Genomic DNA, 52,195 nt, shown 5'->3' with positions numbered 1-52,195 from the left:
GATCATGATGTCGATTGGCACCTTCTGCATCGGCTTAATTCCCAGCTACGCCAGCATTGGTATTACCGCGCCAATTCTGCTGTTTGCCGCGCGCCTGCTGCAGGGCTTCTCAACCGGTGGCGAATATGGCGGTGCCGCGACCTTTATTGCGGAATATTCCACCGATAAGCGTCGCGGCTTTATGGGCAGCTTCCTCGAGTTTGGTACGCTAGCTGGCTACCTGTTAGGCGCGAGCTTAGTGACGGCAATGATCGCCTTCTTGCCTCATCAAACGATGATGGATTGGGGCTGGCGCGTGCCGTTCTTCCTCGCGGCGCCGTTAGGGCTGTTCGGCCTGTATATCCGTCTCAAACTGGAAGAAACCCCCGCGTTTAAAGATCACATGGATAAGCGCGAAGAGCTGGAGCACAACAAACCGCGTGTCAGCGTGTGGCAGATGCTGCGCGATCAGCATAAACCGCTGCTGAAATGTATTGGCTTGGTGCTGTTGTTTAACGTCTCAAATTATATGCTGACCGCCTACATGCCGAGCTATTTAACCGGCGTGTTAGGGATGAGCGAATTATCCGGCCTGATGCTGGTGATGGTAATTATGTTTATCATGATGCCCCTGACACTAATGTGGGGATATTTCACCGACCGCATTGGCCGTCGTCCGGTGATTGGTTTAGGAGCGCTAGGCTTAATTTTGCTGGCGATTCCCAGTTTTATGCTCATTGGTACCGGCAATATGCTGCTGGTCTTTGCTGGATTGGCGGTTTTGGGGCTATTGCATACCTGCTTCAGCGGCACCATGCCCGCCACGTTACCCGCGCTATTTGTCACCGATATTCGTTACAGTGCGTTAGCGATTGGCTTTAACTTGTCGGTATCACTGTTTGGCGGCACCACGCCATTAATTACCGCCTGGCTGGTGGATACCACGCACAACACGATGATGCCCGCTTATTACATGATGGGTGCCGGCGTGATTGGATTGATCACCGTGTTAACCCTGAGTGAAACCGCGCGTAAGCCACTGAAAGGATCATCGCCTGCGGTCGCCACTGAGGCCGAAGCGCACCGATTGATTGATAAGCTGCGTAAACGCAAGGCTAAGCATAAACCGGCCTGACCCACAGCGAGCGAAATCAATGAGGTTGCCACGGCTGGCAGCCTCATCTCATTCTAAACGAAGCGTTAAAATCCCCCTCTGATTCGATAATTTCCCAAAGTGGCCTGAAATCCGTTGGTACGCGCCAGAAAAGGCCAAAATATCGACTATGATTTGTTGTCCGACCTAACTTTTATCTCGATTTTTATATCTTTATCAGCCAGTAGCGAATCGCTTGATGTCGTCCATTGCCCCTGCGTGGGCTAAACGAGGCAATTGAATGGAATTCAGATCATTTGAAAAATCCTGGGGCGCTGAAATTCTTGCGGATGGCAGCGTTCGTTTTCGTGTTTGGGCACCGGGCCAGCAGCAGATCACCTTAAGCGTTGCCGACCATGACCGCACCATGACGCAGGTGGGAGACGGTTGGTTTGAGTTGAACGTCAACGACGTGGCACCGGGCGCAGAATACAACTTTGTGCTGGCCGACGGTACAGTGGTGCCGGATCCTGCCGCACGTGCGCAGAAAGCTGAGGTTAACGGTGCCTCTTTGGTGATCGATCCCAAACACTACCGCTGGCAACACACCCACTGGCAAGGGCGTCCATGGCACGAAACGGTGGTATACGAACTGCACATTGGCACTTTTACGCCTGAAGGAACGTTTCAGGCGGCGATCGCCAAATTACCGTGGCTGGCCGAACTAGGTATCACCCAGCTGGAAGTGCTGCCCGTTGCGCAGTTTGGCGGTAATCGCGGCTGGGGTTATGACGGCGTCCTGCTCTATGCGCCCCACGCGGCTTACGGATCGCCTGATGATTTCAAAGCGTTTATCGATGCCGCGCACGCGCACGGTTTATCGGTGGTGCTGGATATCGTGCTCAACCATTTTGGCCCCGAAGGCAACTACCTGCCGCTGCTGGCGCCCGCATTTTTCCATCAGGAACGCATGACGCCCTGGGGCGCAGGCATTGCTTATGATGTGGATGCGGCACGGCGTTATATCGTGGAAGCGCCGCTTTACTGGCTGCAGGAGTTCAATCTTGATGGTTTGCGTTTCGATGCCATCGATCAAATTGAAGACAGTTCCAGCAAACATGTGCTGATCGACATTGCCGAGCGCATTCGCCAGGCCATTCCCGAACGCCCTATCCACCTCACGACCGAAGATAGCCGCAATGTCATCTTCCTGCATCCGCGCGATCGGCAAGGTCAGGCGCCCTTGTTCAGCGGCGAGTGGAACGATGACTTCCACAATGCGGTACACGTGTTTGCAACCGGTGAAACGCACGCCTATTACCAGGATTTTGCCGACGTACCAGAAAAATTGGTGGCACGCGTGCTCACCGAAGGTTTTGCCTATCAGGGCGAGCTTTCGCCGCAGAGTGGTCAGCGGCGCGGTGTGCCCAGCGCCAGCCAGCCGCCGGTGGCGTTTGTGGATTTTATCCAGAATCACGACCAGGTGGGGAACCGCGCGCAGGGCGATCGCTTGATTAACCTTGCAGGCAGCGATCGCACCAAAGTGCTGCTCGCCACACTGCTGCTTTCACCACATATCCCTCTGATGTTTATGGGTGAAGAGTATGGCGAAACTAATCCGTTCCTGTTCTTCACCGATTTCCACGGCGATTTGGCCAAAGCAGTGCGTGAGGGTCGTGCGAAAGAGTTTACCGGCCACGCCGGACATGACGAAGAAGTACCCGACCCCAACGATGAGCAGACATTTACCCGTTCGAAGCTCGACTGGAACAAGCTGGAAACGCCAGAGGGCCAGGCGTGGCTGGCGTTTACCCGCGAGTTGTTGGCGCTACGTCAGCAGCATATTGTGCCGCTTCTGGCTGATGCCGGTGGTCATAGCGGCAAAGTGCTGGCTACCGCCGAGGGCTTTATTGCCGTCAGCTGGCATTTCCCACAGGGTGAGCTCTCGCTGGCGTTGAATATTGGAAAACATCACCAACCGTTGCCGGATATGCCGGGCAGGACGATTTTCGCCTGGCCGCAACAGGCTGAAGCATTGCCACAACACGCCATCGTGGTGCGTTTGGATCAGGGAGCTACAAAATGAGTATTCCAACTGCGACGTACCGCATTCAGTTCCGTAATGGCATGACCTTTGATCGCGCCGCTGCGCTGGTGCCCTATCTGCAACGTCTTGGCATCAGCCATCTTTACGCCTCACCCATTTTCAGCGCCACCGCCGAATCGACTCACGGCTACGATGTCATCGATGCCAATGAAATCGAACCGGCGATTGGCGGGCGTGAAGGTTTTGATCGTCTGGTCCAGGCGCTTAAACAGGCGGGCATGGAGTTAATTCTCGATATAGTGCCCAATCATATGGCGGCCTCGCTGGAGAACAGCTGGTGGCGAGATGTGATTGAGCATGGCGAAGCCAGCCGTTACGCGCGCCATTTCGATATTGACTGGTCGCGCCGCCTGACGCTGCCGTTTCTCGGCGACAGCTTTGATAACGTGCTGGAAAACGGTGAGCTGAGCATTAAGCCGCACCCGCAAACCGGCAACCCCGCGCTAGCCTATTACGACAGTTATTATCCGCTCACGCCAGCCAGCTGGCAGGATCGCGCCGACGCGGTGCTGGCCATCACCGATGCAAAGGCCATTACCGAGCTGCATGATCAGCAGCCGTGGCGACTAATGAACTGGCGCGATGCGCGCAGCGAACTCTCCTATCGCCGCTTCTTTGAGATCACCGGTCTGGTGGGCGTCCGCGTTGAGGATGATGCGGTATTTGCCGATTCCCATCAGCTGATTCTCGAGCTGGTACGCTCTGGCGCGGTCAGCGGCTTGCGCGTCGATCACGTCGATGGCTTGGCCGATCCGCAGGGCTATTTGCAGCAGCTGCGTCAGGCCACCGGCCCGGATTGCTACATTACGGTGGAAAAAATCCTTGCAGAAGGCGAGCACATTCCAGCCGACTGGCCGATTGCGGGGACCACGGGTTACGAATTTATTGCCGCACTCTCCCACGCGCTGATCGACGATACGCAGATTGATACGCTGCATTTGGCGTATGAGTCCACGACTGGCGAGCGCAACGACGTTGCAGCCGGATTACGTGTAGCGCGTGAACTGATGGTGGATCGCAATTTCGCTGGGGAGTTTGCTCGGTTGCTTAAGCTGGCGACCGACATCGCAGGCTCAGAGCATCGCAACCTTGGTGAGGCGGAACTACACGTTGCGCTGCGCGAAATCCTCATCGCCTTCCCGGTGTATCGCACCTACGGTCAGCAGGACGGCATGCCGCTGGAGGGTGAGGAACTGCTGCAACAGGTGCTGGAGATCGTGAAAAACAGCGCCTCGCCAACCGTGCTGAGTTTGCTGCAGGCGATTCTGTTGGGCGCGGTGTCTGAAGAGAGTGAAAAGGAAGCACATGAGTTCCGCGTACGCTTCCAGCAGCTGACCGGCCCGCTGATGGCGAAATCGGTGGAGGATACGCTGTTCTTTCGTAATCACGTGGCGCTGGCGATCAATGAAGTGGGCGCAGAGCCGCTACCGCACACCTTCTCGCTGGCGCATTTTCACCGCGAGATGCAAAACCGCCAACGTCAGCAGCCTAACGGTATCTCCTCCACCTCAACGCACGATACGAAGCGCGGCGAAGATGCACGCGCGCGCCTTTATACGCTGAGCGAAGCGCCTTCGCCGTGGGCGGAAAATGTTACGCGCTGGCGCCAGATTAATCATGCGCAGGTGGTTGAGCTGGAGGATGGACCCGCGCCGGAGCCCGCGGTGGAATGGATGCTGTATCAAGCCCTGGCTGGCGTCTGGCCCACCACGCTGCAACCGCAAGATGCCAGCGAACTGGAAGCGCGCTTTTTACCGTTTGTCGAAAAAGCGCTGCGTGAAGCCAAGCTGCGTACCGATTGGGCCGAGAGTAATGCAGCGTATGAAAAAGCGGTGCTGGAGTATGCCCGACATCTACTCTCGCCCGCCAATCAGCTGTTCCTCAGCGATTTCAGCCACGCGCTTCAGCCGTTTATCCAGGCCGGGTTGATCAATAGCCTGACGCAAACGGTGATTAAGCTCACCGCGCCGGGCGTACCGGATATTTATCAGGGCAGCGAAGCGCTGGACTTTAGCCTGGTCGATCCCGATAACCGCCGGACGCCAGATTTTGATCTGCTGCAACAACAGTTTGATGAATCGGCCTCTCCCGACTTTAACGATGCACAACACTGGCTAAGCGGCAAACTTAAGCAGCAGGTGATTGCACGGCTATTGCATCTGCGGCGTGATGTGCCGCAGCTATTCCGCTATGGCGACTATCAGCCGCTGAACGCCAGCGGTGAACATCAAAACAAAGTCATCGCCTTTGCCCGCCAGGACAGCAATAACGCGCTGCTGGTGATCCTGCCGCGTTTGAGTCTCAACAACGCGCAGTGGGGGCAAACGGAAGTGGTCCTGACCGAATCGCTCGCACATCGTCACTACCGCAATCTGTGGACCGGCGAAACGGTGGCGATTGGCGATTACATTCCGCTGGATGAGGCGGCCTCTAGCGCGCCGTTAGTGCTGCTTAGCAGCTAATGCATTGCCTGTTAACGCTGTTTGAGGGAATAAAGATGGAAAATGGTAAGCCTACAGAAATTACAGCAGGTTCGGGACAAGTGCTTGGCGCTAACTTTGATGGCGAGGGGGTGAATTTTGCCCTCTTTTCGGCCTGCGCAGAGCGCGTGGAACTCTGCTTGTACGATGAAAGCGGTGAGAATGAAATTGCCCGCTTCGATCTCCCTGAATACACCCATGAAGTGTGGCATGGCTATATTCCCGGTTTGCAGCCGGGTGCGCTGTACGGTTATCGCGTGCATGGCCCGTACGAGCCGGAAAATGGCCATCGCTTTAATCCCAACAAACTGCTGCTCGATCCCTATGCGCGCGAACTGGCGGGAGAACTGCAGTGGGATGAATCACACTTCGCTTATGATTTGCTGCATGAAGATAAAGATTTAAGTTTTGATACGCGTGATAGCGCGCCGTTCACGCCGAAATGTCGCGTGATCGATCCCAACGAATTTGACTGGCAGGACGCCAACCGACCGAACATACCGTGGTCGAAAACGGTCATCTACGAAGCGCACGTTAAAGGGTTTAGCCAGCTTAATCCTGCGGTTCCCGCCGAGATGCGCGGTACCTACGACGGCTTAAGCAATCAGGCATCGGTGGATTACATCAAAAGCCTGGGCGTGACCACGGTTGAACTGCTGCCGGTGCACGGTTTCCCGGACGATCAGCATTTGCTGGATCGCGGCCTGAAAAACTTCTGGGGCTATAACACGCTGGCCTTTTTTGCTCCGGCCACGCGTTATTTTGGTCCGCGCGGTATTCAGGGCTTCCGTGACATGGTACGCGCCTTCCACGATGCCGGCATCGAAGTGATTCTGGACGTGGTGTACAACCACACGGCTGAAGGGAATGAACTGGGGCCAACCCTGTCGTTTAAAGGCATCGATAACTACTCCTACTACCGCACGCTGCCGGACCAGCATCGCTACTACATCAATGACACCGGCACCGGCAATACCGTCAATACTTCGCATCCGCGCGTGCTGCAAATGATTCTGGATTCGCTGCGCTACTGGGCCGAATCCATGCACGTTGACGGTTTCCGCTTCGATCTTGGTACCGTGCTGGGACGTGAACCCGAAGGTTTTGATCAGCGCGGCGGCTTTTTCGACGCCATTATGCAAGACCCGGTGCTTTCCAAATTGAAACTGATTGGCGAGCCGTGGGATATCGGCCCGGGTGGTTATCAGGTTGGCGGCTTCCCGCCGGGTTGGGCTGAGTGGAACGATAAGTATCGCGATACGGTGCGTGAATACTGGAAAGGTGACATGGTCACCAATGATTTTGCTGCGCGCCTGCTGGGTTCCGGCGATCTCTACGATCAGCGCGGTCGCCGTCCGTGGGCCAGCATTAACTTCCTCACCGCTCACGATGGCTTCACGCTGAACGACCTGGTTTCATACAACGAGAAGCACAACGAAGCCAACGGCGAAGATAATAACGACGGTCACAACGAGAACCGTTCGTACAATTATGGCGCTGAAGGCCCAACCGATGATGAAGGTATCAACGCGGTGCGTGAGCGGCAAAAGCGTAACTTCCTGGCGACGCTGCTGTTTTCACACGGTACGCCCATGCTGCTGGCGGGCGATGAGTTTGGCCGCAGTCAGCTCGGCAACAACAATGGCTATTGTCAGGACAGCGAAATCTCCTGGCTTCATTGGGAGAATCTGCCGCCTTCCGCCGATGCGCTGCGCGATTTCACGCGTCAGGTGCTGGCGCTCCGCGCCAAACAGCCGCTGCTGCGTCGCGAAAGCTGGCGCGACGGGATGGATATCAAATGGTTTAACGCCGGCGGCGGGTTCCAGCAGGCCGACCAATGGGATGATGGCACCACGCTCGGGGTTTATCTTGGCCGGCCAGATCTGCAACCGGAAGAAGGCATTTGGCACGACGTGCTGATGCTGTTTAACCCTTACGAAGGCAACGTGCCGTTCCGCATTCCCCAGTTCGGCGAAGGCGGCTGGGTGCTGGAACTCAGCACGTCCGACAACGTTGAAAAGGGCCTGGTGATTACCAAAGAGAAGGATTTCGAACTGGAAGGACGCAGTATGGCGCTGTTCCGCAGACCATAATCGCGCAGGGTCGCCATTTATGGCGATCTCTTCCCTGGTGCGCATAAATGCGCACCCTACAACATCGCGTAAGGTCGCCATTTATGGCGGTCTCTTCCCTGGTGCGCATAAATGCGCACCCTACAACATCGCGTAAGGTCGCCATTTATGGTGACCTCTTTCCAGAAGCGCATAAATGCGCCCTCGACGAAAATTCACCCGCTGATAAAAATAAATTAACTAAATTCCTTAATCTGCCGATGGTTATTAATCTGCCCCTCTTCCCTGCGCGGCATCCACAGGGATGCTTTTAGATTAAGGATAATAAGATGAACATCTCTCAACGCTTGTTTCTGACCTTTTCCATGCTATTTGGCGCCATTATCCTGCAGGCGGTGCTGGCCATCACCCTGCTTTCTGGCTTCCAGGATCGTTTCGAATATGTGCAAACCAACGCCATTCCCTCGATTAAAGATCTCGGCAAGCTGATTGACGGCAGTAATCAACTGGCGCTCACGCTTTACAAACACAAAAGCCAGACCGATGACAACAAAATGCCTGCCGTTGAGGGTGAGATCCAAAAACAGCTGGCAGAACTGAAATCGCTCACTGATTTCTATCTGGCAAATGATATTTCCAACGACGAAGATCGGCGCTTAACCGAGCTGGCTTATAGCAATATCCAACAGGTTACCGCCACGTTACCGGCGTTTCTCGCCGCTTCGCGCGCTCACCAAAATGAAATAAGCCTCGATCTGATTGAGGGGCAAAACGGCATCGGTGCAGCGATCCATCAGCTGATTGCGGATTACCAAAAGCAGCTGGCGTTGAATATCGCCATCGGCGATGAGCTGCGTGCTACCAACCGCAGCACCTTCCACTTCGTACTGTGGACTACCATTGCGGGTGTTGCCGCTACCGTATTGATATTTGGTTTGCTGTCCCTGTTTACCGTATTACGCATCCGTCGCAGCTTGTCTGCCGCGGGTAAGGTGATGATGACCGCCAGCGAGAACCTCGATCTCACCCTGAAAGCCGACGAAAGCCGCCGCGATGAAGTGGGCAACATGGCGCACTCCTTCAACATCCTGATGGATCGCGTTGCGAACGCGCTGTCATCGGTGCGTGAAGCGTCGCAGTCAGTCAGCAGTGCGTCGGTGCAGATCTCTGCGGGCAATGAAGATCTCTCTTCACGTACCGAGCAGCAAGCCGCATCACTGGAGCAAACTGCCGCCAGCATGACCGAGCTGAGTGAAACCGTGCGTCAGACCGCCGATAACACGCATCAGGCCAGCCAGCTTGCCGCTAATGCCAGTGGTTTGTCTGAGAAAAGTAGTGAATCGCTCACCACCATGCTTTCAACCATGGACAATATTCGCGGCAGCTCACGTAAGGTGACGGAGATTGTTTCCATTATTGAAGGCATCGCTTTCCAGACCAACATTCTGGCGTTGAACGCGGCGGTAGAAGCCGCGCGTGCGGGTGAACATGGGAAAGGTTTTGCCGTTGTAGCCGGTGAAGTGCGTAATTTATCGCAGCGATCCACCACGGCTGCCCGCGAAATTAAAAGCTTGATTGAAGAGTCACATCGCCTGACCGAAGCGGGTGCCGCGCAGGCCAGCGACGTCGGCCGCAATATGAGCGTGATGAATGATGCCATTCATCAGGTAAGCCAGCTGGTGGGAGAGATTGCCGCAGCCGCCGTTGAGCAGAGCCAGGGCATTTTGCAGGTGCAGCAAGCGGTGAATCAGATGGATGATGTGACGCAGCAGAACGCCGCGCTGGTGGAAGAGGCATCTGCCGCTTCGCAATCACTGCAGGAACAAGCGGGCAATCTTAATCAGCTGGTGGGTAAATTCCACGTCGCGGAAGTGGCAGACGTCCGTCAACCGCCGGCGGCCTCGCGCGCGCCATCGCGGGTTAAACCCTCACGCGTGGCGCTGGTGAACGATGCTGAGTGGCAGAGTTTTTAAGCAAACGCGCGAATACTTTGGATTTTGTAGGGTGCGCATTTATGCGCACCTGGCATAAAAACCGGCTAAATCAGAACTTAAGCATTTTCACCGTGGCATCTACGTCAATTTCATCTTCTGAGAATATTAACGTAGTTCCCTGGAAAGTGGTGATCGCCAGTTTTTTCAGCGAGCGCATTTCACCACTTTTATCCTCTGCTTTCGGCCTGATGCTATTCATCAGAATACCCACCGACAGCACGGGATTTTCTTTATCAATGCCGGTATCAGCGGGCACTTCTTCGCTATACACCAGGAAGGATTTTATCGACGTGAGTTTCAGGCGCTCGCCGGCAATAAAGATATATTTGCTATCCGGTACGACTTTCACCGCATAAGCCGATAAGCCCTTGTTATTGGTTGTGGGTTCGAAGGTTACCGACGCATCTTTTTTAATCAGATCAGGATTAGCGACCTTAATCACATGGAAATAGCGGTTATCACCATTTTCATCTTTGAGAAATCCAAAACCTTTATCCTGAAACCAGGTTGTGATCGTTCCTTTCATCGCCGTTACCGCCTACTTAATCGTTTATCTACGCAATTTTTTCAGCGCGCAGTGTAAAGCACAACGCCTGCACAAACTATCTCTTCGCTTTAAGTGTGGACGATAAATTTCGCGTGTGCGAGGCGCGACCAGATTCGCGCGTCGGCTGAAAATTGGTTATCATCCGCTCCCACTTTCGCTCCGGGCAGCATGATGTCGACGATTTTTGATAGCTTTATTGCCCCGCCGTGCCATCAGCAAATTGAGATCCTTTATCAGGATGAGCATCTGGTCCTGATCGATAAACCCGCCGGTTTGCTAAGCCTCTCGGGAAAAAATCCGCAAAATCTCGATTCAGTGCATCATCGGCTGGTACAGCTTTTCCCTGGCTGCACCTTGGTTCACCGCCTGGATTTCGGTACTTCCGGCTTAATGGTGGTTGCCCGCAATAAAGCCATTAACGCGGCACTCTGCCAGCAGTTTAGCCAGCGCAACGTAACCAAGGTATACCGCGCGCTGCTGTGTGGGCATCTGCAACAAAATGACGGCGTGATAGACGCGGCGATTGCCAAAGATCCCGCGTTGTTTCCACTGATGTCGATTTGCCCCATCCACGGCAAGCCCGCTCGTTCGCGCTATCGCGTGATTGAGCGTTTTCAGCATGCGTTGGAAGATGGCGCGTTACTGCCGTTATCGCGCGTAGCGTTAACGCCCGAAACAGGTCGCACTCATCAGCTGCGCATTCACTGTCAGCAGTTGGGCCATCCTATTTTAGGCTGTGACCTGTATGGCGGTCTGCTGCTGCCTGGCACAGAACGGACGCCGCGGCTGATGCTGCATGCTAGCGAGCTGCATTTTGTTCATCCCGCTAGTGAAGAGTGGATAAAAGCATGCAGCCCCTGTCCGTTCTGACGGCCAAACGCTCAATAGCGTGGATTACCACATCAGATCATCAGGCACTTTAAAATCAGCATAGGGATCGTCTTCATCCTGCTCTTCCTGACTCAGGGCGCTGTTTAAGACAATACTATTGGCATCGCGCTGGGCAATTTTATCGGCCACGCTCGCGGGAATAATCGCGTATTCACTCTCACCATTATTATCGGTGGCCAAACGCGCAATGGCGAGGCGACCGTTGATCAGCTGGGATTGCGTCAGCTTATCCACGTCTATTTTTTTAATTAAATTATTATCAGTGAAGTTAAAGCCAATATTTCCTTTAGAAATATCGATTTTATTCATTTCAATCAGCTGCTTTACCTGAGCTTTGTACTCTTTCGATAACGTTGCCTGTTTCTGCTGCTCACTGAGCTGCTTGTCACGTTCAAGCTGGGCTTTTTTATTCTCTTCCACCGCGGCTCTTGCCTCACGCGCCTGAACGCGTGACTTTTTAGCCGTTCTTTGCACTTTATCCATCTTTTTGCTGGTTACTAATCCAGCTTTGAGCATCTGCTCTTGTAAGGTGAGTTTTGCCATTGTTATGTCTGAACCGGTTGAAGAATTTGGGGGATTATAGCTGGATTGTCCGCGGCTGTGCCAGCCTGGTGACGATAGGAGGGGAAGCGATGAGATCCACTCTCCCCCCTCAATCATTCACGCTATATACTAATAGCCATTATTCCGTATGGGCGCACCAGTTTCTCGCCGGGTTAATGCCGCCATCGGGAGAAGTAAAGCCAGAGCATCCTAAAATAGTGTCGAACAGCTTCTCGTGAAACACTGGCGTTTTATTATTTTGCAGCTGCTCTAATTGTTCGAATGAGGCTTTGTTGTCCTTGTTACTCAGGAATTTATCCGAAGCCCAGACCATAATTGGAATGGTACGCTGCGCCATAGGTGCATGGTCACGCGGCGTGCCATGGAAATGCAGATTCTCGGAAATCGATTCACCATGATCGGAGGCATAAAATACAATGGCATTTTTATCTTTCAGGCTATCAAACGTCTGCTTAAGAAAGTAATCGGTATACAAAAGACTATTGTCATACGAATTAATCATCTCCTGCGTACTGCATGCATCATCAATACCCTGGCACTCCGGTTGATAACGCGCAAATGCCCGGGGATAACGTTCCGTATAAAGATAGTGCGATCCTTTAGTATGCAGAATAATGATGTGCTTGCCTTGAGGATGGCGCTGAATAGAATCCTGAAGCTCCGTGACTAAAGCCATATCATCAACCGGTTGCCCCACATGGCGTTTTTCCGCCTGAATAGATTCCCGTAATGCATAGCTATCTGCCATGACTTTGTTATAGAACCAGGCTTCACTCTGCATAGAATAGAGCTCTTCAGAAAAGCCCTGTTTCTTCATTACCGTGAATACGTTCATCTCTTTCAGTGTACGCTGCGGTGCTTCAGACGCTCCGCCTTCGCGCACAAACATGCAGCGCAGTGAAAGTTTAGTTGAGGTGTCACAGGAATAGCCCTGCAGGTGAACCAGATTTTTTTCATGGTCGAGATAAGGCGTGTTGTCACGCTCATAACCGTAAAGGCCCATATGATCGCGGCGTGCGCTCTCACCAATAACGAATACGATATAGAGGTTGTCAGCATCCTTAGGCGGGTTATAGCGGTAATGATCCGTTGGATCGTAAAGATTTCGATTATCTTCCGCCTGGCTGTATGAACTGTAAGCCAGTAATCCCACGCCTGATAACCAATTGGAAGGAGAATAGGTCCCGGCCACGATACCGCCATAGCTAGCCATCATGCGATTGTTGTGTTTGTCTTGCTCATTTTGCATTTTGCCCATCAGGTTGAGCGGTAACCAACAACCCATTGCAGCAACCAGGATGGCAACGGTTTTATAAGACCAGTACCGTTTTTTATTAATCCTGCTAACTGACCTGGTGCGTAATCCACGCCAAATCAGCCATAACGGAATAATATTGACCACCACTAGCCACAGCATGACATGCCAGCCAATGGATTCCTTTGAGAGATCAATTGAATCCGTTGCCAGCACTGCAGCAATAATCCCATAGCCAATATCAATATTGAAAAAGATCATATAATAGCTGGCTGCGCTAGAAAATATCACCAGCAGCGTCATTAATAGACGAGAAATTATCTTGCCGGTTAATGACATTAATAAGGTTAAAAATACCACTAAACAAAATGCTGCGACAACCTCAATGATGACCGACAGAATATTATCAAATTGCAGTTGATGATATCGACGAATGAAAATAGGAATATTAAGTATAATGCCGACATACAACGATACCCATCCCGGTACGTAAAATTGCTCAAGCCAACCCCGTTTAAACATCTTTGCCTCATTATTAGTGTAACTAGATTAATTCGTTCCCTGTAAAAAGCGTGCCACTGCTGAGACGACGAGGTTGAGAATGGGTTCAATCTAGCAAGAAGAATGAGCATGTTATAATGTAACAATATGTTGTGAGTGTGGTATGGCGTGTAGGCCAGAAACCTTTCAGCTACCTTTCGATATTAGCAGTCGCTCCGCTGTGGTTGTTAACCTTGTTTCATTTATGTTAAAAATACTGAGTAATCATAGATTAACAAACCCTATTGTGAGCCTTTTGGCATGGAGGAAAAATGGAAAGTCTGTTTGTTTACGGCACATTAGGACCGGGCCGACCGAATGCTCATATCCTGGAAAATATCGGTGGCAGCTGGCAGGAAGGACATGTGAGCGGTTCTCTTCAGGAGAAAGGATGGGGTGCCGAAATGGGCTATCCGGGTATCATTCTGGATAATTCAGGTAATCGTGTTGACGGATTTTTATTCACCTCTGAAAATCTGGCGAACCATTGGCAGATACTTGATGAATTTGAAGGGCATGAATATGCGCGCGTTAAAGTAGACGTGGTGACTAACGATGGTTTAACTGTCAAATCATATATTTACATGATCAAAGACTAGCTTTTGAATCCATAGCTTCCAGATCTGTGAGCGTCGATTATGCCTGATGATGAAAGTTCTGCAGTGTTGAAAACGAGCATAGCTCAAACCGGCAGCCTTCATCTTCGCTAGCGGAAACTGATAACAACCCCTTAAAATATCTAAAGAATTTTTCTATCGGCAAGCTGTGACTGAGGCATATTCTGCCTCTTCTCTCCTCACCCAACACATCATCATGAAAATCGTTCATGTTCGTTGAAATTAAATCACTTTTCCTCATTCAGCTACTCAGGCATAAAATGTGACGTATCATTGATTTTTATCAATGTGAAGAATACTAAGTGGGAAAACCAGTAAAGAACATTGGACGTTCCTGTTAAGCAAGCACCAAATCCAGTTTTTAGGCCAGAAGTTAGGAAGCAAACGAAAATGAATAATAAATTTACCTTCAAAATTAAAAGCTTACGCTTTGACGAGAACTATAACCCCTCTCAAAGCACGCGCATTACCACTAATTTTGCCAATTTGGCCCGTGGTGAAAAACGCCAGGAGAACCTGCGCAACGCCTTAGTGATGATTGATAACCGTTTCAATTCTCTGGCACATTGGGACAACCCGAAAAGCGATCGTTATGCGGTCGAGCTGGACATTATTTCCGTTGAATTGAACATTGAAAATGAAGGCAGTGGCAATGCCTTCCCAGTGATCGAAATATTAAAAACAAATATCATTGATAAAAAAACCAATGAGCGCATTGAAGGTATTGTAGGCAATAACTTCTCCTCTTACGTGCGGGATTATGATTTTAGCGTATTACTGTCACTGCACAATAAAGATAAAAACCAGTTTACTATCCCCGATAATTTTGGTGATCTACACGGCAACATATTCAAGCAGTTTGTCAACTCAGACATCTATAAAGACAACTTCAAGAAATCGCCTGTTATCTGCCTCAGTGTTTCAAGTAAAAATGTTTATCATCGCACTGGCAATGAGCATCCAGTATTGGGAATTGAGTATCAGCAAGATGAAGCTTCATTGACCGATCACTATTTCAATAAGATGGGATTAGAGGCGCGTTACTTCATGCCTGCCAATAGCGTTGCGCCTTTGGCTTTCTACTTTACGGGTGATTTACTCAGCGATTACACGAATCTTGAACTGATTAGTACCATCAGTACCATGGAAACCTTCCAAAAAATTTACCGTCCTGAGATTTACAATGCGAATTCGGCAGCAGGAAAATGCTATCAACCTAGCTTGAATCAGCAGGACTATTCTTTAACTCGAATTGTTTACGATCGCGAAGAACGTAGCCAATTAGCCATTGAGCAGGGAAAGTTTACTGAAGAGAAATTCATTAAACCTTTCCAAACTATTCTTGAGCAATGGTCTGCTAATTCCGTTCTTTGATTAATCAAAAATAAGGTCACCTGCGATGAAAAAATTATTACCGACTTCTACTGCCGGCAGTTTACCGAAACCCTCCTGGCTTGCTCAACCGGAGGTACTTTGGTCACCATGGAAATTGCAAGATCAGGAATTAACCGACGGCAAACAAGATGCGCTGCGTTTGTGCCTGGAAGATCAACAGCAGGCCGGTATTGATATTGTCAGTGATGGCGAGCAGACGCGCCAACATTTTGTCACGACCTTTATCGAACACCTCAACGGCGTTGATTTCGAAAAACGTGAAATCGTTAAAATTCGCGATCGCTATGATGCAAGCGTACCGACCGTGGTGGGCCCAGTCAGTCGCCAAAAGTCTGTGTTTGTTGAAGATGCGAAATTTTTGCGTCAGCAAACTGACCGTCCGATTAAATGGGCCTTGCCGGGGCCGATGACGATGATCGATACGCTTTATGACAACCACTATAAAAGCCGTGAAAAACTCGCCTGGGAATTCGCCAAAATTCTTAATGAAGAAGCTAAAGAATTGGAAGCGGTGGGTGTTGATATTATCCAGTTTGATGAGCCTGCATTTAACGTCTTCTTTGACGAAGTAAATGATTGGGGCATTGCCACACTCGAAAGAGCTATTGAAGGGCTAAAATGCGAAACGGCTGTGCATATTTGCTACGGTTATGGCATTAAAGCTAATACAGATTGGAAAAAAACGCTCGGCAACGAGTGGCGTCAATACGAAGAGATTTTCCCAAAACTGCAAAAGTCTAATATCGATATCATTTCACTGGAATGTCATAATTCTCACGTGCCAATGGAGCTTATGGAGCTTATTCGCGGGAAAAAGGTGATGGTAGGCGCGATTGACGTGGCAACCAATACCATTGAGACCCCCGAAGAAGTGGCCGCCACGCTTCGTAAAGCACTGCAGTTTGTTGATGCCGATAAGCTCTATCCTTGCACCAACTGCGGCATGATTCCATTGCCTCGCGGCGTTGCAAAAGGTAAGTTAGATGCATTAAGTGCCGGTGCAGAAATCGTCCGTAAAGAGCTCCTGGCTAAATAACCGCAAAAAGTGAGTTATTCAAAGTAAAGCAGTCTGGGTTGTGTGTATTATTCAATCGCCCACCCAGACTGAGCAATAAATCTGACGTCTACATTCCGAATTAAATGCCTTTCCACTCTTCTCAACTTTTCGCCATAAATACGTATAAAGCACTCATAAAATAGGGATGAAAATGATCAAACTGACGGGTCGTTTAGTATGCAAGCAGATTGAGGAGGCGGATCTTGTTCGCCAGTTTCTCCCAGAACACAAAAGACTCACCCGAGAGGAAGCGGGATGTATCTCTTTTGAAGTAACAGAGACTGCAGATCCGCTTATTTGGCAAGTTGAAGAGCTCTTCACAAATAAGAATACATTTACTATCCATCAGGAAAGAACTAAAGCATCTGCCTGGGGAAAAGAAACCCGCGCCATCGCCCGCGAGTATAAAATTTATGAAATCGAATAATTATACTCGCAACGCTGCTATAAAAAATCCCCGTATTTTTCTATAAAGTAACTATTTCCGCATGAGCTGTATAATAAAAAATATCATTATATCCTATTTAAAAAACAAACATAGATAAAGTAATATTTACATGAAAACAAAAGAAATTCACACCATGATAAAATGGAGCCTTGCACTAATATCGTCACCTATCTGCGCTTCATTTTTATCACTATCAAGTATCTGGTTATATCTCATGAGACTAGGTAGACAGGACTTATTTCTTGAATTTGTTAATCTTAAAGATATTTTTGGAGCATTAAGTATATTCACGATACTTAGCGCAATTTCATTCGGATTTGTTTTTTATATCCAGACATTTTTAATAACATCAATCTTTGCTTTCACCAGTAACCAAGCTGTTGAAGAGAAAAATAGAAAAGGCTATATTAAGCTTAATTTCATTTCATCTTTCGCAGCTGTTTTTATATTTTATCTATATGTTTACATCAATGAAAAACTCAAGGTAAATATAAATCCTGGATGGGTTATATTGTTAAATTGCTTAATTTGCAACTTGTTATCATTCGTTGCATTAAAAAACAATGTAAAGAATGAAAATGAGTGCAATGAAAAAAAATATTGCTTTAGTAGGCTTTTTATAAAAATCACCATACCATCTCTTATAGGATTTTCTTCCTTCCTTCTTGTTTTTCCTCTTTCTTTAATATTCAAAGCCATTGAATTTCCTGAAGGAACAGATAACCTAAAAGAACTTATCATATTGATACCCCTATCATTATTAGTTACTTTTATTACAATCATTCCAGTGTGCATAGTATTTTCGGATGACATTAAAACCAGCATGTTCCGTAAAATAATCACGGCTGTAGGCGTGGCGTTTTCTTTATTAGTTACTACATCGCTGTTTATCCCTGGAATTCCATTACTCATACTCAATTCGACACTGCAAATATCAGGTGCAATCGATTATAGGCCTTATCACTTTTCTGTGCCGGTCAAAAACTATCCATCAGAAAGATTGTCTGCTCAGAATTGGGATATGAAAAAATCTGATGACTCTAATTTCCTTTTATTCAAAGGTGCAACATTTTTATCATTAGGAACAATTAAATTAATTTGCCCTGTCCAAGTCGTTGCAACATACAAAAATAGTATGAAATCTAGGTTGTTGAGCGATAAATATGATTCAGCACTTCTTGACACACTAAAAAGCCAGGCTGCTGAGTGTCTTGTGTTTAGAAAGGATGAGCTTTCACAGTGGGTTATTAATCAATCGACACTTCCAGCTGAAAAAACTCATACGCCATAACAAAAACAACATGTGCAAGTTTGAAGAGACATGACATAGCGCCATAAATTTCAAGATTATGGAGCACTTCACTACCTAATAACTATACATATACAAAAAGTCGCCATAAATGGCGACTCTCCCCAAACCTTACCCACTCCGCTCACATCACTTGTTATTCTTCGATGTGGTGCTGAACTGCTCGGTGAGATAATTGCTGGTGTTATTCAACACGCTAACCATCTTATCCAGGTTGGTGAACTGCTTTTTATAGCGCGCAATCGTGTCATCAATGCGTTTACTGGCGGTGTTGTATTGCTCGGTTAACGTGTTGAGTTTTTTGCTGATGGTATCCGTCGCGCCCTGCAGTACGCCTTTACTGCTGAGGAATGCCGTGAACGTGGTATTCAGCACCGTTGAAACGCCGGTTTTCTTGCCATCGCCCGTGAACATGTCACGCACCGCATCCGGTTTCACTTGCAGGCTACTGGTGAGTTTATTGGCATCCAGTTTCAGTTTACCGTCCGTTGGATCGGTGGTGATGCCCGCCTGCGATAAGGTCTTGTACACGTTCGAGCCAGACGTATTCGCCAAAATGCTTTTCATCTGCACCTGAATATTGCGCAGCGTGCCATCACCCAGCAGCGCACCGTTTTTGCTGTCTGGATCTTTACCTGCATCCACTGCGGTATATTTCGTCAGCCCTGCCATCGTATCCTGCAGCGAGTTATAAGCATTCACCCACTCGGTAATGGCCGTTTTGGCTTTATTGGTATCGCTGCTCACCGTCAGGGTTTGATTACCCGTGGTTTCATCATTCAACCGCAGCGTAATCCCTTCCACCGCATCAGTGATGGTATTGCTGCTGCTCTCAATCGCCACGTTATTTACGGTCAGGCTGGCATTCTGCGCAGCAACGCTCTGCGTCATTCCGCTGTTTGTCGTATCAGCTGCATCGAAACTGATAAAGCCATGCAAAGTGTCATCACCGGTGACGCTCAGCGATTTCACAGCATTCGCCGTGCCCGATGCCGTTGAGCTCAGAGACAAACGGTATTCGGTCGCCGATACCTTAATCAGGCTGGCGGTGACGCCTACGTTGGATTTGTTAATGGTGTCACGAATAGATGAGAGCGACGTCTGATCTTTGCTCAGCGTGATGCTCTTCTCTTTGCCATCGGCGGTGACAAACTTCATGGTTCTTGAGGCTGCATCGCTGCCAATCGCCGCTTTAATATCGGTTTGCGCGGCGCTGGTTAGCGTCTGCGATTGCGCCAGATGCTGCACGCTAATGGTGTATTTGCCCGGCAGCGCATTGCCGTTGGTATCAGCACTGAATGCGGTGGAGCTGGAGGTGGTCGTTGTAGCGGTGTAGAGCGCGGCATCGTTTAACTTACTGTTCGCCGTCTGGAAAGTTTGAATCGCGGTTTTCAGCGTGCCGTAAGCGGATAATTTTGCGGTCGCGGCGGATTGTTGTTTTGAAATCGGTGCCAGCGATTGTTTTTCTGCCGCAGTCAATTTGTCGAGGATGGTGCTCAAACCCAATCCTGAACCGACGCCTAATGTTGAAATCCCAGTCATGTACGCAACTCCTGTTAATTTAACGTTACGGTACTATCGGCAGCCTTAACGCAAACTTTAAAGAAAGCTGATCAAATCCTTACAATATCCTTACGGTTGTAAAATCTATACGATCGCCGGATAACGCCACCACTGAGAAAACATGATGTAACTCACATTTAGTTGTCGCTGTGCTTGTCGCTACACCCAGGCCGATTATGATCTCGCGGGATTGTTACTGCGCTTAGCGCAGGCAAAACCTGACACGCCGTCCTCCCGGTGGGTCGGGTTTTTATTTTTCAGGGCTGATGACAATGAAAATCGCGAAAATCCTCAATAACAACGTTGCGGTGGTGCTGGGCGACCACGGTAAAGAGCAGGTGGTGATGGGACGCGGTTTGGCGTTTCAGAAACGCGTAGGTGATGAGTTAGATGCGGAGCAGATTGAGAAAGTGTTCGCTTTGCAAAGCGACGCCTTAACGGGCAGGCTCAGCGAGCTGCTTTCAGACATCCCGCTTGAGGTGATCACCACCAGCGAGCTGATCATCGCTAATGCGCGTCAACAGCTTGGCCAGCCGCTGCATGAAAGTATCTCCATCGCACTCTGCGATCACTGCCACTTTGCAATTGAGCGTCATCAGCAAGGCATTGCCATTCGCAACGTGCTGAAGTGGGAAATTAAAACCCTTTATCCAAAGGAATTTTCCCTTGGCGTAGCGGCGCTGGCGCTGATTCAACAGCGGCTGGGTGTGGAATTGCCAGAGGATGAAGCCGGGTTTATTGCCCTGCATCTGGTGAATGCGCAACTCGGCAGCGACTTCACCGATGTGTCGCACGTGACGCAATTTATGCAGGAGATCCTGCATATTGTAAAATATCGACTGCAGCTTGATTACCGCACCGATAGCCTCAGCTATAACCGTTTCGTCAACCATTTGAAATTCTTCGCCCAGCGCATGCTGGGCAAGCGCGGCGTGTGTAGCGAAGATGAATCACTGCATGATGTGGTGCGCGACAAATATCCACTCGCCTATCAATGTGCGGTGAAGATCGATAAACATATTCAGCAGAAATATCTGTATGCGCTCTCCAGCGAAGAGCGCATGTTTCTGACAATTCATATTGAACGAGTGCGTAAAGAGACGCTGGCGTTGCAGGAAGATGCCGACGAGGCATAAGTGGCGACCCTACTATTGTGAGGCGAGGTTTTCGTAGGGTGCGCATTCATGCGCACCGGGTTTATGGCGACTACCCACTTTATTTCAGCGCTTCACCGTGGCTACGAATCACATCCTGATACCAGAAGAAGCTTTTCTTGCGCGAGCGCGCCAGGCTACCGTTGCCCGCATCATCACGATCAACATAAATAAAGCCGTAGCGTTTTGAAAACTCCGCTTTAGACGCGCTAACCAGGTCAATTGGTCCCCAGCAAGTGTAACCCAGCACGTCAACACCATCTTCAATGGCTTCCCGCACCTGCACCAGATGATCGTTGAGATACTGAATGCGGTAATCATCCTTAATGCTGCCATCCGCCGCTACCACATCTTTGGCGCCCAACCCGTTTTCCACGATAAACAACGGCTTCTGATAACGGTCATACAGCATATTCAGCAAAATGCGCAGCCCTTCTGGATCGATCTGCCAGCCCCATTCGGAACTCGGTAAATGCGGATTTGGCACCATCGAGAGAATATTGCCGCGCGCTTTCTGGTTATCCTCTTCATTGGTGGTGACGCAGCCGGTCATGTAATAGCTGAAGGAGATGTAATCGACGGTATGTTGCAGGTCACGCTTGTCTGCTTCAGTTATGGTGAGTGAAATACCGCGGTCGGCAAATAAACGCTTCATATAAGCGGGATACGCGCCGCGCACCTGTACATCGCCAAAGAACAGCCACTCGCGGTTTTGCTGCAGGGTTTCCAGCACGTCCGCTGGACGGCAACTCAGCGGATAAAGCAGCGCGCCAAGCAGCATGTTGCCGATTTTGCCGTCCTTAACAATCTCATGACAAGCTTTCACCGCGCGACCACTCGCCACCAGCTGATGATGGATGGCCTGATAAATCGCCTGCCGATCGCTCTCTTCAGGCAGACCCACGCCGGTAAACGGCGCGTGTAGCGACATATTGATCTCATTAAAGGTCAGCCACAGTTTCACCTTGTGCTGGAAGCGGGTGAACACCGCACGCGCATAGCGCTCAAAACAATCGATAGTAATGCGGTTCCCCCAGCCACCATACTGCTTCACCAGGCCGTACGGCATTTCATAATGTGACAACGTCACTAGTGGGGTGATGTTATATTTCGCCATCTCATCAAACAGGCGATCGTAATAGGCCAGGCCCGCTTCATTCGGCTCTGCTTCATCGCCCTGTGGGAAAATGCGCGTCCAGGCAATGGAAGTGCGCAATACGGTAAAGCCCATTTCCGCGAACAATTTGATATCTTCCGGGAAGCGATGGTAGAAATCGATGGCGGTATCTTTAATGCCAAAGTCATCACCGCTGCGCTCAACGCGCGCACCAAAAATGCCTTTAGGCTGCAGATCGGACGTTGATAAGCCTTTGCCACCTTCACGATAAGCGCCTTCAACCTGATTGGCGGCAACGGCGCCACCCCATAAAAATCCATCCGGAAAACGTTTAGTCATCTGCTTGCTCCTTCGTTATTTCAACACCGCCAGCAGCGGAGCGCCTTCGCTCACCGCCGCGCGGCTCAGGGTTAATACGTCGATAAACTCATCACTGTTACTCACCAGCACCGGCGTCGTGAGGTCATAACCTGCGGCTTTGATGGCCTCGAGGTCGAATTCCAGCAGCACATCCCCCACTTTTACCGGCCGATCGTTTTGCACCTGCGGGCGAAAATAGCGCCCCTCAAGCTTCACGGTATCGAGACCGACGTGAATCAGTACTTCCGTGCCTAGCGCTGACGTTAACCCTATCGCATGGCCGGTACGGAACATCGACGACACCACGCCATTAACTGGAGAAACCACGCGTCCCTGCTGTGGAAGAATCGCGGCGCCTTTGCCCAGCAAACCGCTGGCGAAGGTCTCATCGTTGACATGCTCCAACGGAATTACATCGCCAGCCATGGGACTCACCACGCTTTCACGTTGCGTCAGGGTTTTAGGCGTTGCAGCCGGTTCGGCAGGTGCTTCAGGAAGCGGCTCGCTCAGGCCAAACAGATAGGTCATGACGCAGGCAAACAGCAGCGCCAGCGACGCTCCAGCAAACGCCGCCAGCACGCTGGCATCAATGCCGCTGTTTGGCACCACCTGAATGAAGGTGAACACGCTTGGGAAGCCAAAGGAGTAAATAGTGGTATGCCAGTAACCGAGAATGGCCGCGCCCACTGCACCGCCAATGCAGCCAAAGATAAAGGGGCGACGGCGCGGCAGCGTCACGCCGTATACCGCCGGTTCGGTGATACCAAAAATGCTGGCGGTAAATGCCGAGCCCGCCACCGCTTTGAGTTTCGCTTCGCGGGTACGCAGGAAAACCCCCAGCGTTGCGCCCGCCTGCCCCAGCACGGCAGGCAGTAACAGCGGCAGCAGCGTATCGTGGCCAAAGTTAGCGAGATTATTCAGCATAATGGGCACTAATCCCCAGTGCAGACCGAAAATCACGCACACTTGCCAAATCGCACCCATCACCGCACCGGCAATCATTGGACTCAGGCTGTAGATGGCCAAATAACCTTCCGCCAGCATCCGGCTGAGCCAGGTCGCCGCCGGTCCTATGGCAAGAAAGGTGAGCGGCACGGTGATGATCAGGCAGCACAGTGGCGTAGTGAAGTTACGCACTGCGCTGGGCGAGCGTGGATGGATCCAGCGCTCGAGTAAACTGGAAACCCAGGCTGCGAAGATGATGGGAATCACCGATGCGCTGTAGTTAAGCACGTCGAGAGGCACGCCTAAAAACGTCAGTGATTTACCTTGCTGCTGCTGTTGCAGCACCTCGAGAATCACCGGATGTACCAGCGCGGCGGCAATCGCCATGCTGACAAACGGATTGCCGCCGAATTTTTTCCCCGCGCTGTAGCCCAGCAAAATCGGCAGGAAGTAGAACAAGCCATCGCTGGCGACAAACAGTACCTTGTAGCTGCCGCTATTGGCATCCATCACGCCGACGACTAATGCCAGCGCCAGTAAGCCTTTAATGATACCGGTAGCAATCATTACGCCGATAAACGGCGTAAAGATCCCGGAAACCAGATCGATAAAGCGGCCGAACAGGCCCAGCGCCGCAGCGTTATCGGCGAGGTCGCTTTGATTATCCAGCGCGTGGCGTGATGTCAGCGCCCGATAAACTTCCGCAACCTGATTGCCGATCACCACCTGATATTGCCCGCCACTCTCCACCACCATAATCACGCCGGGATTATTTTTTAACGCGGTGGTATGCGCGATTTGGCTATTTTTTAGTTTGAAACGCAAACGCGTGGCACAGTGCATTACGCTGATAATATTGTCTTTGCCGCCGACGCCCGCCACAATCTCATCCGCCAGTTCCTGATATTGCATCACCCTTTCTCCTGAACCATGCCCCGAATTTCGCGCAAAAAAAAAACCTGAGGCGCGCCCTCTTCAGATGAAAAAGGGCGCGCCTCAGGTTTTGCCTGCCGAACAGTAACAATCCTTAACGCGGACTATCTTGCTTACAGCGCAGCCACGGTGGCAAGCGGATTCAGCAAGGGCAGCGGAGAAGTGTGAAGTACATCACCGATTAACTCAAAGATGAATCATCGAACCAGAGCGTTTGAGCGCCGTTAACGCAAGTACGGTGAGCAGAGCGCCAATCACGATCAGCAGTAAATAACTCATCAGCTGTAGCAACCAGATCCCCAATACACCGCCGCCCAGAAAGGCCAGCACGGTGTAAAAGTGCAGTTTTAAACGCTCGATATAGAGTGGTGCATCTTTCGGCGACTCTTTACGGCGCAGCACATCGAACAACATTGCCAGTTCAATGCCGATATCGGTGGCGGTGCCAGAGACGTGCGTGGTGCGAACGCGCGCGTTGGAAATGCGCGTCACCACCGCATTCTGCAAGCCCATCAGGAAGCTCAGGCTCAGCACCAACAGCACGCCAGAGCCGCTGAACCGGAACCCGATTTCAACCGTTCCCAGCAGCAGCAAAGCGAGCCCTTCAATCAGGATATTAATGGCGTAAATACCGCGAATCTGGCGTCTTCTGCCGGAATTGATAATCAACGTGGAGATGGAAGAGCCGGCGATAAACAGCAGTACGATAAGCAGAAAAAACAGGCCAACGTGCAGGTTGGCTTTTGCCAGGTGATCGGAGAGAGAAGAGACATTGCCGGTCATATTCGCTGAGAAAAAGCCGACCGTTTCAAACGCTGCGGTGTTGAGGGCACCGGCAACCGCGGCCAGGGTGCAGGCCAGGCGAATGTCGGTATTGAAAGTGCGCGTGTTTTCGGCGGTGATCAGCATGGGAGTTCCTGGCCCGGGCAAAGATGCGTATCTTCCTCCCAGCGCCAGGAATTCTCAAGTGCTGCTATGCTACGCCGTCGGCGGCTTCCTGATCCTGTTCGCTAAAACGCTCACGCATCTCTTTCTCAATCTGCTCAAGCGATTTGCCTTTGGTTTCCGGCAGCATGGTGATGACGAAGATCAGTGAACCCACATTGATCGCCGCAAAAATGAAGAACGCGCCATTGCCGGTGGCCGCCAGCAGCGGCGGAAACGCAAACGCGACGGCCGCATTACAGATCCACTGGAACGAAACGGCTGCGCCCGTCAATACTCCGCGCAATTTCATCGGGAACAGTTCCGACATCAGCAACCAGTAAACCGGCGAAATGCACATCTGCATAAAGAACAGGAACACCAGAATTGCCGCTAATGCGAACATACTTTGCGTCATATCTTGTGGCATCAGCAACAGTACGCAGCCCAGTGCCAGCTGCATGGCGATCACCACTGTCAAACCAGTCATCAGCATGGTGCGACGACCAAATCGCCCCACCGCTTTAATACCGACGATGGTAGCAATCACCGATACCACGCCGTTGCCGATGGTGGCGGCAATCGAGGCGTTGGTGCCCATCCCGGTGGTCTTCAAAATCACCGGGGTGTAATACATGAATGCATTCACGCCGGTGAACTGGATAACAATGCCCAGCCCAGCGCCCACCAGCAGCAGCCTCAGCACCCACTTCTGCTGTAACAGCTCGCGAGCTGATGGACCCTGCCGTGACGCTTTAGCGTGCTGGCGCATCTCCGCCATCTCCTTTTTCACTTCCCGCGGTGTTTCACGCAGTTTGTGCAGGATACGGCTCGCTTCTTTGATGCGCCCTTCCGCCACCATCCAGTGCGGCGAAGCCGGGACAAAGAAGGTGCCGATAAATAGCAGCGCGCCCGGAATCATCGCCAGCGCCAGCATATAGCGCCACATATGCGAATCATTAAGCAGATAGCTCATCAAGGCGCTCACCACATAGGCCAGCAGCTGGCCGGAAACGATCATCAGCTCGTTACGGCTCACCAGCGGTGCGCGGCGTTTAGGCCCAGCAATTTCTGCAATGAATACCGGTACCGTTGATGAACCACCACCAACTGCAATCCCAAGCAAGAAACGCATTGCCACCATAACGTGCAGATTAGGTGCCAGCGCGGTGCCGATTGCGCCGGCGACAAAGATTAACGCCAGGCTGCGCAACGTGATACGACGGCCAAAGCGGTCTGAGAAATAGCCGCTGAGAAAAGCGCCGAGTGCAGCACCAAAGATCAGCGACGACGTCACTAATCCTTCGGTAAACGGCGTGAGATCGAGACCGCCCTGATCGGGTGGCAAGGTCATATACGGCAAGGCACCGGAGATGATGCCGGTGTCATAACCAAACGCCAGCGCGCCCATGGTCGCCACCAACACCACAAAGAATAAGCGTTGTTTGACGGTAAGATTGCTTAGTGCTGAATCATCTTCATTGTTTTGCTGCGATGTTTCCATTCCAGATCCCTGCATATTGAACGCGCCCGATAAGCGCAAAGGCGAAATACCCAAAAGGCAGAAGTATAGACAGGATTTTCAAAATGTGACGAAGGTCACTGTTAAATAGATGGTAATTGCTAACAGGAAGTAAATACCTCTGATTGATAAGGTCAGCAATGGACTTGCTATAACGACGCGACTCAGCGTAAGCTATATACATAATGCATACGTTTCATATACAGGCTACATCATGGGCATCGTCAAAATCTCCGATTTAATGCATGAAAATCTGCGCATTGGCAGTACCGCACTCAGCCGTTCTATCAACGCACAGGCAGAACACTGGATGAAAATCGGCATGCTCGCCGAGATTTATCCGGCACTCAATCATCAGGAACTGACGCGCTTACTGATGCGCGTTGAACGCGACAGCGGTGCTGATTTAGCGCAGCTGCTCGAGCAACCTTCATTTACTCCGCAGGGAATCGCGCAATGAGTATCAAACTGCATACTGCTGAAGAGATCGAACTGGCGCGCGCCGCCGGGCATGCTGCCGCTAAAGTGCTGGAAATCATCACGCCTTTTGTCAAACCGGGCGTCACCACCGATGAACTGGATGCCATCTGCCACGAATACATCGTGAATGAGCTGAACGTGGTGCCGGCAAATATCGGCTATCACGGCTACACGCGCACCACCTGTACCTCGGTAAATCACGTGGTCTGTCACGGCATTCCCGGTGAGAAAAAGCTCAAGGATGGCGATATCGTTAATATTGATGTCGGTATCATTAAGGATGGCTGGTACGGCGACACCAGCCGCATGTATTACGTGGGACAGCCTTCGGTTCGCGCTAAGCGCTTGGTGGATATCACCTATGAATCAATGGTGGCAGGCATCAAGGTAGTGAAACCGGGCGCGACGCTGGGCGATATTGGCGCAGCGATTCAGCAGGTAGCGGAAAAGGCCGGCTTTTCCGTGGTGCGTGAATATTGTGGGCACGGCGTTGGCGAGGTTTACCACGGCGATCCGCAGATCCTGCACTACGGCACGCCGGGTGCAGGGCTGGCGCTGCAGGCCGGTATGATCTTCACCATCGAACCGATGATTAACGCCGGTAAAGCTGGCACCAGCGTGTTATCGGATGGCTGGACCGTGGTCACCAAAGACCGTTCGCTGTCGGCGCAGTGGGAACACACCATCGCCGTCACCGAAACCGGCTTTGATCTGCTGACGCCGTGGCCGGAAGGCACCGGTGAATACCCTGCGATCTAATTTGCATCAGGCTGACGGCGTCATCGCCTCAATCACCTGAGTAATGCGCTGAATCACTCTCTGCGCCGCACGCGATAACTGGCGTGACGGCGCAGTACAAAGCGCTAAGGTGAGTGGGCGCATCACGCTATTTTTTAGCGGCACAAAGCTCAGCTGCTGCTCCTGAACTTCGGTCACCCCATCCAGCAATCATTGAGCAAAGGAGATAGTGGTGCCTTTGGAAATGAAAGATGCTGTGACCGTTAATCAGCAACATCTGAGCAGTTATCGATTGCCGCTTCACTGATATGCGAGTTGATAGTGATTAAAGGTTTTATTTGAGTTTATCGAAGGATGCAGATAACTAAAAACGGCCTGGTCAGCGACGCACCGTCACTGACCAGGCTGTGGAGCTAAATCGCACTCGATATGTCTGCTTCAGTGCGATGCATGATCGCCTCATTCGCCACATCCGGCAGCTGGGTGAGCAGCCAATCGGCCATCTGCGTCTCCTGTTGCAGGATACGCTGAAAGGTTTTGACGCCTTTACTGTCTTCCGCCTGCTGCGCAGCGGCCAACAGCGCAGTATAGGTTGCCACTTTATAATTGCAGAACACGTAGCTGCTCACCGCAATGCGCACGCCCTCTTCGTCCCGCAACATATCACTGGCCGCCTGTCCAACCGCCGACATGCGTCCTAACGCATCTTTCAGTGCCGACCAGTTCGTATCGTAACGCTTGAGAACGTCTTTGACCTGCTGGTGCTGCTGTTGCGTCTGGTGTCGATACTGCTCAATACGCGCCTTGAGCAGGGGAAAATCGTCCAGACGCAGAGCGGCTCCTTGTAACATCGCTTCAGCATGCTTTTCCATCGCATGCGCATCGCGCAGCCAATCCAGATACACAAAATCCTTAGTCATCAATTTGCTCCAGAAATGAGATGTCTGGCTAAAAAACAGCGTTGAGGAAAGATTGCTGCTCGTTAGCGACCTGATGGGTTAAACATCGGCTCATTTAGGCTAATAAACTTAAAATAAGCGAAGCGTCAATTAAGGCTGAATAAGCAGATTAATTAAACGTAGCAAGCAAGTGCCGCTGCGCAAGTATTGAGCCAAAGATTTGCGATCCCGGGTTAAATGTAACAACCCTTACCGTCTCGCTTATTATTTCCAAGAGAAAGCTTCCCTCTTTCCGTTAAAAAAACAATAATCATAGTTCATGGAACTTTCATGATGACATGAATAAAAAATTGACTGATAGTTAGGTCATCGAGCTTTACGAAATTAAGGCTTAAGATTAATCCAGACTTGAATCTGGTAAAAACGGCACTACATTTATTTTGCATGACATTGGTATTAATACAGAGAGGAGAACCAATGACGGACGCTAAGAAGCTACCCGATGAGGAAGAAAAAAAGCCGCAACGTCGTGGTGGCGCAGGTAACTTCGCAGAGAATAAGGAACGCGCAGCTGAGGCTGGGCGCAAGGGCGGCCAGGCTAGCAGCGGCAACTTCAAAAACGATCCGGAGCGTGCCATTGAAGCGGGAAGAAAAGGAGGAAAGATCAGCCGACGCAAATAACATTAGCCTAACGACAATACACGTTTAACTTCGTTTTACTTCTGTACAACACTCTCCTGACCCTGTGTTTACGCTTCGCTTAAATACAGAATCAACGACGTCAGGAGAGTTATTTTCTAAGAAAAACCCCGCTAATTGTTTGTTTCTTGATCAATCCAACTCTATTTACCGCTTCGCTTATCCAGGTTTTACCCTTCGCTTATTAACGATAAAATTACATTTGCAGGCTAATAATAAATCATGGGCTGATAGATATATTCTGGCACTGCTTTTGACCATAAACGTTTGGGGTTCGCTTATATTAGATAACTAACAGGTTATTTAATTGCCTGATCTTTTCTGCCATCTAACGTTTGCTGATGTTCATCAATAAATGGCTGTTCAGCAGGGTCAATCCGGTCCATGCCGCTGGTGAAACGGTGCCAATAGGGATAGTTAGGAGCGGGACGCGTTACCTGCTCTATACGCTTACGCTGCGCTTCATTCAGTTTTAACTCGAAGGCCTGTAAATTTTCGCGTAGATGCGTCTCGGTTCTATTGCCAACGATCAACGATGTAATCCCGGGCCGATTGGCTAACCATGCCAGGCAAGTCTGCGCTATCGAAGCGTTCAATTCTGTTCCCACTTCCTCCAGCACCTCGATTACGCGATATGCATGCTCCATATCATGCACATACGGCTCAGGCCATCCGCTGCCCTGGCGAGTTGAGGCCGGCGCCTTTTTATTGCGACCAACGGCACCGGTTAATAAACCTTCGCCCAGGGGGCCCCAAACCAGCGTACCGATATCCTGGTCCCGCGCCATCGGCAATAATTCATATTCGGCTTCACGCGATTCGGGCGTGTAATAGATTTGCTGGCTGACGGGTTTCAATAGCCGCTGTGCTTCCGCATGGCCCAAGGTTTTCATCATCTGCCATGCGGTGTAGTTTGATGTGCCAAAATAGCGAATCTTGCCGCTTTTAACCAAATCTTCCAGGGCACGCAAAGTCTCATCTACCGAGGCTACGCCATCCCAATTATGAATTTGGTACAGATCGATATGATCGGTTTTTAAGCGCTTTAAACTTGCTTCACAGGCTTTGATTAAATGAAAACGACTTGCTCCACTGGCATTAGGATCCTGCCCCAGAGGACTTCTGGCTTTGCTGGCCAGAATGATTTGGTCGCGTTTTTCTCGCAGCGCCTCACCTAAAACCTCTTCAGCGCCCCCCATTGAGTAGAGGTCGGCCGTGTCGATCATATTTACGCCATGATCTAACGCGATATCGATAAATCTGCGCGCTTCTGCAGCATTCACGTTGCCCGTTTTTTCAAAACCCGCTTTACCCGCAAATGGAACTGTGCCCAACACACATTGAGACACCAGTAGACCCGAATGGCCCAGTTTTTTATATTGCATTTACTTTCCTCCTCTACAACTTTAAAAAGGCGATCGTAATCGCAATCGTTTCACGCTTTAAAAATCATTTTGCCAAAAGCATAGAAGTCGTTTGCACGATACGCAAATCGCTGCAGGAGAATAATCACTTAACAACAAGCGTTGATGATAATTATCATTACCGCCCTATAATAGCTATGGACATGCTGGCTCACCATTTTCATCCGCAACAATCATTTGTGCCACACATTAATAATAAACTTTGGTTCTAAAAGCGTTTATTTCAGTTCCTACTTCATAATTGGTCTATCTTATAAATACAATTTATTAAGTGGACATTATATGAAATATTTTCCTCTGATGATGCTTAGCGTTCCGCTATTAGTCGCTTGCGGTGGCGCTAATACGCCACCACACACCCCGCTGCCCGGAAATCAAACCTCTGCCAAAATGCAAACGCTTGAAACAGGTGCCCAGGTGATGCAATCTCGACCGCCGGTGGAAGCCATCAGCGCCTATCTTGATGGGTTTCATTTTTACAATGGCGACAAAAATGGTCAGATGGAAGCACATCATTATGTAACAGTACTTAATGACGATGTGATGCAGGCTATTATTTATGATAGCAATACCAAAGATGCGAGGCTAATGGGTGTCGAATACATTATTAGTGAACGTCTATTTAAAACGTTGCCGCCCGAAGAAAAAAAACTCTGGCATAGCCATCAATATGAAGTTAAGTCTGGCAGTTTAATTGCGCCTGGCCTGCCTGCGGTGGCTGAGAAAGCGTTAATGAGTAAAATAGTAAATACCTACGGCAAAACCTGGCATACATGGCACACCGATAGAAACAAAACGTTGCCTCTGGGTATTCCAGCGCTAATGATGGGCTTTACCGGTGAAGGCCAGCTTGATCCGGCTCTGCTGAAAGATCGCGATCGTCGCTTTAAAACTGATACCCAAGCGATTAAATCTCAGCGGCAAGATATTATAGCGCGTCCCGTTGCAGCCGGGGCCGATGCCTGGCAACAAGGCGATGTCGTACAACTTAAGCTGGTGGAAGGGGCCGCTGAACACGGGCACAATGACACTACCCATTTCGGCACCTCAGAGCAAACTCAACGTAAAATTGCTTCCGGGAAACAGTGAAATTCGTCGGCATGGTCGCGGTATGAAAGTATCGCGGCTCATGCCAATTAGTGCGTTAAATTGAGCGATTACCTGAAAATAATTCGCTATCTCCAAAAGAAATTAATAATAGCCTGCACATGGGATATTACGGATTAACCCATTTACAGTTTTTGAGTTTACCAGCCGCACTGTAATGTAATAACGCTCTTTGATTGTTATCCCTCGCTAATAGACACCAGTCCAGCAGATTGATGTGCAGCACTATTACGCCAAAATTAACTTTGCCACTGCCGTCAGTATTACAGCCATGATACTTATTACTAACAACATCACTGCCTGGCGCGGGCCCAGCATAGGTTTTTCGGGTGTTGTCCGATAATTTTTCCCACGCTAACTCGGCACATTCGCTCCCCTGTGCATGCAGTTCTACCGTTCCGCAAAGTCTGAGCTGTATTCGTGTTTCATTACAGTAGCCAAGGGCTGTGGCTTTAGGATGAGCCGAAAGCGCCAGCCATTTAGGGCTGCGCGCATCAGTATGAAACTCCAGAACACACTTCATACGATCAACACGACGTAATACCAGCGTTCTCGCCTGTGGATGACCATGTTCATCTATAGAACCGAGCGTAATGAAGTGAAATCCTGAGTCAGCGGCAGCGGCTCCCGCCTCCAGTTTATTCCAGGCGTAGTTATCAATGTCTTCAAGATACAGTGGCATAGCATATTCCTGCTAATAGTAGTTTCGCTTGCTCAACATAAATCATTTTTTATCTCATTAAAGCAAGCGGTACCGTTGATGACTCTGTAAACTTTCACGCGATTAATTTGCGGTAATTAAGGCTGTTTCTTACGCTCATCTATTTTTTTCATAATCCAGGAGGCTATGCTTCCGCCAATGCCTGCCACGCAACTCATTAAAAATGTTTTTGTAAATATCACCCGAACTGACATATAACTCATTAGTATAGAGATAAGTTAATACATAGCGAAAAACAACAGCTAAAACAAAGAAGCAGATTACACAATAAAGTCCACTTAGAAAGGCTGAGATACTGTTACTTTTTTCATTGATGTCTTTAAACTGATTATTCATGGGTCCGGCACGATTCTAAATCAGAAGTGTGTATTTCCAAAGCGTTACCGTGGCTGAAGGTTAAATATATTAGCATTCTTCACGAATAAAATCATGACGTGACGGACACGTATTACTGTTGCTACGCCGGGTGTGATCCGGTTGCAACACGGGAAGTGGATTTGACGGTCAAGTGACATATTAAAAATCCGGCGGCTTAGCCGGGTTCTTTCTATTTAAATTAGTCCTAATGAATCAGGTAATTCCTTCACGAATTTGCTTTTATCTTCAGTATATTCTGACGATATGACTAAGAAGCCCCTGACAATATCTTTTCTATACTCCGCGCCTAATAGCTGTAATTCTGCTGCCATGTGCTCCATCATTTCTACAGAAATATCCGAAGCCAGCTGTTTCTCGCTTGTAAAATCAAGGAATATAGCAAGATCAGCTATGATTTTTTTTAGTTTAATGTTGCTATTCTTTGACAACTTTTACCTCTATATTCTTGGTTACTAACTCATCAAACATTTTCTAAGCACGATTTTCTTGTGTTTGGGTTGTAACTTCCCGACGCCCCGTCATTCCATAATTTTCAAAGCGTCTAGCACTATACGGCTCAACTACAAAGCGCGGCGCTATACCGTGGGCTATAATCGTGATCACATCTGCCATCGCCATCCATCACCCTGAAAGGGCACTGGATGGCGGATTTTGGCTTTGAGACTGGCCAGAAGATCGAAGTAATCCCGGAGGCAGGGCAACTAATCATCCGGCTGGCTGAGGAATGATAACTAACCGGGTTTAAAACGTAAAATCCCGGCGCGGTGGCCGGGATTTATTAATATTCAGAGTGGTAAATAATATTATATTTATCTCCAAGCTCTTCCTGAAGGTGATGTGCCAGTTTATAACCATCATCAATAAACTGTTTTTTTTTCCTCTTCACTTTTAAAACCAGATGATACCGGATCATTGATATTGAGTATGGCATCGTATTGTTCAGCCCACTCTCTAAGCCTATCTTTTAATTTCGAAGATATTGGTAATTCTTCAGGGGAGATGTCCCCATAATTTTCTGGAGATATATCCCATAATGGATGGCACTGATAATCAGCCATTAATTTTATTTCTTTCATTTTACTGAGCCTCGTAAGTTAGCCCCTACGATATATCCGTTATTTCCCACGGTAACAGCAATATTGTATTTCTTGCCATTTATCATGGTTTCATAGATTGGTCGACCTGTGCCAGTCCCTTGATAACCTACTACTTTACCATCAGTTACGGCCTTCATCACTACATCAGGAATACGTGCTTCTGATACTCCTATTTGTGCAAATTGGCTACCATGTCCTTCCACAATATGTTGTAAACCTGCTTTAGAATTACCTTTCTCAAGGAAGATGATTCTTCCACTATTATCCTTTGCAACACCAACGACATTTTCAGGTGTAAATTTAATGCCTTGATTTGTCATTTCTTTAAATAAAGATTTTGTCGTAAAGCTGTTTTTTGCTATCAGGACAAGATCTTTACCCAAAGTTCCCAGCGATGCCAATGCCGCCTGATTTTCTGGATCAGATACGAAAGCTGCATACTTCATCCATTCAGGACTGTTTACATCGATATTTGCCAGATCCTGACCGTTCCACTGCTGGACGTAGGCTTTGGCTTCCTCGCTGGTCATCACGTCCACGCCGGGAAGATTGCCCAGCCAGCCGGGGCGCTCTGTCATATCGACGCCACCCTGAGCCAGTTCCTTATCAACCACCACCGCTTCCAGCGGGTTATCCTTTAGTTTCTGGTCGGTTTCAGCGCTCTGCTGGTCGCTGACCTGTTTCCATTTATCAATAACCGACTGGCAGTCACCCCCTGATTTCCGGCAGTCCGACAGCTCTTTATCGAACGTCAGCGCCTGATCCGCATGGAGGTGATTATTCTCAACAGCGTTTTTCCCTAACTGAGCAGCATTAACCGCTTCAGCTGTATTACCTCCGACAGTGGCACCGACAAGTCCCGACGCAAGTGTGCTTAATGCACTAACAGTCTGCTTCTCCTTTTCTGTAAGGTTGTCGGCAGTTTTGCCGGGGTATAGCTGCCCCATCACAAATTTTGCCATCAGCTCACCGCTGACGGCACCCGCTGCACCTGCCAGCGCGTCATGCCCGGAGGCATAAGAGGCAATGGCACCGACTACGGCATGCGCCATCGCCTGCGCTTCAGGGTTGCCACTGGTATATTTGTGAATCTGCTCTGCCAGATAGGGGGTGGCTGCGCCACTGATTGCCTGGCCGATGTTATTACCGGCCAGCCCCTGCACTGCAGCCGTTACCGCCAGGATGCCTTGCTGTACAGCACTGCCCGTTCCCAGCTTTGTTGCACTGAACGCGGCATCATAATTGTTCTGCCAGGCCTGCTTAGCGATTTCATCGTCACCCGCAGTTTTACCCGGATTGGCTTTTTCCCAGTCAGACTTTGCTTTAGCCAGATCTGATTCGCTCAGAGAGGACATCTTCTCATTGGCTTCCCGCGTGGCGATAATAGCGCCCTGAGTCCGTGCTATATCCCCTACCTGCACGCCAATCTCGCCTATCATCTGCGCGGTCTGGAGACGCTTTTGCTCTTTCTCTTTGTTAAAGATCGGACTGATGCTGTCGTTAGCATGCTCAGTGTCGCGGCTTAGGCTTGTTAAATTCTGCTGCTGATTAGCCTTGTCGCGAATGACTATCGTACCGTCAGCCACGGCAGATTGTGTAGTGCCATCTGCATGCCCGTTACTGCCGGCTCCGGCAAGGAGAGTATTAGCCATATTACCGGCAAACTGCCCACCCATGCTTGCGCCTGAGCTGATGCCAATACCTTGGTGCTGGGTTTTGTAATCAGCCTCATTATGAATATCAGTAAAGCCAAGCGTGCCGGTATCAAGACGGTTTTTATCGGCATCTGCCTGGCTGGCAATGACCGCACCGTTGAGCTGCGTGTGGTTGCCAACCGTGATGTCAAAGCCACCTTTACCGGCATAAATGCCGCTCTGATCAAGAACACTGTCGTAATTGCTGTGCATCTTGTCCTGGCTGGCATTGATGTAACCTGAGCCCGTCATAGAGCCGAAAGTGAAACTACCTCCCGCACCAAAGCTCACCTGCTTCGAGTCATAGTTGTCGCTATCCTGCAGGCTGGTTATCGTCAGGTCACGTCCAATGTCCGCTTTGACGCTGTTGCCATTAACCTGCGCACCGCTGAGTGTTGTATCGCGGCCGCTGGTAATAGACACATCTCCTCCACTGTCCAGCGTGGTTTCACTCCAGACGGTGCCGTTGCCTTTTTCATGTCCTTTAGCGCCATTGACGCTGGCAAAGATACTGAGGCCAGCACTGCCCGACCCCACGCCAAAGCTGATGCCAATGCCGCCACCGCTGCTGCTGTTCTTCCCGGTGGTCTGTTGTGTGTTAGCAGCCGCAGCCAGTGTGATGTCATTTGCAGCATGCAGAGAGGTATCGCCGCCGGCTTTCAGCTGACTGCCTGCAATCAGCAGGTCTCCGCTGTTGATGCCGTTTCCTTTGGCGGTAGCATCGATACTTAGATTTTTACCGGCGTTGATTGTTGAGCCGCTGACCGTGTCAGATGCCTGGTGTTGCTGTGATTTGGATTTTTGTGTCGTCAGCGACAGACTGATGCCAACGCCGTTGTTAGGATCACCATTCGCCTGAGCGAGCTGACTTGCCTGATTCGCCTGTACGCCGGAAAGTACCGCTTTGGTCGCCTGTAATGCGGCTAATCGACCGTCACTCTCCTGCTTTGCAGACTGCGCTGCGGCAATGGCACTGTTGACGGCTTCCGCCACTGCGCCGGATAGCGCCAGCGTCAGGCCACTGGTACGTTGCTCAAATCGCTCGTCACGCGTCCGCACATCATGACCCGGAGTGATTGCGACGCTATCGCCCTGCAAAGCCATGTTGCCACCGGCAATAAGATCGGCCCCGTTGACCTGAAGCTGCTTACCGGCCGTAATTGAAACATCACCGGCGGTGCTGCCCACCGTGCTAATGCTCTGGCTCTGAGTGGTGCCTTTATCCTTCACGTCATGCAGCGTTTTACTGCTGCCAATGCTGATGCCGATCCCGCCCGTGCCCATCAGCCCGCTTTTACGGGTTTCTGAGAATCGCCAGGTTGAATCCGTGTTGGTTGCGGCAGTGATTTCGACATTATTGCCCGCGTTCAGCGCAACTTTGCCATCACCCACTACCTGTGAACCGGTAACCAGCACATCATTTCCGGCAGAAACCGAGACGTTATTCCCGCTCAGCAGTGTGCCTTTTTCATTGGTTGTGCTGTCTTCCTGAATGGTGTGCGTCGTCTTTTTGCTGAGCAGACCTTTTTTGGTTTTGGTTTCTTCTTTGTAGTAATAATCGCTCTCTGTTGCAGTGCCCAGATCCACGTTATTCCCGGCATGTAACGTAATGTCCTGTTGAGCCGTTACGTCACTCGCCCGGCTGGTAATGTCGTGGCCTGCTATTAGCGTTGTACTTCCACCACTGGCTATTTCAGTTCCCTGCTGGCGCACGGTTTCGTTAATCACCGTTTTCTTGCTGCCGCGCTCGCTGTTACCGGAACCGGATGCTGCGGCGTTCAAATTAATATCGCGGCCCGCTTTTAGTCCGACATCACCTTCCGCCGCCAGCGCTGCTGCCTGGCTGGTAATATCCTGCCCGGCGATCAGCGTCAGGTTGCCGCCGCTGGAAACCGTCGTGCGTTCAGTACCTGAGCTATGGGTTTCCTTGTTGCCGATTTGGCGGCTTTCGCTGGTCTCAATATTGTTGAGACTGAGATCGTGCCAGGCGTTGAGCAGCAGATCGCCGCCCGCATTCAGTGAGGCGCCGGTGATGTTGATATCGTTGCCGGACTTCAGGCTGAGCGCATCCAGTGACGTAATCGCCGCCGTCTGGCCCATTAGCGTCTTGCTCGCCTGCATCGATCCGTTGCCGCCGATCGTCCACTGTGAGCTGACGGTGGTGTTATTGATGTCGCCGTTAACGCTCTCCAGCGCCACTTTTTTGCCGCTGATCGTCGAACTGACGTTATTGATGTTATTCAGCGCGCCCAGCTGCAGGTCGCCTCCCGCTTTGATCAGCCCGGCATTGAGATTGTCGATATTGTTCTGGCTGTCTGCGCTGACACTGTTCTGCGCCACAATGCTGCTGGCGCTGTTGATGATGTTGCCGCCAGAAAGCGTCACGTTGTTCCCGGCAATCACGCTGCCGTTGTTCATCGCCGCATCTTTCTCGGACAGGTACACTTTCGGCACCATCACCGTCTGGCCATTTACCGAGGTGGCTTCCCACCAGATGATGCTCTTATCCAGTGAAGCAACCTGATCCGCGCTAAGCGACACGCCTAACTGCAGGCCTAAAGCCTGCTGTGACGCGGCGGCGTTATCCATCAGGTAACGCATCTGATCCAGATCGGAACCCACGCCATTCAGATAGCGGTTGCCCGTCTGATTCAGCACAACGTTGCTGACGTAACGCGTATCAAACGCCGCATCGCCGAGGAAGCGGTAATCGTTGTCTGGCTTGAGATTCAGCCTGTCCAGCAGATAGGACGATCCGAGGAACGTATTTACATCGGTATACTGCTGACGGGTTTCCTGTGGTGCACTGCCATGCTGTTTACCCAGCAACTGATTGAGGTCACCAAACAGGCTGGCGTCCAGCTGCCCAAGACCGTTTAGTTTTGGGTTTACGGTGATGAGATAAGGACTGCTGCTGTCGCCTGCGACGAAGTAGCCATTGTCACTGGTTGGGAGCGGATAGGCGCTGGTATCCACCGCTGAAGCACCATAGCTGCTCAGAGCCGAGGGTTTTACTGCGCTGCCTGACGCCAGTTCAGCGGCCTTCCCAAGGTTCGCCTTGTCCTGTTGTTTGCCATTGTGATTTGAGAGCCCAACGGTTTCAGGCTGTGCATTTTGCAGCGACATGCCGCCGTTGACCTGCTGCAAGGCATTTTGCAGCTGATCGCGCCATTCCGGTGAATTGATCGCCACCTTATCTGTGGCGGCGAGTTGCTGGCGCTGCTGAGCCGTCACCTGGCTGATTGCGGCGAGGTGATTTAATGCAGGTGCATTGACAGTGGTGCCTGCCCATCCGGCGTTGGGCGTGGTGGAGGTGTTGCTGATATCACCGCTGAAGCTGGCGTTAACGCTGCCGCCGGCCTGAATGACGGCATGAAGGCCGTCCCCGGTATAGGTGGTTTCATATTCTGGTGCAGAAGATAATTGATAAGTCACTGTTGCAGATGAGTCGTTTCCCCTGAAAGGTGAGTACTCTGAAGTCGGAGAAAAGTATTGCATGTTACGGCTATCATTCAGCTTGTTTACGCCAATCCGCCCATCATAGTTGTAAGTCAGGTAAGTACTGGTTACTCCATTTACCCAGGATTGATTATTGAGCGTGGTACCACTGAGTGAAATTGAGTTACCTGCCAGAAGTGAGCTTGCGAGGTTGTTGAGCTGGCCTGCGGTGACATCGAGATTTCGCCCTGCAGAGATACGTCCACTGCCTCCATTAGCCTGAGCCGTCACCGTGGTTGTCTCTGTTAGATAACGTTTGACAGCTGCCTGTGCATTGGGAGCCAGATAGAAGTAATCATCATCTGAACCATTGCCTTTACCAGGGCTGCCGCCCGTTCGAACATGGATGGTGTAATAGCCCAAATCATCTACATTCATCTTGCTCAACTGATACTTTATCGATGCGCCTCCAACCCCCGCAGGCAGTCCTGATATTTGCTGTGTATTCTGCTGGGTGGTAAGGCCCTCTCTTTGATTGAGCAGATTGGCCGTTCGCACTGTGATATCACCATTCTGCGACTCAATATTCCCCGAGGTATTGATCACCTCGCCATTGGCATTGCCCGCCGCGTCGTGCTGCATCCACACACTGTTGCCCGCCAGCATATCGCCGCGCTGGTTTTTAATGCTGTTGGCGTAAAGATAGAGATTCTGCCCGGCATACAGCAGCGCCGTATTCACAATGCTGCCCGGCGAGGAAACGGTGAGGTTACCACGCGTGCCGGTAAAGCCGTTGAGCGTGACGTCACTGCGGCTGATCAGCGCAACATTGCCACCGCCCTGCAGCGTGCCCGCACCGTTCATGCTGATGCGGTTACTACTCAGGCTGCTGTCGCCGGTTCCGGTGGTGAGCTGGCCATTGTTCGTCAGATCGCCGCCTGCGCTCAGCGTCAGCGCCTGGCCCTGCAATGTTCCCTGGTTATCAATCGCGCCATTACTGCTGATAGTCAGGCGATTACCTGCGGCCAGCGTGTTGCGTGCGGTAAAACTATTGATGAGTTTGACCGTCGCATCGCCCAGCGCCACCAGCTGTCCAAGCTGATCAAATCCCGTGCTTTCCAGCAGCAGGTTACCGCCGCTGAACAGCTTACCCGCCGCCTGTTGCGTCACCTGTGTAGCTTTAACATTCAGCTGATTGGCGCCCAGCAGCGTGCCGCTGTTGGTGAGTTGCGCGTAGTTCACCGTCAGGTTTCCGCCCTGCGTGGTGCCCTGGTTCTGCAGGCTGGTGCCGGTGAGTGTCGCCTGCTGATCCGCCATAAACGTGCCGCTGTTGCTGGCGCTGGCCGCATTCAGGATCAGCTGCGAAGCCTGCAGCCAGCCGTTGTTGACCAGCTGTGGCGCGCTGAGCGTGAGATCTGCCGAAGAGAGCACTTTGCCGCTGTTGTTTACCAGGCCGCTGGTGGTAATACGGCTGGTGGCGCCCTGAATCAGGCCGTAGTTATAGAGTTCGGGCGCGGTCAGCGTCAGGCCGTTCTGGCTGAGTAGCGTACCGCTGGCGCTATTAGTGAGGCGTCCGCCGGCGTTCAGCTGCAGGCTGCTGTCGCCCTGCAGGCGCCCGCTGTTGGTGACGCCGCTGCTGCTAAGTAACAGATTCTTACCCTGCATCCGGCCCGCGTTATCCACGGTGGCTGCATGCACATCCAGCGTGCCACCGCTCAGCAGCGCCGCGTTTTGCTGCTGCGTCAGCGCGCCCGACAGCGTGGTGGTCAGCCCTTCAACGCCCGATATCTCGCCGCCGTTGTTAAGCGTTGCACCCTGTAACGTCAGGTTGCGGGCAATCCACTGCCCCTGATTGGTGAGGCTGAGTGCGTTGAGCGCGGCATTGCCGTTCGCCGTGATTTTGCTGCCGGAGGCGGACGTCAGCGCCTCACTGAGGTTAAGCGTCAGATCGCCTGCGCTCTGGATAGCGCCATTGTTGGCAAGGCGGGTGGCGTTCAGCAGGATTTGCTGTCCCTGCCAGCTGCCGTTGTTGGTGATGACATCCCCGGCAATGTTCAGCGTGCCCTGCGTCAGCAGCTGACCGCCAGCATTGTTGATTAATTCCCGTGCTGGCGGCGTCTGTACCGCCAGCATGCGGAAACTGCGGGCCTGCGCCGGACCGATAGTCAGAGATTGCAAGCCAATCAGACTGCCCTGATTGGTTACGCTGGCCGGGGTAATTACGAGCGTTTCGCCCTGCACGCTGCCGCTGTTATTCAGCGCAGCGCCACTCAGCGTCATCGCTTTATCCGCCAGCAGCGAGCCGTTGTTGTTCAGATCTTGCGCGCTGACCTGTGCCGTGCCTTGCGATAGGATTTCACCGCTATTGCGCAGCTCACCCTCAACCTCAGCTGACACATCAGTGGTGCCAAGCAGCGAGCCCTGATTCTGCCAGCGGTCTGCGTTGATTTGCGCCTTGTCACCCTGGATTGTGCCGGATGTGTTGAGGTCGTTAGCGTTCAGCAGCAGGTCACCGCCAGTCAGCGTTTTGCCGCCAGCTGTCTGTATCAACGCGCCGCTTGACTGCGCATCCAGCGAAGATGTTCCCTGCCATAGGCCACTGTTGCTAAGGCTGCTCCCGCGTATCACCAGACGATCGGCCAGCACTTTACCGCTGTTCTGCAGATTACCCACCGTCAGGCTGGCATTGCCGCCCGCGGTCAGACTGCCACGGTTATCCAGCAGCCCGTCAGATTGACCTTTCAGTGAGTCAATACCGTAAACGGTGCCACTGTTGGTCAGCGATCCAAACTGATAGTCGATGCTATTGCCCTGCCACACACCGGCGTTGTTAGCTGTTGCACCTTTAAGTGCAAGAATACCGTTGCTCAGTAGCTGCCCCGCGCCCTGGTTGCTGAACTGTTTGAAATCCGCGCTAAGTCCATTGTCACCCTGGAGCAGACTTTGGTTCTTCAGCACTTCACCTGTCGCATTTAACTGCTGTGCCGCAATCGAACCGCCGTTGTTCAGCTCGCTGGCATGAATATCCGCCTGACGCTGAGCAAGCAAAACACCCTGCCCGTTGTTATTCAGCGTGCCGCTCAGGTCTGCATTCAGATTGGTTGCGGTGATGCGTCCGCTGTTGGTCAGGTTGTGACCGTTAATGCTGAAGTCACCAGCCACCTGTAGCAGGCCCGTATTCGTCAGCTGTACCGGGGAAAGCGTCAACGAACCGCCGCTGATAAGCTGACCGCTGGCGGCGTTGGTGATACTCGCGCTATTTAACAAGAGTGAGCTGTTACCCTGCAGCAGTCCGGCGTTGGTCAGCTGAGGTGCGGTGATGCTGAGTCGGTCGGCTGCCAGCGTACCGCTATTAATGATGTCGTTGCTGATGAGGGCAAAATCATTCTGGCTCAGCAGTGTGCCACGGTTTTCCAGTGCGCCGTTCAGCGTGCCCATTAATTGCGTGGTCGCCTGAGCGAGGCCGGCGTTCTGCCAGCTTTGCAACTTCATATCAAGCGTGTCGGCCTGAATGCTGCCCTGATTATCCAGGCTGTCAGCTTGAGCCGCCAGCGTGCCGGCACTCAGTAACTGGCCGCTGATCTTATTACTGAGCTTATCGCCCGCAATGGTCAGTGCATCACTGCCCTGAATCAGCCCGCTGTTAACTAAATCACTCTGCAGCGTAAGCGCCTGTGCCATCAGCCAGCCGCTGTTATCGATGGAGTGAGCTTTTACATTCAATCCCTGCTGACCAAGAATTTTTCCGCTGTTATCCAGCGTGCCGGTTGTCAAATCTGCATCGCCAGCGCTCAGCAGGTTGCCGCTGTTTTGCCAGTCAACAGCGGTGAGCGCCAGCTGTTCTCCCTGCAGTAATCCGCGGTTATCAAGCTTGTCTGCGCTGACTCTCATCTGGCCGCCACTCAGCAGCGTGCCGCTGTTAGTCAGCTGTTTGCCCTGGGTTTGCAGAGAATGATTGCCCTGCAGCGCACCCGCGTTGTCCACTGATACCGTATCGATATCCAGTCGATCTGCGGTTATCTGACCGCCGTTAATGAGCGTATTGTTCTGAAGTAGTAGCCGTTGATCGGCAATCAGCAGCGCGCCCTGCTGATTAGTGAAAGCCAGATTGCGCGCAGCGATGTCCGCCGCATTAATTTCACCGAGGTTGATGAGGTTACCACCACCCAGCGACAGCGTGGCACCGCTGGTGATCAGCCCGCTGTTATTCAGCTCCGGCAAATTCAACGCAAAGCTGTTATCAGAGCTCAGCGTGCCGCCTGCAAGGTTGGTCAGACGATTGCCTGTAATGCCGAGGGAGTTTGAGCCTTGAATCAGACCGCTATTATCGATCTGTGTGCTATCAAGTCTCAGCACCGGTGCGGAGAATATGCCTTGGTTGAAAAGGCCTTTGCTGCTGAGTGACACAGATTCTGAACCGGAAATCGCGGCGCCTTTGCGGTTTTGCAGGCTGCCTGCCGTAATCGCGGTCGTTGCGCTGGCCAGCATGCCTGTGTTGTTCAACTGCTGTGTGTTTGCAGTGAGATTTTTGCTGGCCGTAAGTTGGCCGCTGTTGTCGATACGGGTTTGCGCCTGCAGCTGAATATCACCACCCGCTTTGCCGCCTGAGGCTGAATCCACCGAAATGACTGCACTGCTAAGACGAATATCACGCCCCGCCGTCAGATTGCTGCCCGAGGCTTCAAGCGTACCTTTAGCGGTTAAACCTATCCCGACATCACTGACCAGCGCACCCGTTTGTAGTGCAATATCCTGCTGCGCATTTACCGCGATCTGCCCGGTCGCTTTGTTATTGCCGCTGAGCGTTACCGAATCCGCATTGGCTGTCAGCGCCCCACTACTCAAGCTGTTGTTCAGCGTCAGCTTGCCGCTGGCATCGAGCTGAATATCACCCTGTTTCGCCACCAAATTACCGAGGTTAACCCCAACCCCTTTCTCACTCGACACCAAATGAATACGGTTGGCGTACATGCCGCCGAGCGCACCGGTATCCACTGCCACTGATGGCGCGGCACCTTCGCCAGCAATCGGCGTCACGGAACCCTCCGCACCCACGCGGTTAGCCCCCGCTGTCACCGACAGATCTTTCGCATAGATCCCGGCGTTGATCTCCGTCGCGCGTGCGACGATCGCCACCGCATCGGCGTTGCTGCCGTCCAGTCCCTGACCCTCGACGATCACCGAGCCTTTTGTCACCTCCAGCGCGGCCAGATTACCGTTGGCATCCAGCTGCGGCTTGCCGGTGGTGAGCGTAACGTTGGGTGTGTTGATAAAGCCACAGCCGTTACAGGTGATGCCATAAGGGTTGGCAACCATTACGTTAGCGGCTTTGCCCGCTACTTCGGTGTAGCCCTGGAGCTGCGAACGATTAGCGCCAACCACTTCGTTGATGATCGCCTGCGCTTCTCGACCCGCTTTCAAATTCGGGTTGTTCTGAATCAGGCCGCCGAGCTGCGTCTGATTAAGCTGGCCGGTGGCGTTATTAAGGATTAAGCCCTCTTTGCCAACGTTGTACTGCTGATACTGGTTGTGGGATATGCCTGCGCCGTTAGGCGTAGCGATATTCACCACCGGCACGCCGTTACCGGCGGCATCCAGCTGGGTGCCAGGCGTGACCGGCGTGATTTGTGCCGCCATCGCAGGCAGCATCGGCTGTACCGCCACCAGATAACAGATGACGTAGCTCAGCGCGCGACGGGCGAGGGAAACGGGTTGACGATCGTCCATAATCTTTGCCTCTTAGAAAACCAGCCCGACGCGGGCGTAAATGCTGATGTGATCCGGCTGCAGATGGCCGGGATAGCTGAGGGGAACGCCCACGGTGTACTGGGTGTAGAAATAGCGCCCGCGCGTGCTGAGGCCCACCGCGCTGCCCCACAGCGTGCCGGTGGATTCACGGTTCTGCGCGTCGCTTTTTAACCAGCCGCCGTCAATGGCGGCCAGCGCACTGACGTCGCCTATAACGGGCAGCGTGAACAGGCTGTAGCTCAGCTCGTTGCGCAGGTAACCGCCAGCGTCGCCGGAGAGATACTGTTCTTTAAAGCCGCGCACCGAACTTTCGCCGCCAAGCGTCAGACGCTCGCTGCCGTACAGCCGATCGGGCGACCACTGCCCGTAAATGCTGCTCAGCAGCCACAGATTGTTAGCCAGCGGGCGCTGGAAGCTGCCGCTGATGCTCCACTTGCGGAATTGTGCTTTGGGCAGGTCGCCAGTTTTGCCCGCGTCATCCTCGGCATCAAACCACGGCATACCGCGGCTGAAAGCCGGGTTGAGCGTGGCAACGCCGCCAAGAATTTTCTGGGTGTGATTGATTCCCAGCTGCGTGCTGGTGATCTTGCGGCTGCTGCTCTGCAACAAAGTATTGTTAAGGTAGTTGTGGCTGGAGTAATGATTTAAGCCGAGCTGGACGCCGGTTTTAATATCGCCATTGCGGAACAGTACCCACGAACCGTTAATCCGGTGCGCGACGTTGTCGCCGTTGCTCAGCCACGTGAAGCCGTTGTTGACGAAGCTGCTGTGATAGTTGCTCCAGCTGTAGCTATAGTCGAACAGGCCGTAGCCGTACGGTACGCTGACGCCCGCCTGCAGGTTCTGCGCATCACGCCAGTCGCTGAAGGCGCTGCTGCGCCCGCCGCTGATGAACCAGCGGTCGGCCAGTCCCAGCAGGTTATTGCCGGTCAGCGCGCCGTTAAGCTGCCCAACGCCCGTGCTCTTCTGGCCGCTGTTATCGAATCCGAACGACGCGCTCAACGGGAACTCTGGTTCAGCAGTCAGGTTCACCACCGAATAGCCAGTTTTCGGCGACGGCTGGATTTCAATCTGCACCGGTTTGCTGCGCACGCGGTTAATCTGCTCCATGCCCTGTTCAATATCGCGCAGGTTGAGGATTCTGCCTTCGAGCCTCGGAAAGGCCATCTGCAGAGCGCGCGGATGCTGTCCGTCTAAACGAATGGCGTCTAATTTCCCCTCCAGCACCGGAATAATTAACTGGCCCTGCGATAAATCCTGCTCGGTTAAAAATGCCCGGCTGGTAATATAGCCCCGCTGCATATACCAGTCAGAAACGGCATGTACCAGCGAATTAATTTCCGTTAAATTCAAGCAGCGATTAATATAAGGCGCAATAAGATGGTGCTGCTGGCCTGAAGAGATAAGCGTGGCGTGCTGAATAATAATTTTCTGCACGGGAAAGCACGGTCCTGACGGGTTGGAACCCGCTGATGGCGTACTCTGCGCCGTGGCGGTGTTCCACAATGCATCCCGCTGCTGCTGGTCCTGCTGCAGACGCTGTTGCTGCTGATTCTGAATGTAATCACGATCACCCGGATTTAACGGTGCCGCAACTGCTGATGCAGTCAATAAGCTGACGCATAGCGCCAGGAACTTCCCTGTATTTGCCATCATAAAAGACTTAAGTAAAATTAATTGTAAATATTTTGTAAGTTTGCTCGTGCAGAATATCACCTAAACAATGAGAAAGTTCCTGAAGGCGATATAAAACGAAAATAATTTTTTAATATTAATTAGATCGGCTTTTTACTTTGGATTAACTCAAATAAAAAGAGAGTTGTTTCCGAACGGTGAGAAAAGCTGCAATTTACCCAGATATATTCACCCCCCTTTCCGTTAGGACCAGAACTGGAACTAATCGCACATCGTCTCTGAATGATTAGGTAAACCGTAGCGATAGCCTATTTTGGCGATCAAAAATTCATTCTGGTGCCAGTCGGAACCTGCATGAGACGGTGTAAAATTCGCAGGAGGACAGATTATTTGAGCTTCGAACATTAAAAGATGGCCTAACAAAAGAACAGCTTTTGAACATCATTTTATTGTCAGGAAGTCATCAGAATGAAATTTTTGCCAGTTTACCAATTGTGTTCTTCTTAAATAAGATTGATGAGATCCCTGTTGACATTAAAAAATAGGAAATCAGCGTGATATTATCAACAGGGATAGAAAAAGGTGCTTGCTCATTTTTTCCGTCATTGATATCTCTTATCGGGAAGATAGCCCGCAACAAATAAGAATGTATAAATTCTAAACATGCTCAACATTGTCAGATTGAGTCCGCACCGGCCGTTCCTTCCAGGAAATTTCAGAGATTCCATTCCGATTCGATCATTCATATTCGTTTGGTTATATCCTTCCGCCACCAATTGACCTAAAGGAAGATGATATGAAGTTTCAGCATTATTTACTGGGAAGCGTGATGAGTATGTTCAGCGTCTCTGGATTTGCCACAGAAATGATAAATCCGATAAGTGTGCATGTACTGAATTTACAGACTGGCGTCCCGACCGCAGGCATTAAGGTCGAATTGGATAGAAAAAAAGGAAATGAGTGGTTAAAACTGGCCGAAGGAACCACCAACGCACAAGGGCGCATTTCAGCGCTTTATCCTACTGGTCAGGCAACTCAAATGGGGATTTATCGTGTCATTTTCAAAACCGGCGACTATTACAAAAAAAGCGGTGAGCCAACATTCTTCCCGGAAATTCCAGTGATATTCACCTTGGATAAAGCCGATCAGCACTATCATATTCCACTACTGCTTAGCCAGTTTGGCTACTCAACTTATCGCGGTAATTAAGCACAACTTCCCCCTTTTTTTGACGGAGTAATACTGCTGGCGACAATATTACTCCGCACAGACATGGTCGTGCCATAGTGCCAGCCAACGGCTGGTTAGAATGGAAGAAAGAAGACGGAAAAAATCGCATATGATGCAGCGCTTCCGGAGCAGGATGTTACATGGCATCCTGTAAGTAAGAAGGTTGGGAACATACATAACCATGGCAAAGTGCTGGTTGAGCCCGATAAGTAGGCGCTTCCCTGATAGAGTTTGCCGGTGCTCTGGCCGGCATCAGGATTGGGTCATTCTGCGCAAAGCAGGTAGTGAAATTATCTTGCTCCTAAACGGCAAGGTCTGCTGGACGAAGATCGCCGCCAGCACGTCGCGGTGGGCGGGGACTTATTGACGATATTCAGGCAAATGTTGTTGTAAATGAATTTTTAAGATCACAAGGAAGTCATATGCTAAATCCTGGGTTTATTAGTCGCAAAGCGCTTGCTGAATGGCATGATGTCCCCGCTTTGCTACCTCAGTTCCAATTTCATGAAAAACACTGCGCCGTTATTCAGACGAATTCACCTGATAAAATCCTGCGCCTGGTTACTGAATTCGACATTCAGCAAGATGCCGTTATCCGGCTAATGATGTTTGTGCGGCAACTCCCGCAAAATGTTGGGTTCAGAAAGAAAGGTCAGGTGGTAAATCGCTTCGGACTACACAGCTTTACTCTTCTGGAAAAGTCAGCATCAGAGCTTTGTTACGGCTTACGCGGACAATTCTGGCGTGCAGATTTTGGTCTGGAAAACGTGCCTGATGCCAACGCTTACCTGGCGGCGGTCTCGCCGGGAAGCGCAAAGCTTCTATTGCGCTATCGGGTAGCGGAATTAAAGGAAGCTCAATATGAGCTATGTACTGAAACGTTTATCTACTGCCCGGATAAAATTACTCAGATGAAAATGGCCGCTTACTGGCTGGCGATACGTGCAGGAAGTGGCTGGATTCGAAAAAGAACGCTCAAAGCTGTTCAGTCAAAAATTTAAGTCCAGATTACGCAACGGAAAAAAGCTTATGAAAAATGAATGATGCCTGGCACTGAGTAATCAATTGAGATTCAAATGGGCAGTTTTGAGCAATTTGAGGATGTCAAAAACATGATGACAAGGTAGTACTACCACATTAAATATCCCCCCATGTACTCCTTCTTTTTCTGGCGCAAAAGGGCCAGGCCCAAGGAACATGGCGTCTGCTATGAGCAAGAAGCGGACATTCGTAATTGAGTCGCCATGGATCTTGCTAACCAAACCGTGTATATCTACTGGGAACAGGTGATATTTAACAAATTGTGCATTTTAGTACTCATGCTTTGGTTTAATGAACATATTATAAAAAATCGCCGTCAGAGTGTTAGGTATGCAGAACAGGATCAGTATTGATGATTAGCGAACCGGTAGAGGGACTAGGTACAATCATCTTTTTTCTGAGCAGACATTTTTAATGGCGGGCCTAGCCACCTAGCGATTAACCAGTCATGATGCAGATGCCCATCTTTTGAAAAAAGATCCTTTCCCTGTGATAGTTTGAAGTTGAAGGTATGTTTATCACTGCTTTCGCCAGTAAAAAGGTTGGCAACAACTTCAGTGTGGGCGCCATAATAGTTTTCAAAAATCTTATTAAGGTAGTCAACATAAAATGTTTCATGTATTCCAATAGGATCGTCTAAGAATACATGTATCTGACTTGCAGGAAGGAGATCCATCAGGTTGTGCAAATTTTCAAGCCGGATTGCACCGCCTATCTCAATTTCTACGGTATCGCCAGGTCTAATAGTCAGTGGAGTATTCACGTTAGCATCTGCACCGAATACACATTTCCCTTGTGAACCAGCTTTACCTTTCCCTGAATACATACCGCCCACTATGTCTGCATCGGCGCTAATTAACATAAGCGGCTCCTTGCCATAGTTCCTGACAGTTAGAATAAGAAAAGCATCATCAACGGAATGTCTCACTAAAGGCGATATTCTGAAAGGTTGAAGGCGAGCGTTGATAACTTTTAGCGGTTCAGGACGGAATACATTAGATATCATGCTCCAGCTATCATGGATAGCGTTAATGCCAGTTGCAATCGCAACTGTAACTACCGCGCTAGGAACAACATATTTAATCCACTTTGTTTTGAAAAAATAAAGTAGATTGTTAGAAAAATTATTACGCAAAAATTTTTCCTTAACCTGCATTTATAAATACCATCTCTACATGGTCTCATACACGCTAAAAAAATAAAATATTAATCGCCCCTGATTCTTGGAGGACTAAAATCATGAGCGAAAACCTTAAGTCAGACCTGAAGACAGCTCCTATTGTTTGCAACGTCCGCTTCTGGCACAGAGCGGACATTCAGTAACGCTAGTTCAGGGCAAAAGCAATCGCCGCGCCACGTTGGACGTTCAGGTTATTCTGGCCAGCGAGGCTGGCTGCATCAGCTCTACTCAAGTAGAATCGAAGCCAGTTTAAAGCCTTGGTAAAAAAATGATTGAACTAAAGTGCAGTGAGTGCGGGCAGATGAACGGCGTCAATTTTGATGAACTTCATCGGGTCAATAACGGCGCATCCGGAGAGGACACAACAGCCTTCACTTACGATGACGAGATTAAATGTTGCCGATGTGGTGCTGTTAACTCTGTAGAGTACGGTAAAGTGAAGGGGGTTACTGTAACGCAGAATTTTAATCAGCTGGCTAATCCAAAAATAGGCCGCGTCAGCGGCCTTCTTTCTGCCCCGCGTTTAATTTCAGCCGCACCCGGACAGACAGTTTATTCTGTCCAACGCGGGTAGCTTCGCTACAGATACGCAGTAGGTAATGTTCGGCATCTAAACGGCAGCTATCAGCGAGGAACGGACAGTTACACTCATCACCAAAGCCATTAGCCTCATCACGAGTATCAAGCTGTATTAATTAATGGGGAGCAGGTTAATGCGGGGTTTTCGACTTATGGATTTGATACAGGTGTCAAAATTAAAATGAGCAGTGTAAAGATAGACAAGTACATTAGGTATAGTTTTGCGCTTGTGGCGATAGTTGCCATACTCATAACTACTTTCACAACTCCCAATCCAACATCTTACCAATATACAGTTTACCGAATAGTTCTGGCTCTAGCTGCTGGATGTATTGGTGCAGTTCTGCCCGGTCTCCTGGAAGTAAAATTTAAAGGGTGGTTAAGAGCATCTGGCGCAGCGGCGATCTTCGCTATAGTGTATTTCAAAAGCCCAGCTTTGCTTCAACAAAATCCTGAATCTGCAAGTAAACCTGTACCGCCTACGATGATTGATACATATGCCGTTAATAGTTCCAATCGCGATAGATACCTCGAATTATTTCGAACAGGACAGTTTGGTCAGCGGGATAAGCTGCGCATCGGTTGTGTTGAGTGGAGCGAATCATCGTGCGTGGCTGCTGGTAATTTTTTGCGATTGTTAAGCGAAGCTGGCTGGGAAATCGATTCGGACACTGTAGTCACAATGCAACCATCCTTGCCAGTTGAGGGCGTATCGATTGTAAGCCGTGGCGATGATCTGGTCGGTTTGCCGAAAGTACCACCCCACATGGGCCGTTGGAGTCGATCAGACATTAGCTATGAAATTTTGACGGCGGCATTTAAATTGATGGGAGTCCCGGTTTATTTTTCTAGTGACCCAACATTACAACCAGGTACTACCGGAGTGTACTTTGGACCGAAACCGAAACTGGATGTGTCAAGCAAGCAAAAAGATGAAAATGTACGACGTGAGCTTCTCCGCTACGTCGGTTTGGGAATGGCTATTCAGCGAGCCTGCTCTCAGCTGTCCGTCGAACTTTGCACGGGTGAACTCTTTACCTGGGAAACGTCTGTATCTTCGTTTCTAAGTCAACAGCGATTCAACTCCGATGCCGTAAACAGATGGCTTGCCTTGCCGCAGGCTAATGCGGCTTCGGTAACTGTAGACATGAAAATAAAGCTAGATATGTTGATGCCATTTGTACTGGGCATCGAATAACTATACCTCATGTGAGGATGAATGTTCGTCTAGTGGGCCGCC

Annotated in this window: 37 protein-coding genes and 1 pseudogene; 20 read left to right on the top strand and 18 right to left on the bottom strand. The window is 50.6% G+C overall.

Features of this window, described 5'->3' with window-relative positions; translation table 11 throughout:
• From CRO19_RS23970 to CRO19_RS23950, 5 genes are all read left to right on the top strand, one after another.
• Positions 1 to 1,114: MFS transporter (locus CRO19_RS23970; protein WP_097098357.1), on the top strand; the 1,114-nt coding region annotated here is incomplete at its 5' end.
• 259 nt (positions 1,115 to 1,373) lie between these two features.
• Complete coding sequence (gene treZ / locus CRO19_RS23965; RefSeq protein WP_097098323.1) at positions 1,374 to 3,158, top strand: malto-oligosyltrehalose trehalohydrolase; 1,785 nt, start codon at positions 1,374 to 1,376, stop codon at positions 3,156 to 3,158.
• Positions 3,155 to 5,641, top strand: a complete 2,487-nt coding sequence (gene treY, locus CRO19_RS23960) for a malto-oligosyltrehalose synthase (protein ID WP_097098322.1) — start codon at positions 3,155 to 3,157, stop codon at positions 5,639 to 5,641. Before treZ ends, treY begins: the two co-directional genes overlap by 4 nt.
• A 35-nt stretch (positions 5,642 to 5,676) precedes the next feature.
• Positions 5,677 to 7,752, top strand: a complete 2,076-nt coding sequence (gene glgX, locus CRO19_RS23955; protein WP_097098321.1) for a glycogen debranching protein GlgX — start codon at positions 5,677 to 5,679, stop codon at positions 7,750 to 7,752.
• 308 nt (positions 7,753 to 8,060) lie between these two features.
• Positions 8,061 to 9,704 (top strand): methyl-accepting chemotaxis protein, encoded by a 1,644-nt coding sequence (locus CRO19_RS23950; RefSeq protein WP_097098320.1) that lies wholly within the window; start codon positions 8,061 to 8,063, stop codon positions 9,702 to 9,704.
• A gap of 70 nt (positions 9,705 to 9,774) precedes the next feature.
• On the opposite strand, the gene CRO19_RS23945 is transcribed toward CRO19_RS23950, so the two are convergent.
• Entirely contained in the window at positions 9,775 to 10,251 is a 477-nt protein-coding gene (locus CRO19_RS23945; RefSeq protein ID WP_097098319.1) for a cold-shock protein, read from the bottom strand.
• Positions 10,252 to 10,443: 192 nt separating this feature from the next.
• Between CRO19_RS23945 and CRO19_RS23940 the strand changes: the two genes are divergently transcribed.
• A complete protein-coding gene (locus CRO19_RS23940; RefSeq protein WP_097098318.1) occupies positions 10,444 to 11,142 on the top strand; it encodes an RluA family pseudouridine synthase in 699 nt (232 codons plus the stop codon).
• A gap of 24 nt (positions 11,143 to 11,166) precedes the next feature.
• Here the strand turns inward: CRO19_RS23940 and CRO19_RS23935 are convergent, their stop codons facing one another.
• Entirely contained in the window at positions 11,167 to 11,706 is a 540-nt protein-coding gene (locus CRO19_RS23935; RefSeq protein WP_097098317.1) for a DUF2058 domain-containing protein, read from the bottom strand.
• Positions 11,707 to 11,845: 139 nt separating this feature from the next.
• The gene (eptB, locus tag CRO19_RS23930; RefSeq protein WP_097098316.1) at positions 11,846 to 13,504 is read right to left on the bottom strand and encodes a kdo(2)-lipid A phosphoethanolamine 7''-transferase; all 1,659 of its coding nucleotides are present in this window, start codon (positions 13,502 to 13,504) and stop codon (positions 11,846 to 11,848) included.
• 290 nt (positions 13,505 to 13,794) lie between these two features.
• Between eptB and CRO19_RS23925 the strand changes: the two genes are divergently transcribed.
• The 5 genes from CRO19_RS23925 to CRO19_RS23905 all read left to right on the top strand — a co-directional run bounded on the left by CRO19_RS23925 (position 13,795) and on the right by CRO19_RS23905 (position 18,330).
• Complete coding sequence (locus tag CRO19_RS23925) at positions 13,795 to 14,121, top strand: gamma-glutamylcyclotransferase family protein (RefSeq protein WP_097098315.1); 327 nt, start codon at positions 13,795 to 13,797, stop codon at positions 14,119 to 14,121.
• Between the two features lie 408 nt (positions 14,122 to 14,529).
• A complete protein-coding gene (locus CRO19_RS23920) occupies positions 14,530 to 15,513 on the top strand; it encodes a DUF1852 domain-containing protein (RefSeq protein ID WP_097098314.1) in 984 nt (327 codons plus the stop codon).
• Between the two features lie 25 nt (positions 15,514 to 15,538).
• The gene (locus CRO19_RS23915; protein ID WP_097098313.1) at positions 15,539 to 16,570 is read left to right on the top strand and encodes a methionine synthase; all 1,032 of its coding nucleotides are present in this window, start codon (positions 15,539 to 15,541) and stop codon (positions 16,568 to 16,570) included.
• Between the two features lie 172 nt (positions 16,571 to 16,742).
• Positions 16,743 to 17,018, top strand: a complete 276-nt coding sequence (locus tag CRO19_RS23910; RefSeq protein WP_097098356.1) for a putative quinol monooxygenase — start codon at positions 16,743 to 16,745, stop codon at positions 17,016 to 17,018.
• Between the two features lie 130 nt (positions 17,019 to 17,148).
• Positions 17,149 to 18,330, top strand: coding sequence for a hypothetical protein (locus CRO19_RS23905; RefSeq protein WP_141400281.1), 1,182 nt, complete (start codon positions 17,149 to 17,151; stop codon positions 18,328 to 18,330).
• A 147-nt stretch (positions 18,331 to 18,477) separates the two neighbouring features.
• On the opposite strand, the gene fliD is transcribed toward CRO19_RS23905, so the two are convergent.
• On the bottom strand, positions 18,478 to 19,890 hold the full coding sequence (fliD, locus tag CRO19_RS23900) for a flagellar filament capping protein FliD (protein ID WP_097098311.1): 1,413 nt from the start codon (positions 19,888 to 19,890) through the stop codon (positions 18,478 to 18,480).
• 293 nt (positions 19,891 to 20,183) lie between these two features.
• Between fliD and licT the strand changes: the two genes are divergently transcribed.
• Positions 20,184 to 21,047 carry a BglG family transcription antiterminator LicT gene (gene licT, locus CRO19_RS23895; protein ID WP_097098310.1) on the top strand — a complete coding sequence of 288 codons (864 nt, stop codon included), beginning with the start codon at positions 20,184 to 20,186 and terminating at the stop codon, positions 21,045 to 21,047.
• Between the two features lie 79 nt (positions 21,048 to 21,126).
• On the opposite strand, the gene CRO19_RS23890 is transcribed toward licT, so the two are convergent.
• The 4 genes from CRO19_RS23890 to CRO19_RS23875 form a co-directional block, all read right to left on the bottom strand.
• Complete coding sequence (locus tag CRO19_RS23890; RefSeq protein ID WP_097098309.1) at positions 21,127 to 22,521, bottom strand: glycoside hydrolase family 1 protein; 1,395 nt, start codon at positions 22,519 to 22,521, stop codon at positions 21,127 to 21,129.
• Positions 22,522 to 22,536: 15 nt separating this feature from the next.
• Positions 22,537 to 24,399, bottom strand: coding sequence for a PTS beta-glucoside transporter subunit IIABC (gene bglF, locus CRO19_RS23885; RefSeq protein ID WP_097098308.1), 1,863 nt, complete (start codon positions 24,397 to 24,399; stop codon positions 22,537 to 22,539).
• A gap of 207 nt (positions 24,400 to 24,606) precedes the next feature.
• Positions 24,607 to 25,329, bottom strand: a complete 723-nt coding sequence (locus CRO19_RS23880) for a YoaK family protein (protein ID WP_097098307.1) — start codon at positions 25,327 to 25,329, stop codon at positions 24,607 to 24,609.
• 64 nt (positions 25,330 to 25,393) lie between these two features.
• Positions 25,394 to 26,848: a sugar porter family MFS transporter gene (locus tag CRO19_RS23875; protein ID WP_097098306.1), complete on the bottom strand. Its 1,455-nt coding sequence runs from the start codon at positions 26,846 to 26,848 to the stop codon at positions 25,394 to 25,396.
• A gap of 232 nt (positions 26,849 to 27,080) precedes the next feature.
• Between CRO19_RS23875 and CRO19_RS23870 the strand changes: the two genes are divergently transcribed.
• On the top strand, positions 27,081 to 27,326 hold the full coding sequence (locus CRO19_RS23870) for a ParD-like family protein (protein WP_097098305.1): 246 nt from the start codon (positions 27,081 to 27,083) through the stop codon (positions 27,324 to 27,326).
• Positions 27,323 to 28,105 carry a type I methionyl aminopeptidase gene (gene map, locus CRO19_RS23865; protein ID WP_097098304.1) on the top strand — a complete coding sequence of 261 codons (783 nt, stop codon included), beginning with the start codon at positions 27,323 to 27,325 and terminating at the stop codon, positions 28,103 to 28,105. Before CRO19_RS23870 ends, map begins: the two co-directional genes overlap by 4 nt.
• A 6-nt stretch (positions 28,106 to 28,111) precedes the next feature.
• Here the strand turns inward: map and CRO19_RS23860 are convergent.
• Together CRO19_RS23860 and CRO19_RS23855 are read right to left on the bottom strand one after the other, a co-directional pair.
• Positions 28,112 to 28,294 (bottom strand): annotated as a pseudogene (locus CRO19_RS23860) (LysR family transcriptional regulator); the annotation flags it as partial.
• 203 nt (positions 28,295 to 28,497) lie between these two features.
• A complete protein-coding gene (locus CRO19_RS23855) occupies positions 28,498 to 29,004 on the bottom strand; it encodes a DUF892 family protein (protein WP_097098303.1) in 507 nt (168 codons plus the stop codon).
• Positions 29,005 to 29,460: 456 nt separating this feature from the next.
• Here CRO19_RS23855 and CRO19_RS23850 point away from each other — a divergent pair, with 456 nt between their 5' ends.
• Positions 29,461 to 29,664, top strand: a complete 204-nt coding sequence (locus tag CRO19_RS23850; RefSeq protein ID WP_064740224.1) for a con-10 family general stress protein — start codon at positions 29,461 to 29,463, stop codon at positions 29,662 to 29,664.
• Positions 29,665 to 29,981: 317 nt separating this feature from the next.
• Here the strand turns inward: CRO19_RS23850 and CRO19_RS23845 are convergent, their stop codons facing one another.
• On the bottom strand, positions 29,982 to 31,067 hold the full coding sequence (locus tag CRO19_RS23845) for an aldo/keto reductase (RefSeq protein ID WP_097098302.1): 1,086 nt from the start codon (positions 31,065 to 31,067) through the stop codon (positions 29,982 to 29,984).
• A gap of 321 nt (positions 31,068 to 31,388) precedes the next feature.
• On the opposite strand from CRO19_RS23845, the gene CRO19_RS23840 reads away from it, so the two are divergent.
• Positions 31,389 to 32,195 carry an OBAP family protein gene (locus tag CRO19_RS23840; RefSeq protein WP_097098301.1) on the top strand — a complete coding sequence of 269 codons (807 nt, stop codon included), beginning with the start codon at positions 31,389 to 31,391 and terminating at the stop codon, positions 32,193 to 32,195.
• Between the two features lie 127 nt (positions 32,196 to 32,322).
• Here CRO19_RS23840 and CRO19_RS23835 read toward each other — a convergent pair whose 3' ends face one another.
• On the bottom strand, positions 32,323 to 32,895 hold the full coding sequence (locus CRO19_RS23835; RefSeq protein WP_097098300.1) for a pyridoxamine 5'-phosphate oxidase family protein: 573 nt from the start codon (positions 32,893 to 32,895) through the stop codon (positions 32,323 to 32,325).
• 590 nt (positions 32,896 to 33,485) lie between these two features.
• Positions 33,486 to 33,740: a hypothetical protein gene (locus CRO19_RS23830; protein ID WP_097098299.1), complete on the bottom strand. Its 255-nt coding sequence runs from the start codon at positions 33,738 to 33,740 to the stop codon at positions 33,486 to 33,488.
• Positions 33,741 to 33,953: 213 nt separating this feature from the next.
• On the opposite strand from CRO19_RS23830, the gene CRO19_RS26495 reads away from it, so the two are divergent.
• On the top strand, positions 33,954 to 34,040 hold the full coding sequence (locus CRO19_RS26495) for a SymE family type I addiction module toxin (RefSeq protein ID WP_370659834.1): 87 nt from the start codon (positions 33,954 to 33,956) through the stop codon (positions 34,038 to 34,040).
• A gap of 50 nt (positions 34,041 to 34,090) precedes the next feature.
• Here the strand turns inward: CRO19_RS26495 and CRO19_RS26580 are convergent, their stop codons facing one another.
• The 4 genes from CRO19_RS26580 to CRO19_RS23810 are packed head-to-tail and all read right to left on the bottom strand — an operon-like array spanning position 34,091 to position 46,945.
• Positions 34,091 to 34,225: an immunity protein CdiI family protein gene (locus tag CRO19_RS26580; protein WP_505543743.1), complete on the bottom strand. Its 135-nt coding sequence runs from the start codon at positions 34,223 to 34,225 to the stop codon at positions 34,091 to 34,093.
• Positions 34,170 to 34,388, bottom strand: coding sequence for an immunity protein CdiI family protein (locus CRO19_RS23820; protein WP_320204533.1), 219 nt, complete (start codon positions 34,386 to 34,388; stop codon positions 34,170 to 34,172). Before CRO19_RS23820 ends, CRO19_RS26580 begins: the two co-directional genes overlap by 56 nt.
• Positions 34,385 to 45,268: a hemagglutinin repeat-containing protein gene (locus CRO19_RS23815; protein ID WP_097098298.1), complete on the bottom strand. Its 10,884-nt coding sequence runs from the start codon at positions 45,266 to 45,268 to the stop codon at positions 34,385 to 34,387. Before CRO19_RS23815 ends, CRO19_RS23820 begins: the two co-directional genes overlap by 4 nt.
• A 12-nt stretch (positions 45,269 to 45,280) precedes the next feature.
• A complete protein-coding gene (locus CRO19_RS23810) occupies positions 45,281 to 46,945 on the bottom strand; it encodes a ShlB/FhaC/HecB family hemolysin secretion/activation protein (protein ID WP_097098297.1) in 1,665 nt (554 codons plus the stop codon).
• A 775-nt stretch (positions 46,946 to 47,720) separates the two neighbouring features.
• On the opposite strand from CRO19_RS23810, the gene uraH reads away from it, so the two are divergent.
• A complete protein-coding gene (gene uraH, locus CRO19_RS23805) occupies positions 47,721 to 48,134 on the top strand; it encodes a hydroxyisourate hydrolase (RefSeq protein WP_097098296.1) in 414 nt (137 codons plus the stop codon).
• A gap of 443 nt (positions 48,135 to 48,577) precedes the next feature.
• The gene (locus tag CRO19_RS23800; protein ID WP_097098295.1) at positions 48,578 to 49,156 is read left to right on the top strand and encodes a hypothetical protein; all 579 of its coding nucleotides are present in this window, start codon (positions 48,578 to 48,580) and stop codon (positions 49,154 to 49,156) included.
• 416 nt (positions 49,157 to 49,572) lie between these two features.
• Here CRO19_RS23800 and CRO19_RS23795 read toward each other — a convergent pair whose 3' ends face one another.
• Positions 49,573 to 50,352 carry a hypothetical protein gene (locus CRO19_RS23795; protein ID WP_097098294.1) on the bottom strand — a complete coding sequence of 260 codons (780 nt, stop codon included), beginning with the start codon at positions 50,350 to 50,352 and terminating at the stop codon, positions 49,573 to 49,575.
• A 784-nt stretch (positions 50,353 to 51,136) separates the two neighbouring features.
• On the opposite strand from CRO19_RS23795, the gene CRO19_RS23790 reads away from it, so the two are divergent.
• Positions 51,137 to 52,153: a hypothetical protein gene (locus tag CRO19_RS23790; RefSeq protein ID WP_097098293.1), complete on the top strand. Its 1,017-nt coding sequence runs from the start codon at positions 51,137 to 51,139 to the stop codon at positions 52,151 to 52,153.
• Positions 52,154 to 52,195 lie beyond the last annotated feature (42 nt).

This window comes from Candidatus Pantoea floridensis, from assembly GCF_900215435.1.
In the GTDB taxonomy this organism is placed as follows: Bacteria; Pseudomonadota; Gammaproteobacteria; order Enterobacterales; family Enterobacteriaceae; genus Pantoea; species Pantoea floridensis.
Note: the sequence above shows the minus strand (reverse complement) of the source record. Positions and strands in the feature narration are given on the sequence as shown.

Bases quoted from the DNA above. Each gene is read 5' to 3' on its own strand.
- treZ (WP_097098323.1), top strand. From the start codon at position 1,374: ATGGAATTCAGATCATTTGAAAAATCCTGGGGCGCTGAAATTCTTGCG.
- treY (WP_097098322.1), top strand. From the start codon at position 3,155: ATGAGTATTCCAACTGCGACGTACCGCATTCAGTTCCGTAATGGCATG.
- glgX (WP_097098321.1), top strand. From the start codon at position 5,677: ATGGAAAATGGTAAGCCTACAGAAATTACAGCAGGTTCGGGACAAGTG.
- CRO19_RS23950 (WP_097098320.1), top strand. From the start codon at position 8,061: ATGAACATCTCTCAACGCTTGTTTCTGACCTTTTCCATGCTATTTGGC.
- CRO19_RS23945 (WP_097098319.1), bottom strand. From the start codon at position 10,251: ATGAAAGGAACGATCACAACCTGGTTTCAGGATAAAGGTTTTGGATTT.
- CRO19_RS23940 (WP_097098318.1), top strand. From the start codon at position 10,444: ATGTCGACGATTTTTGATAGCTTTATTGCCCCGCCGTGCCATCAGCAA.
- CRO19_RS23935 (WP_097098317.1), bottom strand. From the start codon at position 11,706: ATGGCAAAACTCACCTTACAAGAGCAGATGCTCAAAGCTGGATTAGTA.
- eptB (WP_097098316.1), bottom strand. From the start codon at position 13,504: ATGTTTAAACGGGGTTGGCTTGAGCAATTTTACGTACCGGGATGGGTA.
- CRO19_RS23925 (WP_097098315.1), top strand. From the start codon at position 13,795: ATGGAAAGTCTGTTTGTTTACGGCACATTAGGACCGGGCCGACCGAAT.
- CRO19_RS23920 (WP_097098314.1), top strand. From the start codon at position 14,530: ATGAATAATAAATTTACCTTCAAAATTAAAAGCTTACGCTTTGACGAG.
- CRO19_RS23915 (WP_097098313.1), top strand. From the start codon at position 15,539: ATGAAAAAATTATTACCGACTTCTACTGCCGGCAGTTTACCGAAACCC.
- CRO19_RS23910 (WP_097098356.1), top strand. From the start codon at position 16,743: ATGATCAAACTGACGGGTCGTTTAGTATGCAAGCAGATTGAGGAGGCG.
- CRO19_RS23905 (WP_141400281.1), top strand. From the start codon at position 17,149: ATGAAAACAAAAGAAATTCACACCATGATAAAATGGAGCCTTGCACTA.
- fliD (WP_097098311.1), bottom strand. From the start codon at position 19,890: ATGACTGGGATTTCAACATTAGGCGTCGGTTCAGGATTGGGTTTGAGC.
- licT (WP_097098310.1), top strand. From the start codon at position 20,184: ATGAAAATCGCGAAAATCCTCAATAACAACGTTGCGGTGGTGCTGGGC.
- CRO19_RS23890 (WP_097098309.1), bottom strand. From the start codon at position 22,521: ATGACTAAACGTTTTCCGGATGGATTTTTATGGGGTGGCGCCGTTGCC.
- bglF (WP_097098308.1), bottom strand. From the start codon at position 24,399: ATGCAATATCAGGAACTGGCGGATGAGATTGTGGCGGGCGTCGGCGGC.
- CRO19_RS23880 (WP_097098307.1), bottom strand. From the start codon at position 25,329: ATGCTGATCACCGCCGAAAACACGCGCACTTTCAATACCGACATTCGC.
- CRO19_RS23875 (WP_097098306.1), bottom strand. From the start codon at position 26,848: ATGGAAACATCGCAGCAAAACAATGAAGATGATTCAGCACTAAGCAAT.
- CRO19_RS23870 (WP_097098305.1), top strand. From the start codon at position 27,081: ATGGGCATCGTCAAAATCTCCGATTTAATGCATGAAAATCTGCGCATT.
- map (WP_097098304.1), top strand. From the start codon at position 27,323: ATGAGTATCAAACTGCATACTGCTGAAGAGATCGAACTGGCGCGCGCC.
- CRO19_RS23855 (WP_097098303.1), bottom strand. From the start codon at position 29,004: ATGACTAAGGATTTTGTGTATCTGGATTGGCTGCGCGATGCGCATGCG.
- CRO19_RS23850 (WP_064740224.1), top strand. From the start codon at position 29,461: ATGACGGACGCTAAGAAGCTACCCGATGAGGAAGAAAAAAAGCCGCAA.
- CRO19_RS23845 (WP_097098302.1), bottom strand. From the start codon at position 31,067: ATGCAATATAAAAAACTGGGCCATTCGGGTCTACTGGTGTCTCAATGT.
- CRO19_RS23840 (WP_097098301.1), top strand. From the start codon at position 31,389: ATGAAATATTTTCCTCTGATGATGCTTAGCGTTCCGCTATTAGTCGCT.
- CRO19_RS23835 (WP_097098300.1), bottom strand. From the start codon at position 32,895: ATGCCACTGTATCTTGAAGACATTGATAACTACGCCTGGAATAAACTG.
- CRO19_RS26495 (WP_370659834.1), top strand. From the start codon at position 33,954: ATGGCGGATTTTGGCTTTGAGACTGGCCAGAAGATCGAAGTAATCCCG.
- CRO19_RS26580 (WP_505543743.1), bottom strand. From the start codon at position 34,225: ATGATCCGGTATCATCTGGTTTTAAAAGTGAAGAGGAAAAAAAAACAG.
- CRO19_RS23820 (WP_320204533.1), bottom strand. From the start codon at position 34,388: ATGAAAGAAATAAAATTAATGGCTGATTATCAGTGCCATCCATTATGG.
- CRO19_RS23815 (WP_097098298.1), bottom strand. From the start codon at position 45,268: ATGGACGATCGTCAACCCGTTTCCCTCGCCCGTCGCGCGCTGAGCTAC.
- CRO19_RS23810 (WP_097098297.1), bottom strand. From the start codon at position 46,945: ATGATGGCAAATACAGGGAAGTTCCTGGCGCTATGCGTCAGCTTATTG.
- uraH (WP_097098296.1), top strand. From the start codon at position 47,721: ATGAAGTTTCAGCATTATTTACTGGGAAGCGTGATGAGTATGTTCAGC.
- CRO19_RS23800 (WP_097098295.1), top strand. From the start codon at position 48,578: ATGCTAAATCCTGGGTTTATTAGTCGCAAAGCGCTTGCTGAATGGCAT.
- CRO19_RS23795 (WP_097098294.1), bottom strand. From the start codon at position 50,352: ATGCAGGTTAAGGAAAAATTTTTGCGTAATAATTTTTCTAACAATCTA.
- CRO19_RS23790 (WP_097098293.1), top strand. From the start codon at position 51,137: ATGAGCAGTGTAAAGATAGACAAGTACATTAGGTATAGTTTTGCGCTT.